Genomic DNA, 57,671 nt, shown 5'->3' with positions numbered 1-57,671 from the left:
TATCTTTTTGGCACTAAAAAAACTAACCAAAAAGTGCGTAAGGTACAAAAATGTAACGTATTGTTTCTTGTTTAAAAGTGCTTTAGTTTCGTTGCTGTATAAGAAAAAAAACATATAAAAATGAAGAAAAGTTATCAATTACTACTCGTAATTTTAACCGTGATTAGTGCGTGTCAAACAACAAATAGAACTAGAAAAGAAAACACAACAAAACTGCAATATGTACGACAGGCTACTGTGCTTTTAGAAGTGAATTCAAAAAAAATATTAATAGACCCTGTTTTGTCTGATAAAGGAGCACAAGACCCAATTCCTTTTTCTAATGAAAAACGGATTCCAATGAATGATTTGCCTATACTTAAAGATAGAATTATAGAACAAGCCGATGCTGTTTTGATAACACATTATCATCCAGATCATTTTGATGCCGACGCTGAAAAATTACTTCCTAAAGATATACTTATTTTTTGTCAGCCTTTCGATGTAGAAAAATTAAAATCAAAAGGTTTTACAAATTTGCAAAGTATAGAGCAGGTTGTAAATTGGTCTGAAATATCAATAAAACGCTATGAGGCACATCATCATGAAGGAGCAACAGGAGCAATGCCTTTTGGCGAATCATCTTCTTTTTCTTTGACATTTAAAAAAGATACAATATTTATTACAGGAGACGCCGTTTTAGATGGTCTTTTAAAGAATGCTTTGAAAAGTGAAAAACCTACTTGTATTATCGCAAATACAGGAGAATGTACCTTTAGCAAACAGAACCCTGTTTTAAAACCAGGCAAGCATATGACGTTAACTAAAGAAGAATTACTAAAGATAGCTATAGAGAATAAGAAGGCTATTTTAATAGCAATTCATATGGACGCAATAAACCATTGTGGATTAACAAAAGAGGAGCTTTGTTTGTTTTTAAAAGAGCAAGAAAAATCTATTCAAAATAAAATTTTAATACCTAATGAAGGTGAAGTATTACAGTTATAAAACAAAAAGAAGCCTTTTCGGGCTTCTTTTTGTTTTATATTTTTCTTAGTTTTTTACGAAAACATTTTCGCTACTTTTTCAGCTTTTCTACTTTCAGAATAATCGTAAAAACCTTCACCAGATTTAACACCTAATTTACCTGCTGCAACCATATTTACTAATAACGGACATGGAGCATACTTAGGGTTTTTAAATCCATCATACATTACGTTTAAGATAGATAAACAAACATCTAACCCAATAAAATCAGCTAATTGTAACGGTCCCATTGGATGTGCCATACCTAACTTCATTACAGTGTCAATTTCAGCAACACCAGCAACACCATTGTATAAAGTTTCAATACTTTCGTTAATCATTGGCATTAAAATACGATTGGCAACAAAACCAGGGTAATCATTTACTTCAACAGGAACTTTATTAATTTTCTTAGTTAAATCAACTGTAAAGTCCATTACTTCATCAGAAGTGTTGTATCCTCCAATAATTTCAACCAATTTCATAATTGGCACAGGATTCATAAAGTGCATTCCAATTACTTTCTCTGGTCTATTGGTAGCTGCAGCAATTTGAGTAATTGAGATTGATGAAGTGTTGGTAGCTAAAATAGTATCCTCAGCGCAAGCTTCATCTAAATCTTTAAAAATCTTAAGTTTTAAGTCAATATTTTCAGTAGCAGCCTCAACAACTAAACTAGTATTTTGTACACCTTCTTTAATAGAAGTATAGGTAGTAATATTGTTTAAGGTATCATTTTTATCGTCTTCAGTAATTTTTTCTTTCGCTACCATTCTATCTAAGTTTTTAGTAATGGTTGCTAAACCTCTATCTAAGGCAGCTTGCGAAATGTCGATAAGTTGAACATTGTATCCAAATTGAGCAAACGTATGCGCAATTCCATTTCCCATTGTTCCTGCTCCAATTACGGCGATATTTTTCATGTTGTTGTGTTTTGGTATTTATATGGGCGTTCCCTGTGGGGCGGGCTTTCCGTTACAATCTTTTTTGGTGTATTCTTCGCTTTACTCAGAATAACAAAAAAGGATTTTCACTGCAATCCCTAACGCGGTTGTTACTTATTTACTTTATTCTAAAAACAGTCTATAATCTGATGTGCTACACGCAAAGCCTCAGTACCTTGACGTAATGAAACAATAGGAGTAGTATTATTGTGAATAGCATCAGCAAACGATTCTAATTCATCTAAAATAGCGTTGTTAGCTACCACTTCAGGGTTATCGTAATAAATTTGCTTTTTAACTCCTTCAGCATTTTGTAAAATCATAGCAAACTCATCAGGATTTTCCGGTACATCTTTCATTCTAACAACTTCTGACTTCTTTTCTAAGAAGTTTACTGAAATGTATGCGTCTCTTTGGAAAAAACGGCTCTTACGCATGTTTTTCATCGAAATTCTACTTGCTGTTAGGTTCGCAACACAACCATTTTCAAATTCAATACGAGCATTAGCAATATCAGGAGTTTCTGAAATTACAGATACACCACTAGCATGTACACTTTTTACTTTTGATTTTACTACTGATAAAATAATATCAATATCATGAATCATTAAATCTAAAACTACAGGCACATCTGTTCCTCTAGGATTAAATTCAGCTAAACGATGTGTCTCGATAAACATAGGAGTGTCTATCAGGTCTTTTACAGCCATAAAAGCAGGATTAAAACGCTCTACATGTCCAACTTGTCCACGTACATGGTATTGACTAGCTAAAGTTCTTATAGCTTCTGCTTCTAATACAGTATTGGTAATTGGCTTTTCAATAAAAATATGTTTTCCTTTTTCAATAGCTTGTTTAGCACAATCAAAGTGAGAAAGAGTAGGAGTAACAATATCAACTACTTCAACAGCATCAATTAATGCTTCTACTGAATCGAATAATTTATAGCCAAGTTCATCAGCTACTTTTTGTGCATTTTCTGTAAAAGGGTCATAAAACCCTACTAATTCATATTTTTCTGATTGTTGTAACAAACGCAAATGGATTTTTCCTAAGTGACCTGCGCCTAAAACTCCAGCTTTTAACATAAGTGAAAGATTATTAGTTATTTGATTGGTTTGTTGAAAAAGAAATGATTTCTACAAAAAATCAACGCAAACAAAGATACACTTTTATACAGATTTATTACTACTTTTATCCTGCCGAAATTTTATAATTAGTGAGCCCCATAATGGGTATTTTAAATAAGAGATAATAGGTTTTATAGTAATTTAACTAGTAATTCCTATTGGTAGAGTAATGTAAGAATGAAGGACACAACCAAACACCAAGGACTTAGAAATCAATTAGCAAACGTTTTAGAAGCAAAAGGAATTAATGACGAGAAAGTATTAAAGGCTATCCGAAAAATTCCAAGACATTTGTTTATGGATAGTAGTTTTGAAGCACACGCGTATCAAGACAAAGCTTTTCCTATTGCTGCTGAACAAACAATCTCCCAACCTTATACGGTGGCATTTCAATCACAAGTGTTAGAAGTAAAACCAGGTGATAAAGTATTAGAAATAGGAACCGGATCTGGATACCAAACAGCAGTGCTGTTAGAATTGGACGCAGAAGTGTATTCAATAGAAAGACAACATGAGTTGTTTAAAAAAACTTCAATGTTTTTACCAAAATTAGGGTATAAGCCTAAACGTTTTATTTTTGGAGACGGTTATAAAGGGTTGCCAGAAGAAGCTCCTTTTGATAAAATTATTGTAACAGCTGGGGCTCCGTATGTGCCTAAAGCACTATTAGGACAAATTAAAGTAGGAGGTAGGTTGTTGATTCCTGTGGGAGATAAAGAACAAGTAATGACACTTTTTATAAGAAAATCACCCAAAGAGTTTGAAAAACATGAGTTAGGTGGTTTTAGATTTGTGCCTATGTTAAAAAAGAAAAATTAATTAAACTAAATTATATTATGAAAAAAGAAAACAAAAAAATGTATTACATTATTACTGGAGCGGCAATTGTATTAATGTTTGCGATCAAATTTGCTTTTGAAAAAGGAACTTTACTGGGAGAAATTATAGCAAAGTAAAAAACTATATTTTATATAAAATAAGCTCAAGTCCTTTTCTGTTTTAGAAAAGGATTTTTTTGTTGTAAGAAGTTTAAAATAAAAAATCCGCCTAAAAAAGCGGATTTATTGAATTTGAATAAAGAAACATCAACTTATTCAGCGATTGCTACTTCAGTTGCATCTGCAACTACTATCTCTTGTTGTTGATGTTGTTTTTGTTTGTTTTGATTAGTTTTTGCTAATCCACATGGACTAGTACTTCCGCAAGAAGAAAAACCTAATAAACTAACAGTACAAATTGCAATAAATACTACTTTTTTCATCATTATTCCGTTTTATAAAAATCAAATATACATATTTCTGATTAAGTCACCAGAATTTTCCTTCTTTTCAATAACGTTGAACTCTATCATTTTATTTTGTATGTCTGTAATTAAATTCTCAGAAATAGGTTCACCATCATTCCATTCGGTAATTGATAGCCATTCTTGAATATCTTCTATTTGTTGCTCATACCTGTTAGAAAGAACTTCATCAATATTATCAAAGTCTTTAAAGTCTTTAGTACAAGAGTTAATAATGTCATGTACTTTTTTTACTTCTTCAAAGTTGTTTTCTAATATCTCATCACGAACAGCAATTACAAAACAAGGCCATGGAGTAGGGCAGTTACCAACTCTTCTAAAAGTACCGTTATCAACCAATGGTTTCGTGGTAAAGTGTTCCCACATAAAATAATCGGCTTCTCCATTAGTTAAAGCATCTATTCCTCCTTGTAAATCTCCAACAACTTTAAACTGTAGTTTGCTAACGTCCCAACCATTATTATGGGCGTTAACAATTGCCATAAGTTGAGAACCAGAACCAAATCGGCTAATGGCTACTGTGGCATTCTCTAAATCATCAATTGTTTTAAATTTAGAGTTCGCAGCAACATGAATTCCCCAAACAAGTGGACTTTTTACAAAGGTTTGTGTAATTTTTGAAGGATTTCCATTAATAATATCTTTAATAATTCCTTCAGTAAGCACCAAGGCAATGTCTACTTCACCAGAGCGTAAAGCTTTCGCCATAGCTCCTGTACCTCCAGGATAATCTTTCCATCGTAAGTTGATTCCTTCTTTGGTGTATTCTTTATTTTTCAATGTGATGTACCAAGGATAATTAAAATGTTCTGGAACACCACCTATTTTTAATTTCAGCATTTATTCAACTAATTTCTCAAGGGTATATACAATCAAATCATTTACTACTTTGTACGGATCTTCACTAAATGTTCCGTTGGCTCTGTTAGCAATAATAGCATTCATTGATGCTGCATTGTGACCTAGTAGTTTAGCTAACCCATAAATGGCAGATGTTTCCATTTCAAGGTTGGTAATTCGATTGTTGTTATAGTTAAAACTATCAATCTTCTTATTTAAATCGGGATCTTGTAAAGGTAAGCGTAAAACACGCCCTTGAGGTCCATAAAAACCACCAGCGGTAGCTGTAATTCCTTTATATACTTTGTTAGATACTAATTTGTCTTCTAAAGTTTTTCCGTTAGAAACAATTAACGGATATGATTTTTTCGCACTCCAATTGGTATGCTTTATAAAAGCTTCTTCTATATCTGGATGTGAAATTTCATCCACTTGATAAGATTGTAACATTCCGTTTAAATCCAACCCATGAGAGCTTAATAAAAAGCTATCAACAGGAATATCGGCATGTAAAGAACCAGAAGTTCCAATTCTTGTAATGTTTAATTGTGTATGTTTTTCTTTAGCTTTACGCGTGCTTAAGTTTATATTAACTAAGGCATCTAACTCGTTTAAAACAATATCAATATTATCAGGACCTATTCCTGTAGAAATTACAGAAATTCTTTTTCCTTTATAGGTACCAGTAGTGGTTTTAAATTCTCTTTTTTGTGTGCTAAACTCTATAGTATCAAAGTGTTTGGTAACTTTATCGACGCGATATTGGTCTCCAACAAAAATGATATCGGTAGCAATATGTTCAGGTCTTAAATTCAAATGGTAAATACTACCATCTGGATTTAAGATGAGCTCAGAATGTTGTATACTCATTTACGATGTAATTTTTAACAGCTTATCAGTAGAGTTTACATAGAGATAGCTGTATTTTTTTGCGCCACCAAGATACGAAAAATCAGAACGAATTTTAGCATAATAGTTAGTTTGGTTTTGCAATACTTTCTTACCTGTTTTACTAAGTTTTACAGGATCAAAAGAGGTAAAAAGCTTTTTAAGGCTTTCAAGTTTGTTAACGTATTGAATGTCACCAAATCCGTAGTTTTCCTGATGTGTTAATAGGTTGGCTATAAATTCATCTTGGTTAGCAAATGTATGTTCGTTAGCAGCTTTTAAAATATTGTTTTCTATATGATTTAATCCGTTTTCAATAGAAGGGAAGCGAAGCAAATGTGCTTTTATAGCGCTTTCTAGATATACAAAAGGTGATTCGGGATTAAATTTATGTGCATTTTCAAGAGGTAACGGACTGTCTGAGCAATATAGTTGCCATATATAGTCAGCATATTCTATATCATCTTGAGAAAGCTCTATTTTATTTTTAAAGTGTTCTTTTAATTGGTCGTCAGATAATTCACCTAAACCATATAATTTTTTAGAGTTATCTATTTTACCACTAGTAACTAAAGATATTTTATGGTTTTTACGATATCTTTTTAGCCAGCTTATTACTGCTAACATGTTTACTTGACAAAACAAATCATATTCAAACCATAAAACAATCTCATCTTGTTGTTTTTGATTACAAAGGTTACGGTATTCTTTAAGGGTATAATCTATAAACTTCTTCTTAGTAACTTTATAGGTAGTTTTTAAAAAGTCAAAACGTGTTTTCCAAAAGTCTTCACTACCTACGTCTACTGATGTTTTTCCTTCACATAACATTTCACGCCACGTAATAATATCACCTTCAATATTTAATTTTTGAAGTCTTTGAGTTGTGACGTCTCCATTGGTTATGTGTAATAAAGAATGTTTCATGATTTTAGGGAATTGGTTGATTTCTTTATTTATATAAAATAAACGGTTTATTTTATACGTTATTATTTATTAGTTGATATTTAACACTTTACAAAAGTTGTAAATATAAAAAAAATGTCGAAGAATAAAATTCTCGACATTTTTACTTATCCACCAACGCGTTTTACGTTGAATCCTTTATCTTTTAAAAGTTGCATTATAGTATCTCTATAATCTCCTTGAATAATGATCGTATCATCTTTAAAACTACCACCAACACTTAGTTTAGTTTTAATTTCTTTAGCAAGCTTTTTAAAGTCTTGGGTAGCTCCATTATAACCGTCTATTATAGTAACTGGTTTCCCTTTTCGCTTTTCGTACTTACAAAGAATAGGCTCATCTTGTAGCCAGACATCAGGTTTTTTTTCTTCAGGTTTTTCTTCAAACTGATGATCTGGGAATAGGTTTTTTAATTGATCTTGTAAATCCATTAAATTTATTTTTTCAATCCTAATTCGCGTAAACGCTCATCTAAAAACTCACCAGCAGTAATGTCTTCAAATTGTTTTGGATTGTTTTCATCAATACAGTTTTCTAAAACATCTAATTTCATATCAGAAACAGGGTGCATGAAAAAAGGAATTGAGTAACGAGATGTTCCCCATAATTCTTTAGGAGGGTTAGTTACACGGTGAATTGTTGATTTTAATTTATTATTACTATGACGTGATAGCATATCACCTACATTAATCATTAATTCGTCATCTTCCGCTATAGCATCAATCCATTCTCCTTTATGGTTTTGTACTTGTAGTCCTTTTCCTTGTGCTCCCATTAACAAGGTAATTAAGTTAATATCACCATGAGCAGCAGCTCTTACAGCTCCTTTAGGTTCTGTAGTAATAGGAGGGTAGTGTATTGGACGTAAAATACTATTTCCGTTTTTGATGTAGTTGTCAAAATACGTTTCTTCTAAGCCTAAATGTAACGCTAATGAACGTAAAACGTATTTAGCTGTTTTTTCTAACATTTGGTAAGCTTCTTTACCTACCTTGTTAAATTCAGGCAATTCTTCAACTTCTACATTTTCTGGGTATTCTTTTGCGTATTTTGAATCTGCATCAACATACTGACCAAAGTGCCAAAACTCTTTTAAATCTCCTTCTTTTTTTCCTTTAGCACTTTCTTTTCCAAATGAAACATATCCTCTTTGACCACCAATACCTGGAATTTCGTATTTTTCTTTTACATCTGTAGGTAAATCAAAAAATTTCTTGATTTCAGCGTATAAGTTATCTACTAATTCATCGTCTAAAAAGTGTCCTTTTAATGCTACAAATCCTATATTCTCGTAAGCGTCACCAATTTCATTGATGAATTTTTGTTTTCTTTCAGCATCGTCCGATAAAAAATCTGCTAAGTTTACGCTTGGAATTTTATTCATTGTTAATAAGTTTTATTATTTAGGCAGTAAAGTTAGTGAAATCAAGCGTATGCTGGTAATTTATTTATTAACAAAAGGGATTAAGTACGATATTGTATAGTTGAACCCGAAGCCTGTACTGCTTTCAAAAACACGATTAAAACCTGGTGTGTATAGCGTTTTAAACCCTTTTTGATCGTCAACACTTAACATAATTTTATATGAAAAGCTAAAACCTATAAACAAGTTTTTAAAAGTTTCTGCTTTTATACCTAGCTGTAATTCAGTCCAATGAGCGGTAAGTCCATCGTCAGACATAGGTGTTGTAATAGGGGTTGAAGGAAAGTAAGGAGGTAAGTTTTCAGTACCTGAAGATACATTAGGTTGGTAGCTATTTAAGGTATGATCAAATATGGCAAAACCATAACGCATACCAACATAAATTTCGTTATTCATGTCTAACCAATTCTCGTAAGCGTTGTAATTTGCTCCAAGTCTAATATAACTTCCTTTTGAACTAGAAGACGAAAAATCTTCGTAGGTAGTTTCATCTTCAAAACCTAATTCAGTAGCGATATACCATTTTTTAGATACTCTATAATCACCCACTAATTCGAGACCACTATAACTTTTGTCAATAATAGCAAGACCAGGTTTACTAATATCTAATCCGATACGTAAGCCATATCCTGTTTTATATGTAACGGTATCTTTTTTTTCTTTGATTTCTTCTTTAGATGTATTTATTTGTGAATATCCGTTCACAAATACAAAAACGAAACATAGACTAATGAAATACTTGTACATGGGCGTTAGCTTGATTGTCGATTAATGGAATTTCTGTAGTAGATAAACTGTCTATCCAACCTGTATGGCTTAAGGTAACATTTTCAAAAATAATTCTGAAACCACATGAACGAGATACGAAATCTTCTTCAGGGTTATACTCAATAGTAAGCGTAGCGGTTTTATTGTTAGCTACATTACCATCTACATCATTCATTTTTAATGTATATACTGTTTTTTGAGATAAACTGTTTAAAGGAATAGCAATACTGTCTGCTGTTCTATTGGTAAAAAGACTATCAGTTTTTCCTTCTGCAATTACAGATAAGCGTTCTACATTTTTTAAATCATTCGTATTATCCACATCGTAAAAACGAAGCACTAAATTGGGTGTTACAGGATTTTGTGTACAGAAATCATCTTTTTCACAGGCTGTTAAACCTGCTATAAGTATGAATAGAGCAATGTATTTTTTCATTAATTTTTATTTTTCAAATAAAACAACCGTTTCTATATGTGATGTATGTGGAAATTGATCTACTAAACTAATCTTTTTTAATTTATATCCGTTTTTCATCAACTCTTCAGTATCACGAGCTTGTGTTGCTGGGTTACAAGATACATAAACCATTCTGTCGGCGTTTAAGTTTATGATTTTCTTAAGCGTTTTTGGTGCAATTCCTGCACGAGCTGGATCTAAAATAATGGTTCTTATTTTGTTTTTATATTGTGGGTGTTCATTTAAAAACTTTCCTACATCAGCTGCATAAAATTGTAAACCTTCAATATTGTTACGTTCTGCATTTTTCTTAGCGTCTTCAATAGCAGAGGCTACAATATCTACACCAACAATTTTAGTGTTATTCGATTTTGAAGCAATAATTTGCCCAATGGTTCCAGTACCACAGAATAAATCCATCACTACGGTATTGTCAATTGCATCTTTGTTTTCTAACGCATAATCAACTACTTTGGTATATAGTTTTTCGGCAGATTTAGGATTGGTTTGAAAAAAGCTTTTCATGCTGATTTCAAAATTTAAACCTAATAATTCTTCTACAATTTTATCTTTTCCGTATACCAATTTAACGCTTCCTGAAGTAGCGATAGTTCTATCACCAGTTTCGTCGTTAATAGTGTGTAATAAACCAGCAACTCTATCGCCAAATAACTCTACTAGATAGTTAGCAAACTCTTTTAAATCAAATTTTGATAAATCGTGAGAAGTGGTTACTAAATTAAATAACAACTCATCGGTTTTGTATGATTTACGTACTACAAAATACCTAAAGAAACCTTCTTTTTTAGGTCCATGCCAAGGCGCTAAACCAGTTTTTTCACAATACTCTCTAATGTTTTTGATGTTATCTTCAACTTGTTTGTCAAATAAACCAGAATCTTTTTCAAGGTTATCACCCATCCACCAAACACCACGACGTTTAAAACCTAATGTAAACTCATCTATATCGGTTTTATTTTCGCGATCGTAACCAATGGCAGAAAACCCGTATTCCATTTTATTTCTGTAATGGAATACATTAGGAGAAGCGATAAATTCATCAAACAAATCTTCTATATTGTCAACTTTACCAATGCGTTTAAATAAAGATAAAGTACTTTCTTGCTTGTATTTGTGTTGTAAATCAATAGGTAATTGAATGTAAGGCGCTCCAGGAATATCTTGATATGGAACAGTTACTTCATCATCAGAATGTTTTAAAACATCAATTAACTTACACTCTGCATACTTTTTCTTTGATTTGTCTACACGTGCTTTTACTAACTGTCCTGGTAAAGTGTTAGGAACAAAAACTACAAAAACACCTTCTTCTGAACGTATTCTTCCAATCCCTTTTCCGCCGAAGGCATAATCTTCAATTAAAATTTCAATGATTTGTCCTCTTTTTACAAATTTATTTCGCTCTCTTCTTGGCATTCTATACTATGATTTATAGTGTGCAAAATTAGGAAAAGATATGGTTTGTGTAACTTTAAACTCAAACATTAATTCTTATTTTTAAGAGAAAATTGAACCTTTTTATTTTTTCTACGTCTATGAGGTGTAATCAATTATGAAAAACTTGGAAAATATAACCGATACAGAATTGGTTTTAGCATATCAATCAGGAAACAAAAAGGCACTCAATGCTCTGGTTAAAAAATGGTATTTACAGTTTTGCAAATTTGCTTTTTGGATGGTGAAAGATGCTGATGTTGCTAAAGATATAGCACAAGAGAGTTGGAAGGTTATTTTTGATAGTCTTACTTATTTAAAAGATCCAACAAAGTTTAAATCTTGGGCAATAAGTATTGTAAATCGAAAATCGATAGATTATTTGCGCTCAAATCAAAGAAGAACTAAAAGCTTAAAAAAATATCATCAAGAGCAATTTAGGGTAAATCTTAGTGAAGATAATGGTGATATTACTATTTATAAGGAAAAAATAAAAGAGGCAATAGTAGCGCTTCCTAAAAATCAAAAAATAGTTATCGAGCTTTTTTATAAACAATGTTATTCTTTAAAAGAGATAGCAGAGTTGTTAAACATATCAGTAGGAACAGCAAAATCAAGGTTGTTTCATGCAAGAGAGAAGTTAAAACTAATCATTAAAAAATAGAAATCATGAGTAAATTAGAAGATATTGATGCATTAATAAAAGAAACATTATCAGAAGAAGAAGCAAAATTTTATGATGAGCTAGAAGAACAAAATGTTTTAGAAATGGTAGGAGGGTTGTTTGAAGGAAAAAATAAATGGATTATGTATGTGATGAATGTTGTTACCTTGGTGTTTTTTGGGTTGTTTATTTATTGTATTGTGCATTTTTTTCAGGCTGAAGAAACTAAAGAGTTAATTAAATGGGCAACAGGTACTGTAGTCTTTTTAGTAGGAGTAAGCATGTTAAAGATTTTTGCTTGGATGCAAATGGATAAAAAAGCAATTATTAGAGAAGTAAAAAGGTTAGAGTTACAGATATCTTCGTTGTCTAGTAAAGTATAGACGGTTAGAGTTTTTATAAATAAAAAAGACTACTCATTTAGAGTAGTCTTTAATCTTTGTTGTGAAGGCTTTTTTATTGACCTGCTTCTTTTTTAGCTTCTTTTATCATTTGTTCATTTGCAACGATTGCAAACTCAACACGTCTGTTTTTACTTCTTCCTTCAGCAGTATCGTTAGTAGCAATAGGATCTTTAACTCCTAGTCCTTTAGTTTCAAAACGACTATTGTTTAACCCTTTACTAGCTAGGTAGTTTCTTACTGAATTAGCTCTTTTTTCTGAAAGAGTTTGATTGTATTCAACACTACCTGTACTATCTGTATAACCGTAAATTACAATATTAGTGTTCTCATAATCTTTAAATACAGGAACTAACTTATCTAAGTTAGCTTGTGCAGTAGAAGTTAAAGTCGCTTTGTTAGTAGCAAATCTAACAGCATTTTCACCTAAAGTAAGTTTAATACCTTCACCAACTCTTTCTACTTCTGCACCTGGTAAAGCTTCTTCAATTTCACGAGCTTGCTTATCCATTTGGTTACCAATTACACCACCAGCAACACCACCTACAACACCACCTAAAATGGCACCTAATTCAGAGTTGTTTTTACTTCCTACATTGTTACCTATTACAGCACCTATTACAGCACCAGCAGCTGTACCAATAGCAGCACCTTTTTGAGTGTTATTAGCGTTTTGAATAGATTTACAAGAAGTAAAAATAGTACCGGCTAAAAATAAAATTGATAAACTATAAATGATTGATTTTTTCATAATGCTTTTATTAATTATTGTCTTTGAAATGAGTATGTAATATCTTTTACTTGTCCTGCAACGTTAACTTGGTCAATTAAGTCAAAGTTAGTTTCAGTAACGTTACGTAATCTTAAAATATATCCAGCATTAACGTCTTTAGCTTTGTGGTTATTAATAATTTTTAATACAAAGTTTCCATCTTTATTAACATACCATGTAATAGGTGAGCTAAAGTCTTTACAGTCTGTACTTGGATTGTTTAAACTCATTTCTCCTTTATTGTTGTTTGAAACAAAGCTCCAGTTACTACCAATAAAGCAGTTAGAGTCTTCTAAATTAAATGAGTTTACTTTTAAGTAGTTAGAACCTGGGAAATTTACAGCAGTAATGGTCCAATTACCTTTAAGCATTCGTTCAGTTTTGTTGTCAAGTTTAGTGTTAGTTACAGATGTAGATTTACATCCGATTACAGCTATTGAAAGCAGTAATAAAAATAAGATTTTTTTCATAAAATGATATTTAGTTAATTTCTTTAAAGATAAAAAAAACTGATTAACTATGGTTTTATTGCAAACCATAAAAAAAGTTATGTTGTTTGTTTTTTTAGACACTTCAAAATCTAAGAAAGTCACTTTAATTTAATAATTTTGTAGCTAGGGATGATTTCTTTCCCACGCTGAATTTTCGAAACTTCTTTTTCGAAAGGATAAAGGTAGATAAGGAATGGTTATTTTATAAATTTTAAAAAATTAAGAAAAATGGCTGTTTTAGACCAATTAACTTCGCAACAAGCGATTGACTTAGAAAACAAATACGGAGCACATAACTACCATCCATTACCAGTAGTATTGAGTAAAGGAGAAGGAGTATATGTATGGGATGTTGAAGGAAAAAAATATTATGATTTTTTATCGGCTTATTCCGCAGTAAATCAAGGGCACTGCCACCCAAAAATAGTGGGAGCAATGGTAAACCAAGCGCAAACATTAACATTAACATCTCGTGCTTTTTATAACGATATGTTAGGAAAGTATGAAAAGTTTGCAACTGAATACTTTGGTTTTGATAAATTATTACCAATGAATACAGGTGCTGAAGCTGTTGAAACTGCTTTAAAAATCTGTAGAAAGTGGGCGTATGAAGTAAAAGGAATTGATGAAAACGAAGCACAAATTATTGTTTGTAAGAATAATTTCCACGGAAGAACAACTACCATTATTTCTTTTTCAAACGATCCTGTAGCACGTAAGAATTTTGGACCATTTACTGAAGGATTTATCAAAATTGAGTACGATAACTTACAAGTTTTAGAAGAAGCATTAGAAAATAACGATAACATTGCTGGTTTTATGGCTGAACCTATTCAGGGAGAGGCTGGAGTATATGTGCCTTCTGAAGGATATTTAGCAGCAGCGAAAGCGTTATGTGAAAAGCATAATGTATTATTTATTGCAGATGAAGTACAAACAGGTATTGCGCGTACAGGTCAGTTATTAGCAGTGAACCACGAAAATGTACAGCCAGATATTTTAATTTTAGGTAAAGCATTAAGTGGAGGTGCATATCCGGTATCTGCAGTATTAGCAAACGATGACATTATGAATGTTATTAGACCTGGTAATCACGGTTCTACTTTCGGAGGAAACCCTGTTGCTGCAGCGGTAGCTATTGCAGCTTTAGAGGTAGTTAAAGATGAAAAGTTAGCTGAAAATGCTGAGCGTTTAGGTAAAATCTTTAGAGAAGAGTTAGCTGAGTTTGCCAAAGAAAACGAGTTAGTAACGTTAGTACGTGGTAAAGGATTGTTAAATGCTGTTGTAATTAACGATACCGAAGAAAGTGAAACAGCTTGGAATATCTGTTTAAAATTACGTGACAACGGATTGTTAGCAAAACCAACACACGGAAACATTATTCGTTTTGCACCACCATTAGTAATGAACGAAGAACAATTAAGAGACTGTATTAATATTATTAAGAAGACTATTACTGAGTTTAAAAAATAAGCTTACAGCATTGTATATTAAAAAAGGAACGATTTAATCGTTCCTTTTTTTGTTGTTATTTATTAGTTTTTAATTACTAAAATATGAAACTAACATTTTTCTAAATGCTATTAAAAATGTTTAATAGCAAGTTAGGTACTTTTCTGTACACTTTTTAAGTTAATATTTTTTTTTGTGTACAAGTACTGTACACTATTTTTTTTATCAAATTTTTTAGTGTACAAGTGTTGTACACTTTTTAAGTTAATATTTTTTTTGGTGTACAAAAACATAATTAGTTAGCCATTTCATAAATGTTTAAGTGTCTTTTTAAGATTCCTGAAGGTGTGTTTTTGGTTTCATCAAAAATTCGAGTGTCTCCAAAAAGAATAAAACTCTCTTTAGCTCTTGAAACCGCTACATTTAACATGTTGGGTTTGTTATCTTTTTCAAAAAACAAGGTTCCTTCGTCGTCATTAGAATACACGGAGCTGAACAAGATAATGTTTCGTTCTGCACCTTGTAATGCGTGTACAGTACCTAGTTTAATGTCGCTAACTTTATAACCCGCATCGGTTAAGGCTTTTGATAATTCTCCTTTCTGGCTTGCAAAAGGGGTAATAATTCCTAAAACACTTTCAATAGCATCTACATCGTATGCTTCTTGAATGGTTTCTTTGTTTTGTTGTAACCAAGAAATAATAGCTTTTACTTCGCTAATGTTTTGACGACTGTTGTATTTGCGCTCACTAACTCCTTCTATATGATATGCCATCATTGATGGGAATGCCTGATTCTCTTTAGCTTTTCCTTTCATAGGTTTTAAAATACCATCGTACGCCAATTCGTTACAAAAACTAATAATTTCATCATTACATCGTCTGTGTTCCAATAAAACCAATCCTTGTTCTTTTTTTGCGGGCAATGGTGTTTCAAATTCGCAGGCATTTTGAGCCATTTTCATAATACTTCCGCTAGAAGCTAAAAAGCCTAATTCGTCTAAATGTGCGTCATTTTGATTTTCAATAATATCAAGGCTTGTTAAGTTTCCTTGGTCAATTTTTTTAGGAATAGACCAAATAGGCTCAATTTGTTGTAAATCACCTACTACAAAAGCTTTTTGGGTTAATGAAAATATAGGAATACTTACTTCTGGAGTAACCTGACCTGCTTCATCAATAATTAACAAATCTAAAAAGTTGTATAGCGGTAAGTATTCGAAAATAGGTTTTCCGTTTTCGTTCTCTCCTTGAAATTGACTGTATAAAAAGTGACTTGGAGCTGTATAGAAAGTAGCTACAAAACAAGGGGTAAGCATAGCTCTTCGTTTCCATTTTGCTTTAATAGCATATTCTCCTGTTCCTTTTTCGGTGTTCTCCTCTAACATTTCTCTGGTTTCTAGTAACCAGCGAGCTTCCCAATAATGGGTTGCTAATAAGAATGCTTTATGGCGTAAATCAATATCTAATTCATCATAAAAGAAACGCTGAGTTGCATCGTTAGATTTGATTTTTTCATATTCATACGCCCACATTTGTTCTTCTGAAACAAAAGGAAATCCTTTAATGTTGTTTTCATACTTCCAATTTTTTAGGCTTAAATGTGATTGCAGTAGCAGATTTACATTGTTTGTACATTCTTTTATATATGCTGCTGCTTTTTTAGCATCCAACAGTGTTTCAGCGTTAGCCTTAAAAATGTGTTCAGCATTTCTTGATTCAAACTGAGCTTCATCAATAAAATAGTGTTTTACTTTATCAATAAAATCAGTGTCTTTTGTAGCTGTTTTTAAATCGTTTAAAACAGTTCTCCATTCTTGTAGCTTGGAGATTTTAAACGTACTTTTTTGAACAAAATCTTCTTCGTGTACGAGTATGCTGTTAATGTAGTTTACAGCATTTATATAGTTTCTAGAGAAGTCAACACCATCAGCTAAAATATTTTGAATACCTATAATTTCTTCTTGTAGATGGTTACATACATCGTCAAGTGAATTTGTTTGGGTATTGAAATACTGACAGTAGTTTGTTAAAAAATAGTATTCTGCTTCAGAGATATATTTTTCATTCTCCAGATTACAAAGCGTTCCTTCATGACCAAATAAGTTTCCTTTTAAGTAATTGATATTGGCTAGTTTTTTCTCACTTTTTGAACTGGATGGAAGGTAGGTAGCATATCCGTTAAAATCAGGTATCCAACGGTTGGCTAATTCTCCCATGGTACTTTCAGAATTGATAAAACTATCAATAATATTGGTTACTGCTTGGTTGTTGTTAGAACAAGCTAAAATTATAGGCGCTTCTTCTCCGTTAATAGCAGCTTTTACAAACTCGGTAGCAACTAAACTTTGCAATAGGGTAGTTTTTCCAGTTCCTGGAGGTCCGTTTACAGCGGTAACTGCATTTTCTTCGGCTACTAAATACGATAGTAATGTTTTTCGCTGACTAACAGAAAGCGGGAATTTATTAGACATTTGCCCTAAATGCAAATGATTGTAAACTAAAAATCCATTATCGGTAATGGCTTCTTGTCGCTCTCTAGTATATGGATTGATGATTTTAGAGAGTACAGGTAATTCATCCGTGTTTTTAAGCAGGTTTTCGTATAGAAATAAAATACTTTTTGCGGTAGAAATTTTAGAACTTAATGCGAAATAAGTAAGCTCGTACTGTGTAGTGTAGCGTTCTACTTGATAACGATATAGATTGCTAAAAGTTATCGCAGAAAATACTTCGTTAATATAGTTCCAGTATTCATCCCAAGGTATAGGCTCTTCGCTGTTTTCAAAATCGGGAGCATCTAGGTCTTTAGCATCTAAAACGGTGTCAATAGAAGAAAAGATAAAATCGTTCTTTACATCTGCCATTGGGGTTAGATAGTTGCGAACAATTAAAGGAAAGCCATCTTTTGGAGCTGATAATTGCCCTGAACGATTTACAATAGCACTAATCCAAAAAGGGTGAATGGTACGCTGTTTGAATTTAGTGTTGTCGGTTTGATATACTAAATGAAAAGGCGCTATTAATATTTTAGTTTCCTCTACCTTATGCCACTTAGGATTGTCTTTTTTAGTAATTCCTTTTAATCTATTAATTCTACGTTCTTCAACATCTAATAGTTGACTTGCTTGTTTAGAGTTGATGAGTGCGTTACTTAAATCGGATGATTTTTGATGAAAAAGGTTTTTTATTTTACTAATGTCGATAGCTAAGTTTTCACTATCAGATAAGCTGTTTTTATAATATTGTAACCAGTTTTTTTCGTCGTTCATAGTTGTTCTCGTACCCTTGAAATGTGATTTTTTCTGTAAGAAAGGGTGCGAAAATACTATATTCAACGTGTGAAAAAATAGTTTTTGTTAGCTTTTTATTAACGAAAAAATAGGAGGGAGGATAGTGGGTTTGTTTTCAGTAAATTAAAAGATGTGGTATGTTAAAAACACATTTTAAGTCCAGAAATAACCTTTATTTCCAAACAAAAATTTTAAACAAAAAAAATACAATTAAAATAGTACCAATAAGTAGAATGAAAATTTCCTTAAATGCTTTTTTGTTTTCTGGTTTCATATATTATTAAGTGATTCATAATTTTTTTAAAAGCTAATTTAGTATATAAAGTACTAATAGCCTCTTGTTTTTTATCACTTCTAAGAAATATATGTTTATCTATGAGTATAAAAAAATCAGTAGTAGACAAAAAGCTAACTACTGATTTTTAATTTTTTGTGATAGTTGTTTTATAATATGACTTAGTTTATTATACTACCTATTTAAATAAATATAAAGTATAAGATATAGCTTAAAAAATTCAAAATAAAATGAACCAATACTGACGTAATAATCCCGTAATAAATTCTAATCATCCCAAAAAATAGAGCTCCTATGAAGTGAACCATAGCTAGGGTAATTATATGATGTTTTTCTATTTGACCTGAAAAATATATATGCCAAAAAGCAAATAAAACAGCTTGTATTATAAATAATTTCACGTAAGAATTATAAATAAATTCTTCAATAAATTCTTTTTTATCAAGTAGGATAGTAGTTAAAATTTTAAAAATACCTATAGCTACTAGAAATAACGAAACAAAATACAATAAAATCACCAAATATTTTTCACCAAAAAGATTTAAACTGCTTGGTCTAAGTAAAGTAAATAACAGATCTGTTACTAACAATGCAATTGAGAAAATGAGATATTTAAAATTCGCTTTAGTAAAAACCAATCTATATTTCAATTCCTCTAAAAGAGATGCAAATAATAAGATTATGGTAAGTTTAGGTATAGTTAGTTCTTTTAAGGTACCTGTACTTTCATTACTAGAAATTTTATTTAAAACAGGAAAAATACTATCTAAAAAATTCAATAAATAATTATTAAGTATATAGTAAATTAAAACTACTAAAACCAATTTTAAATAGCTTTTCTTCCTGTCTTTTTTATAGTAAAAAAAATTGTTTTTAATTTTTAACCCTTGCATCTTCAAATGATATTGGTAATTTTTGACCATGTAATCTAACCCCTCCAAATGCATTAGAAGCAGGTGCCTTTAAATTATCTCTAATCTTATCTATTGTTTTACTTTTTAAAGTAGCTCCTGTTCCATCTGGAATCTCAACATGTTTTATAATATTATTGGCCTTTGCTAGTCCAGCAAAATAATTAATGAATGAATTGTACATATTGCGACCACTTTCTGAAAAAGAAAACTGACTGTTGTATTCTTTGAATACATACATTATAACCTCTTTTTGTTCTATTAAATTTTTATAGTACATAGATGACATTGAAAGTAAATTCAGTTTACTTTTTAATATCAATTTTTCTTTTTCACTTAAAGGTTCATTCTTTTTTATTTTCAACTCAATTTTTGTAATATCACTAATTGTTATCTCAATAAGGGATTGAACTTTTTTTATTTCTTTATTAACATTGACTTCTTTAAGAATTAACTCAAAGTATGTATCTATTTCTCCTTTTACCTCATAAAGTTTATCTCCTTTTTTATACTCTTTACCTTCCTCTTCTTCACCTACCACAGGTCCAGTTCTAGACCCAAGATATATGTTCTTATCGTTATCATCTTTATGGTCAATAACTTCACCATCTTCATTAACAACTGTAGAAAACAAACCTGTTGGGTCTTTTAAAAATAGTGGAGAATTATGAGCATAGTGATAGGGAGTTATATCTCTGTAATTATCTGCTAAAGCATCAATTCCATTAAACCTACCTATTGTTGAGTCATATTGTCTCCAATCCATTTCTAAGAGATTTAAATTTAAACTCTCTTCTAACTCTTGACCTACATATCCAAACTTTTGAGCTATATGGCTACCAATACCTATATTCTTAGCTGTATTATAACCTTCGTGCTTTAATCCAAAAGGATAGTAGCTACTTTCTTCTATAATCTCATTGGTATTTGGGTCTGAACTTACCGTAATAACACCATCGCTGTTATTATCTGTATAACTTAACCTAACATTCCCTAAATGGTCTTTGTATTGATATACATACTTGAACCCTGTATTATCTTTCTTTACATACCCCTCTGCCGTAGGGAAGTATTGCAACTCATTATTCTCGTACGTATATCCATTAGCGTAGTCTAAGGTTGTGATATTTCCGTTATCATTAATAATCTTTCTTAACTTTACCCCTGAAGCATCATAGGTATAGTTTATCTTCTTACTATCAGAGTTATCAATCTTTATTTCTAAGGGTAGGTTTAGGTAGTTATAAGCTATTCCAGTAATGTTTTTATTTAAGTCTTTAGTCATATTACCATTGACATCATAATAATAGTCGTTTCCAGACTTATTATTGTCTATAAAACCGTAATTATTATTCCCTCCATCGGTAACATAATTTAACTTATTTCCACTATCATACGAGTATACTAAGTTGTCCATATTGGTAAATACCGTATTTCCTTGATATCCGTTTCTGTTCAAACTTAGGATATTCCCATTTTTGTCATACGTAATCCCCGAAAGGTTGTAATTTCCGCCTACATCGCTTGTGGCGCTTGTGATTCTGTTCAGAGCGTCGTAGGTGTATTCATACTGCGAACTCACTGGGTTACTTGTGTTGTTTACACTTAAAGTATTCCAATTAATTTGACTAATATTTCCATTATACAAGGCTTTCAAAGGGTCAATAGGATTTTCATAAACTAAAGTAAAGTTAAACAAATCGTTGTCATTTTTACCATCTTCGTTGATGTTTTTTAACCAACCACGAACATTATATGTATAGTCTACTTCTTGTAAAGTACCACCAACCTTTTTGGTTTTTAGTTGTCCTAATTCATCATACTCATTAGCTACAATAGTTTCAGTTTCCTGATTATTTATTTTTTGAGTTTGTTTTGTCATTCTTCTTACATGGTCATACTCAAAGCCATCTATGGTTACAATTGGAGCATTGGTTCCTTTTGTATGCGTGGTTTTGGTTTCTAATACTTTACCAGAAAAATCTAGTTTGCTTTCTATAATATCGGTAGTTTGTAACTCTTCATTTTTAGAATACACATAAATAGGACGTGCTTTTTCATCGTAATAGGTAACTGTAGTAATCCATTTTGCTGGTGAACTTCCTAAAACTTTTACTTTGCTTCCCGTAGCTAAACTTTTTAGGTTTCCTGTTGAGTTTACGCCATATGTACTACTTACAGAAGTATTTGCCCCTGCTCTGTCAAATGTGTAATTATCATAATAATTTACCGTTAATACTTCTAAATTAGTTGTAGGAAAATCACTACTACTATAATAAATCCCTAGTGTCCCTAAACTTGTTAATTTTTCTTCGTAATATTTTTCCTTTGAATTATTTTGACTGTCAAAATAGGTTTGCATAGCTTCTCGAGTAATAACTGAACCATGTGTGTATATACCTGTATAAATCACCCTCCCTAGAGCATCGTATTTAGTAAACAACCATTTGTTTTGAGCTTTTAATTTAGCATCTTGCGTAAGCACAGGTCTGTCTAACTTATCGTATATGATATATTCCCATCCTTTGCCTGGTATTTTCTTTTCTACCAGTCGGTTTCTATGGTCGTATTTGTATTGATAACCTAAATCATTTAGTTTAGAATTTATTACAGCCAAAGTATTTGTTGAAGCATTAATCATTGGAGGTAACACATAGGTAAGGTTTCCAAAATCGTCATATACATAGTAGGTATCGTGAGCTGTTTCAACACCAGATACTAAAGCATACGTTCGTTTTAAAAGAACTTGTCCTTGCTTGTTTTTAAACTCTTCTGTGGTGTGCAATTTACTTGAGCTACCATTATGATTCTCATCTTTAGTAACTGTTTTATACAACTCTCCTGCTATAAAATTTCCATTATTCACTGTGCTAAGTTCTAGAGTAGGAGTATAGGTGTTATCAGCCAAAGCGGTAGTTACGTAGTAGTTTTTAACCTCAGTAGCAATATTAGAACTATAATCAAACTCAATTTCATGTCCATTCCCTAATTTCCAGTCTTTTCCTGGAGCTGCTTGTTTTAGTACTCTATTAAGAGGAGAACCATCAAACTGCTTTTCTGAATAGGCATTTACATCAGGTAAGCTTACGCCTGCAAAATCATCACTATAATTTACTTGATAAAAGCTTTTTGTAGCCGATGCAACATCACCTGTTATAATTGCTCCATTAGCACTTTCAACAGCATAGGGGAGGTATTCTTTAGTTTGGCGTCCAAATTCATCGTACTCTATATGGGTAACAATGTCATTTACTTTTGTATTAGTGGTACCTACTATTGCATCAATACTCAACTCTGTACCATCTACAGTTTCCAGAACTGGATTCCAGAAATATTGATTGGTAGTAACATCTGTTGAGTAGTATAAGTAACTTCTAAAACGAGATGTGGTAGTACTACTATCCCATACAAATTCAGTTCCATCAATAACTCTTGTTCCGTTAATATCATACACTCCACTAATACCTGTATCGTTACCGCTGTACCCTGCTGGATGAATAATTCCTACTAATAAATACCAAGTATCTAACTGTGGTAAGTCACCATTCCAAAAATAAGGATTGTTATTAGTTGTTCCACTTAAATTATTTACATTTTGTGTTCCGTGATAAGTGGTACCATTTTGACTACCTGTACGTTTTACCCAAACTGTGTAGCGATATGATTTTGTATTGTCTATGTTGATATAATCGGTATTCCATCCTCCGTCTGCATTACTTGTTACATCATTTCCACATAGCCATAATACCTCTTTTGTTCCTCTTGGACTAGCTCCTAATACTCTTTGGTTTTCAGCTGTAGAACCATTTTGGTTATAAAAAGAAGTGCTACCCATACCTTCTAACCAATCAGAAGCTAATAAATTAAGAGCTGCTGAAGAACTTTGTTTAACTCCTCCTCTAATAGCTATTTGTTGCTTGGCTCTTCCCAAGCCATCAAAATATGTGATATTTTCTATTACATCACTATTTTTAGCAATCATACTAGGCGTAGCCTTGGCCTCTTGATACTCTCTAATAAACACATAGTTTTCATCACTTAAATTGGGGGCACTATAATTCGTCTGGGTTTCGTTACAACCAAAATAAGTGCCTTTTATAGTAGGACAATTATCTTCTTTACTTAATACATAGCCACTAGGTTGAGCGCATTGAGTTTTAACTGAATTAGGGTCTCCAAAACCATCTCCATCTGTATCAGCATACCATTTAGTGTTGGGGTGAAGTGCAGCATTGCTATCATTACAATCTAAAGAGTTGGTAACATAGCCAGTTGGTGCGTTACTTTGATATACTTTTACAGATAAATTTCCATAACCATCATTATCTATATCTCGATAGTAATTCTTTGGCGTAATATTGGTAATTAAATTAGTACTGTCATCATAATCATCATTGTTACTTACGTATCCATTAGGAGTTTCACAAGCACTGGTTGTGTTATTGGTGTCACCATAACCATCTCCGTCTGTATCTGCATACCATGTTGATGGAGAATTAATACTATAACTTACACTTCTTACGCTACTCCAACATCCAGAGGTATTATTACGAGCTCTAAGGTAATAAACAGTTCCACTAGTTCTGGTAATACTCGTGTTTGAATTAGAGGTATTAGTTCCTGAACTACTACTTTGCCAATACCAAGTAATTCCACTAGGAGAACTTCCTTTAGTTAGTACGGTATTACCACAATTTTTAGTGATGGTAGGTGTTGGTGGAGTACTTGGTACTGTATTGATACTATAACTTACACTTCTTGTACTGCTCCAACATCCTGAGGTATTATTTCTAGCTCTTAGATAATAAACAGTTCCGCTAGTTCTCGTAATACTAGTATTTGAATTACCAGTACTGGTTCCAGAGCTGGTACTTTGCCAATACCAAGAAATTCCACTAGGAGGAGTTCCTCTTGTTAACACTGTATTTCCACAGTTTTTAGTGATTGTTGGTGTTGATGGAGTGCTTGGTACTGTATTGATACTATAACTTACACTTCTTGTGCTACTCCAACACCCTGTGGTATTGTTACGAGCTCTTAAGTAGTATACAGTTCCACTCGTTCGGGTAATACTTGAATTAGCATTAGCGGTACTGGTTCCAGAGCTACTACTTTGCCAGTACCAAGTGATTCCACTAGGAGGAGTACCTCTTGTTAGCACTGTATTTCCACAATTTTTAGTAACAATAGGTGTACTTGGAGTACTTGGTATTGTATTGATACTATAACTTACACTTCTTGTACTGCTCCAACATCCTGAGGTATTATTACGAGCTCTAAGGTAATAAACAGTTCCACTAGTTCTGGTAATACTCGTGTTTGAATTAGAGGTATTAGTTCCTGAACTACTACTTTGCCAATACCAAGTAATTCCACTAGGAGAACTTCCTTTAGTTAGTACGGTATTACCACAATTTTTAGTGATGGTAGGTGTTGGTGGAGTACTAGGTACCGTATTGATACTATAACTTACACTTCTTACGCTACTCCAACACCTTGTAGTATTGTTTCTAGCTCTTAGATAATAAACAGTTCCGCTAGTTCTGGTAATACTAGTATTTGAATTACCAGTACTGGTTCCAGAGCTACTACTTTGCCAATACCAAGTAATTCCACTAGGAGGAGTACTTCTTGTAAGCACTGTACTACCACAGTTTTTAGTGATTGTTGGTGCACTTGGAGTGCTTGGTTTAGGTGCTTCATCTATTTGTCCATCACAATCATTATCAATACCATCACATATTTCAAGAGCGCCAGGTTTAATATTAGAATTATCATCATTACAATCACCATTTACATTTGAATAGGCTAATGAACCATCAGGGTTTGTTAATGTTGGTTGATTACAATCTAAAATTCCAATTCCTGTTCCATAGCCATCACCATCTGAATCTACATACCAATATTTAGGAAGACTAGCATTAGAATCATTACAGTCACTAGTATTACTTACATATCCTGAAGGAGCAGAACAGGCTAATAGCTTATTTGATGAAGTACCATACCCATCTCCATCATTATCTTTATAGAAGTATTTAGGAAGACTAGCATTAGAATCGTTACAATCACTAGAGTTACTTACATAGCCAGATAGAGCTGTACAGGATAGTACTTTATTTGATGGTGTACCATACCCATCTCCATCACTATCTCTATACCAGAACTTTTCTGGACCTATATTAGGATTACTATCATCACAATCTGCTCCATTAAACACATAACCATTGGGTTGGGTAGAGCTTTGGATAGAAGACCTTGGATTACCATACCCATCTCCATCTAAATCACGATACCAGGTTATTTCATCTCCAGGGAAATCAGGATCTGGCATTATTTGAGAAAAAAGGATCTCAGTAAAAAAAAGAGAAACAATAATTAGTAATAAATTTTTTTTCATAGCAAGAATTAGTTTTTATAATGGTATTTGTGTTCTTTTAAAAGATTCCCGTCGGCATCTTTTATAAATTCTAATCGGTTAAAATCATCATACTCATAATATACAGTCTGACCTCTTGGGTCGGTGATACTTGTAACTCCAACTAATAGATCGTAAGTAAAAGTGGTTACTTGAGCGTTAGACAATAGTGGGCATACATTTGTGTCTCGTAATTTATTTAATGATTCCCTCAAACTGTTTTCAGAGGCTATATCACTATCTTGATTAGCGGCTGTCTCTATTTCAGATTTTATAGTATTTGGTATATCGGAAAGTTTAGCATTCTCAATTTTAGCGATAGGCTGAGTTTGATTATACCCCCAGATATATACAATATGGGTACCGTCTTTTTTACTTACTTCCACAGGGTTACCTTTGCTATCATAATTGTGATAAACAACTCGGTCTTCTAATATCTGTCCTTCTTTAGCTGTTTGAATTACTTCGGGCAAGTAAAAACCGTTGAAATTGTTATAATTTGTACGTTGAGTTGAATATAGTAGATTATCTTTAAAAGTCTCTACTTGAATAGGTGCTGCTATTCTATTTTGTAGTTTTAACTGGTCTACAGCTGCTTTTTCAGTAGGAGTTAAATCATCATGACCTAAAGAGTTTACGCTAGTTACATCAGGAATGTAGTAGTTTTTTGTCTTTAAAACTTCTCCATTGCTATTAGTTGTTTCTTTAGATGCTAATTGGTGATGTTTATCATGGTTATAATAATAATTAGTAGTTGTTACTAAATTTTCTGGATCAAAGAAATTGGTTTCTGTTTTACTAACTAAATCTACTACACCACCCGTTAAATGGAAAGTTTTATATTCGGTATGTTCATTATCCCATCCTTGAGGTGTTTCATCTTGAGCTATGTAAAGATGTATAAGAGGTAGTCTATACAAATAATTATCTTTATAATATGTTTTGTCAGGGTCTTGCATGTTCTCAGATATATCTAGACGTTTTGTTCTAGGAGCAAATATTGTAGGGTATCCCTGTGAAAGATTATGATTTCCGTAATTATAAGTATTAGATGTTGATTTGATTTTAGTAAAGGAACCGTCATTATTTTTTTTGTAATAGTTTGTTACTTGAGGAAGTCCTCTTAACCATTCAAAATCATTAGGAAGGTGGTATGGAAAAGTCATATAAGATTCTGAACTTTCAGAGTCTTCATAGCTCAAGTCTAAACCACTATCTTTAAAGTTGGTAAATGAATATTCTATTTTACCAACGTTGTTATTTTTGCCACCAAAATACTCCTTAACAGAAGAATAGCCTATACTATTTCCTTGATAGGTACTTAACGGACTCCCAGGAATGGAACCATGAGGCTCTAATACAGTTATAGCTTGTAATTGACTACCATCAGATGTGTAAGTATTTAGTCGTCTAATAGAACTAAAAGCTGATAGGGATAAGATTACTCCTGAATTTGTTCCATCTGGATATGTGTATTCATACTCTTTAAAAAAAGATAAATTTTGATTAACGTCATAGTGTTCAATTTTCTTTATACGCTTTCCAGCTGCAAAGAGTATATTATTGTTATCTACTACCTCTACCCAAGACATACTTGCACTAAATATATTTGTGGGAAGTTCTCCCTCTGCCGGAGGTAAGGGGGACCAAGAAGAATCTAAAGGATCAAAAATAATTTGATATTCTCCAGACTCTATTTCAAACTCTGTTGTTCCTGCAAAAATATAATGATAGCTAGGGGCACCATTTAAGCCCTTCAATGTAATATTAAATCTACAATCGTTTTGAATAGGGTTTGCACATGCTAAATTTTGATCGGTTACTTCTCCTGTTCCATTATAATTATTTGGTAAACTGACATTGAACTTTACTTTTCCATTTACTTCTCCAACTAAAAAAGATTCACTAATATATTTATCTCCATTATACAATTCTTGTTCAAAAAATGAGATTCCTTTTGAAAGAGTAGGAGTTTTAGGATTGATATCTGGTAAATCTATACCATTCATTTCTGAACCTATTATTCCTTTATTATGTTCATAGGTGAATTTTGCGCTACCACCAGTAGGGTATTTAATTTTAGTTAATATTCCACTCATAGAAGCTATAGTATCTACTGTTCTATCTACAGTAGTATTGGTATAAGGAAATTTCTCAATACCACCTTGTGGGTTTATATAATAATAATAGTTAAGTAATGATAAATATTGTCCATTTTTAGCTTTATTATAATAACCCCAATAATCTTGAGCATTTGAAAACCTATTAGGTAGTGTCTTGTTGTAATAGCTAAAAACTGTAGCTGGCATAACTTTATTGTTTTTACCTACTGTTACTACAGAATCTAAAAACATTCTTTTTGAAGCACTAATATCTAGGTTTTTAAGAGTGTTATTAGTGTAATCTATCGTATTGGCTTCTGTATTTTCAAAACTTTGATAAAAATTAAGTGCTTTTATCAAAGTGCCGTTTGTGTCTTTTATATTTATTCTTTCTAATGAATACCCTAATTTTAAATCTTCTCTTTCATTGACTGATTTTATAAACTCTATTTTACCTTTATTGTGAATAATTGATTCTAACTGAAACTGGTAGCTTCTTATTTCTGAGGCAAAACTTACTCTTTCGCCTAGTAAATGGTCATCATAAGATCTTCTTAAGTGCTTGGTATCTTCTAAAGAATAATGAAAGCTAGTAATATCTCCGTTAGGCCCTTCTATATCCATTAAATGCCAAGTGTTAAAAGTAGGAGAAGTAGGAGGAGTTTGTACGTTATATCCATTTTTATTAATTGAATATGTTTTTATTGTCTGATCATAATTTCTAGCATTTCTTTGCTGATCTTTAGATACTCCAAAATAATATGTAAAACCATCTTTATCCTTAGTTATAAAGCCTATTATTTTATTGGTAACGTTTGGGTTATCACTATCACCAATTAATACTTCTGTTTTTATATCATCAAATTTTTGATTGAGAGGCTTTTTAGTAAAATAATCTATAATAAAATTGGTAGATAATCCCCCAGCTTGCAGCATAAACTTATCGGGCTCTCTATCGTGTTGAACTGGTGCTGTTAAAGTAACCTCATAATTTGTTCTAGTTTCTTCGTTATTGAAAAAAGTACTATTCGATAATGAAGATGAAAGCATATTACCTGTTGAAAGCATACCAATCTGTTCAAGACCGCCGTCGTCAGGTATATGTCTAACTTGTCTACTTATTTGACCTCCTGCACTCAATGCCCATCCTATACCTACTCTCGAAGCTATTTCTTCTACTTTAATACCTCTAGCATGATAATTTATTTTTATAGGAAACTCTTTACCATCAACTTGAAATGAAGTTATTGGAATATTTATATTAGGAAGGCCAGTGTAATGACTAATGGGGACTTCTGTAAACTTAGCCAAAGAAGTTGCCTCAGGTGAAGGAGGAATAATTGTAGGTAATTCTTGTGTATACCCCCATACACAAAACAGCATCATTACAATGCTTAACATAGTTTTTTTCATAAAATTTGATAGTAATTAAATTAGCAATTTATTTTTGTTTTCGTTTGTAAAAGTATGACTTTTAGTTTTTTGCAGCAATTTTTTTTATGTAAAGTTTTAACAATAGAAAGCTTTTTCTAGTTCTGTAATCTTTCTTTTTAAGAAAATTAATGTTTTTAATTTCTCCCAAGCCTTGTTGTTCTATGTAGTTTAAAAACGATAGCAACTCATTAAAGTTCCCTTTTATAATTAAAGGATATAGCTGAATGTTTGTATTGCTGTCTAGTACATTTATAGAAGTATTGAATTCAATAAGTTCAATTTTATTTTCTTTTTTAAATTCATTTATTTTTTTTAAAATAATTTGTTGAAAAGAGTTTGTAACAGATATGTTTTCTTGTTTTAAAATAGAATCTAAGTATATCGACTTTTCTTTAAGTAACTTTAGTTCAGTAGCACTATTATCAATTATTTCTCTTTCTTGTTGTAATTTGATTAGCTTTTTTTTGTAGCCTAATGTTTTAGAAATGCTAAATACATATATAAAGCTCAATAAAGCGATGAAAGAAAAAAGTAGCATGATATTTTTCTTTTTATAACTCATTTTTTATAATTATTGAAAAATGAAATTTTGAAGTTTGTTTGGTGCTTTCTATTTTTAATCTAGAAACTTCTTTAACCCAGATAAGTTTCTCTATTATGTCTACCCAATTACTAATATCTGAATTGGATTTAAAATTACCACTAATTCTTATTGTTTTTAACTCGTTCTTTATTTCTTTCCCCTCTTTAATGGTATTTAAAAAAGGTTGATACTTCAATTCTGTTAGTAATATTGTATTGGGTGTTGTATGAGTAATTTCATCTATATATTTAGCAATGCTTATTGAGGAGTAATTTTGAATTTGATTCAATAATTTTTCTTTTTCTATTACTTCATTACTTAATAATTTTAGATTTTCCTTAGTACTGTTATTTATTTCTATGTAGCTGTTTAATTTTGTATTTTTTTTATAATATGAACTAAAAAACAAAAAATTAATAAATAATATTACAAGGCAAAAACTCAGAGCTGTTTTATAACCTTTATTAAAAATCACTTTATTTTTAAAGCTATCGAAATGAGTTTTAGTATGGTAAAAATTAGTCTTTAAATAAAAACTTATAATAATACCTAAAGATAAAAGGTTATTGCTGTTAATGTTTAAACCATTGATATCGTATTTTTTATCATCGAAGTGTTTTGGGGTGATGTTAATTACTTTTTCGTGTTCAAGAAGTATTTTTGAATTGGATGTAGTAATTTCCGTTGCCTGAAATAAATTAGCAATTTCAAAAACTGATAGGTTTCCTAAAGAGAAGTCTAAAACTGAGATTTGATTGGAAGAATATAGCTCAATTAAATTATCAATGTATGACTTTCTTGTTACTGCTAAAAATATATTATCATTAGTTTTTTCATATTGATAGTAGAATTCTGTACTATTCAAATTAGGGTATGCTAATTGAAATATATTTAGATAATTTTCAGGTTTGTTTATGTTTTTAGTTAAAACTTGTAGGTTGTTAAAAACTAAAACAATTTGTTGTTGTTTAGATTCCTTGAGAAAACTAATAAGTTCTTTATGAGTAGAAAAAGTTTTTTTGCTGTCTAATAGAAGCTCTTTTCCTTTTTTCTTTAACTGTAGAAAATGGTAACTTTCTTCTCCTTGAGGATTGAAAGTGTGTTCTACAGCACAAAACTTATTATTATATAAAAACCAATCTTTAAGCATTATTTAATGATTGTAGGTTTAATTAAAACAGATAACTTTTTTTTAGAGTCAATACGTTTTCTTTTACTAAACAACCATTTTATTACTGGTATTCTGGACAACAAAGGAACCCCGGAACCTGAATCGTTTTTTAAGTTTTCTTCAAGACCTCCTAAAATAACAACATCTTGATCTTTTACTCTAATTATAGATGTAAACTCTCTAGAGTTCATACCTGGAGGAGCTTCCTTGTCAATTCTTTTTCCATTAAAACTCGACTGAACTACATTAATGCTCATTGTAATTTGATTATCTCCAGCTACCATGGGTTTTATAGCTATAGATAAATCGGCATCAATGGGTACATAATTTTTAATTTCTGTTGTTTGAGGGTTTTGAGAACCTATAATATCCCTTCTTGTAATAGCATAGTACGAACGTTCTCCGTTAGATAAAACAGCTTTGTGTCCGTTTAAGGTTGATAGTTTAGGAGTAGAGCGAATTTTAATATTTCCATTAGCTTCTAAAGCATTAATTTTTGCATAAAAATTAGGAACTACCTTGCCTACATTAAGTGACCCAAAACCATTAAATCCTCCTATTATTTTATTAATAGTAGTTGCTCCCAGCGTTACGTCGGCAGAAGGGAATAATTGTCCGGCATCTTTAACAGGTTTTTTGCCTAACCCTAACTCAATACCTGTGTCTACTGTAGCAGATTTATTTACTTCTAAAATCATTACTTCTATGAGAATAACCGGTACAGGTTTATCTATTTCCTTAATAAAAGACTTAAATTTTTCTATTTTTTGAGCATCTCCACTAACTATAAAACTGTTTCTTTCTATATCTGTTTTTACTTCTAAATCGTTTGTTACCTCTTTAGGAAGAATGTTAATTAAAGCTTCTGCTTTGTTATTGTAAGTATTAAAAGATCTATTATTGTTTCTTGTATTTATAGTTTGTCGTTGATTGTCAAAACCATTGCTATTGAAGTTTTGATTATAATTATTACTACTTGAATTTTGATTGAAAGAAGACGTATTGTAGTCAAATTGATTTCTGTTACTCATAGGAGCAGCCATAATCTCAATAGATCTATGCAACAAAGGGACAGTTACAATACTCCTTAAAGAGGCTTGTTCTCTTTTTCCTAAAAAATATAAATTTTCTTCTTTTTTATATGTGTAAGGTGTGTCTTCTAATAACTTATATAACAACCTATCATAGGTTATACTGTCGGTTTTTATAGAAGCTTTTCCGATTGCTGTTAGTGAAGTGTTTGTGAAAATTCCAACATTTAAATCATAACCAATATTTTTAATAATTGAAGCTATATCAGTGTTTTCAAAATCAACACTTATAATTTTATTTATCGTATCGTTTACTTGATAAAAAAAGTTAGAACTTCGATATCTTCTTGGTCTTTGTTTTGACTTAATGTTTACTGTGTTCGGAGTAGTGAAAGCTTCTTCAAATAAGTAATAATCGTCTTTTGTTTTTGTAACTAACAAATTGTTCGAAAAGGCTAATTTATCTATAGCACTTTCAAAAGTTTTTCCTTGAATATATCCTGAAATTAATTTATTTCCTAACCCCACAGAATACACTAAGTTTTTACCTGTTACATCGGTTATTTTTTTAAAAGCAACCGATAAAGTATCGTTGTTTAATTCAATAGAGAATTTATCAATAGTTGAATCATATTCTATAGGTATGTTTTTTGTTTTAAAAATAGGCTTACGAGAGTATTTTTTTATTGATAGAATATTTCCTAAAGGTTCTATTGTTAAAGAGTACTCTTTGCATAAATACAAAAATATGTTGCTAACAGTAGCGTCTGAAAAATTATGAGATAAAGAAAAGTTATTTAGCTCAGGACCAATGCTTACATTTACTTTATGAGTATTTGCTACTGACCTTATGAAGACAGGAAGCTCAATATTGTTAACACTAAAATCAACTTTTTTAGTAAGTCCTGGGATTTTTGTTTGTAAACTGTCTAACGTATGTTTCAGTTTGTATATTCTATTATTAGTCTGTTGTGAAAAAAGGATAGAACTAGATAATAAAAAAAATAGGAGTAATTTCTTTTTCAAAATATTTAATAATTAATTTACAGTAAAAGAGCTTCTAGTTTCTTGTGTTTGATACTCGGAGTTTTTTCCAATAATACTCCACTCATAATCACCAGAGCTTAGTTTTTTTGAGAATAAAGATTTTGTAATTACTGTATCTAGTACAGTTTTGGTAATGTTACTAAAGTTTGGGGTAATAACTTTTAAGTGATATACGTCTACGTCATCCAGTTTATTCCATGAAAAAACTATTTCTGGGTCATCTAGCTTAATTTTATCAGCAGGAGAAACAATGGTGATTTTTTTATCTGAAATATTCTCAACGAATATGGCTTCACAATTTGTTAAAACTAATGCAGAGAGAAGCATCAATACTTTCTTTTTCATAAAAACTTTAAATTTCAGAGGCAAATGTAAAGAATTATTTCATTTTTAATACTTTTGACAAAAATCAAAAAAAAACAGGGATGAAATTGAAATTTTCAAAAAAGGTAGATGCTTATAACTTACAGGAACTTTTAGTTGTTTTAGTTATTATAGGAATTCTTATTTTAATAGCATTACCTTCTTTAATGCCACAAATTTCAAAAGCTAAAAGTATTGAAGCTAAAGTTCAACTAAACCATTTGTACGGATTGCAAAAAAGCTATTTCTATTTACATTCAAAATATTCAAATGATTTTAATGAGGTAGACTTTATTATTCCTAAAAATATTAACCAGGGAGGAACAGCTTACTATAGTTATGAAATAATTGAAGCAACAAATAATTCATTTAAAGCTAGAGCAACTGCTGTTAGTGATTTTGATGGTGATGGAGTTTTAAATATTTGGGAAGTAGATCAAGATAAAAATTTAAATGAAATAGTAAAGGATTAACCTATAACGGTACTTAACTTAAACATTGGTATATACATTGCTATAAGTATTGTAGCTACAACTATTCCTAAAATTAAAATAATTAATGGCTCTAAAGCTGTACTTAACATTTTTGATTTATACTCTACATCTTTATTATATTGGGTTGTTAATCGCTCAAAAATAACTTGATTTTGGTTTGTTTCTTCTGCAACTTTAGTTAAAGAGACCATTTTTGAATCGAAAATAGAATGTTTTTTTATGCTTTCTGATAATGTTTTTCCTACTAAGATGTCATTTTCTATATTGTTCAAGGCTTGTTGTAAAGGGTAGAAATTAATCATTTTCTGCGTAAGTTGAATGCCATTTAATAAAGGAACTTTAGCACCTATAAGTAAAGAGAGTGCTTGTGTAAATTGAGCAATTTTTACTTTTTTTACAAACTCACCAATAAAAGGTAGTCTTAAAATTATTTTAGAACTAATTTTTTGATACCATAGCGTGTTTTTAAAAAACTTTCTCAAAATTATTATTATTATTAATATTAAAAATAGAATCCAGTAATAGTTTTTAAAAAAGTTTGAAATCATTATAATTTTAGTAGTAATCCAAGGAAGCTCAACATTATTTTGTTTAAAAATATCAGCAAACATAGGTACTACGAATTGTAACATAAAGCCTACAGCTAAAAATGCAGTTGTAAGAATTATAATTGGATAGGAGAGAGCGTTTAAAACAGTTCTTTTCTGCTCATTTTTCTTTTTGAAATAATTACCCAATTCTTCTATAACTTTATTTAAAGTTCCTGTTCTTTCTCCTATTTGAATTGAAACATATTCATAAGTAGAGAAAAGTTTTTTTTCTTGTAAAGCTTCTGAAAAATTTTTTCCAGAAATAAGTTTTTCAATAATAGATTCAATTAACTGTTTATCTGTTTCTTTTTTTTGCTCTTTTGAAATTAACTCTAATGCATCTTTCAATTCCAGTCCAGCTTGTAAAAGCACATATAACTCTGTGTAAAAGCTTTCTTTCTTTTTGTTAGAAAATGATTTTCCAAATAAGTTTATTTCTTTTTTTAATAACTTATCAATGTCAAAAGCTTTTTCTTTAGATTCTTTAATGTTTTCTATTTGAAATCCCATTCTTTAATTTATATAAAATGAAGCACTTTTTACTCTGTTCACAAACAATTCTTGATTATTGTAAGTGTTTTCAAATTCTAATTTTAAGGCGTCAATAGACCCATTTTTAACTTTTAAACCATCTAAAAAGAAAGTTTTATTATTGGTTTGAATTAAAAAGCTATCTTTTTTCCTGATAATAACTTTTTCATGAAAAGTATATACTATGGTATCTAATTCTTTTTCAAAAGTAAGAAGTTCTTTTTTTATAAAAACATTATTAGCTTCATTGAAATCTTTCCATAGTATCTTGTCTAAATTTTCAATAATATGTCTTTTGTTTAGGTTAATTTTAATGTTTTGTGTTTGTTTTTGAATCATTGTTAACACTAAAAAAGCTAAAGATATCACTATAGTTGATACAACCATTACCACAAGAAGTTCAGTTAACGTAAAAGCTTTAATTCTTTTCATAATTAATAATTTTCCTTGAGACTGTTGTGTTTGTTTTTTTAGAGGTTATTTCAAATTCAATTTCATTTAAATTATTATTGTTTTGTTTAGATATATGAACTAACCAATCATCTTCATCATTGCTGTAAGGGAGTTTAATTAATTGATGTTGATATTGATATACTATTTCATTTAACTTTGAATTTGCAGCTTTTGTATTTTTACGAAGTGTATTTTGCATAATGTTGTTAAGTGTAGCTATAGCTATACCAAAAATTAATACAATAACAATGGTTGCTATTATTACTTCATTTAACGAGGATGCTTTTATTTTTTTTAATATAACCATTTAGCTATATTTTGATTACTAGAGTTCAAGTTCAGTCCTACATATTGTGTAGGGAGTTTATTTGCGTTAATCGTACCGTTTAATATGTGATTTATGTATGTACTTCCTTGTTGGTTAGTTATAAAGTTTTTCGTTACTACCATCCCTCTTATTTCCCCGAGTAGTTCAAGGTTTGCTTCACAATAAACTTCTCCTGTAATTATAGCTTCTTCTTTAATAATTATTTGGGGATTATAATTGCTTTGCTGTGGTTCACTATTTTCTTTATTATATATTATCACTCCTTTAAAGATAACTCCTTGTTTTAATTCTATTTTATTTTCTTTTTGATTTTTCTCAGCTTTAGCCTTGTTTAGAGAAAGAACTAAAGAGGATGGATAATTAATCTTACAGTTTTCATTAATAGTTATCGCCTTGGTTGCAAAAGCTTGAAAATTTCCTGTTACATTTTTTTCTAAGACAATTTCAGGAGCAATAAGAATAATGTCATTTAATTTAGCTGAAGCAGCAATTGTTATTTTTCTGTCAGATCTCACCATAATATTACCTTTTAAAGAAATATTTTGAATATAAATATTGGAAGTTGTTTCGTGTAAAAGAGTTTTTTTATTAAATGATTGTATGATATTAAGATTTTCTTCTAGCTCAAAATTTTGAATAGAGTCATTTAAATAGTAGTGTTTTAATAGTTGTTCTATTACTATAGAGTTGGATATTTGTGGTAGTTTATTGGTACTTGCATGTTTAACTCCTTCAATTAATTTGTTGTTGTAAAAAGAAGTACCCCCAATGTTTCCTGTTTTGACACCTCTTTTAGGTAAAAAAACATCGCCTATTATTTTAGCATCTCCAACCATAACCAAAGGAGTGTTATTATCTTGAAGATAAAGAGCTTTTCTCTTATCTTGTTTCCAGCCTAATAAACCTAGCTTTTGAAAATGTTCTTGTCTTACTTTAGATGCAACAGATCCTACTTCGAAAAGACCCCACTTTTTTTTAAATATTAATGTAGACTCTTTAATGTTGTCTGAAAATTGTTTTGTTAAGACTTGGTTATACTCAATATCTGTATTTGATAAGTAATCAAATCCGTAATTAACGTTTAAGATGGCTTGTTTATAAAAAAGGTACTTTGCAGATAGTTTGTTTTGTAAGTTAATTAATAGAATGAAGGTTAGTAGTATAATGGCAATTATAACTGAAATTACCAAAACATACTGTAAAGCACCTGCTTTTATTTTTGTTAACCTGTTAAGCATTATTAACTGAGTGGAATTACTTTGTTATTTCCTTTGTAATGAATTTTTACTTCTTTTTTATTACCAGAAAGTAATTTTATATCACTAATAGATTGCCCTATTTTTAAAATGTTTTGATTTCCGTTTATGGATATTATAAAAGATTTTCTTTTATTACTTTCAATTATTCCATGATAAATAATAGGAGGAAAATTTACTGGTTCAGCTACTTTTTTCTTCCTCCCTTTTTTCGTAGGTTTAGTTAGTGTTTTTCCTAAAAAAGGATCCCTTGTGTGTCTCTTAATAATGTAGTTTTGCTTTTTCTTTATTTGTTTTCTAGCGATGTTTTGTTTGTTAGTTGTAGGTAGTAATATTTCCTTTTTGGGGTTTAGGTAACCGAAAATTTGAAACCCAATTACTCCCCAAACAATAATAACAGCAATAATTAAAGTATACGTTTTGTGTTGTTTTTTCATTTTATGAGATTATTAATGAATATACTTCATCAATAGAAGTAATTCCTTTTTTAACTAGTTCGATAGCATTATTTTGTAGTGTTTTAACTTTATTTACTTTTAAATAAGTATCTATTTCTAATTCTTCTTTTTTAATAAATGAAATTACTTCTTTTGTAACTGGTATAATTTCGTATACGGCTTTTCTTCCTTTATAGCCTGTTTGATAACATTCTTCGCACCCAACAGCTATAAAATGAGTTTTTAAAACGTCATGTAATTCAGAACCTACTGATGTTTGCTCTTCTTTTTTACAATTATCACAAAGTTTTCTAACCAATCGTTGAGCGATGCTTATATTTAGTGTGCTTGCAATTAAAAAAGAAGGTACACCCATGTCTATTAATCTAGAAACAGTTCCCCATGCAGAGTTAGTGTGTATTGTAGATAGTACGAGGTGGCCTGTTAAAGCAGCTCTAATTGCCATATTTGCAGTAGCTACATCTCTTATTTCTCCTACCATGATTATATCTGGGTCTTGCCTTAAAAAAGTTTTTAAAGTACTTGAAAAATCTAAACCTATATCTTCTTTCAATTGAACTTGATTAACTCCTTCTAATGTGTATTCTACTGGGTCTTCTATTGTAAGAATATTGGTATCTTCTTTGTTTAATTCTTTTAAAGTAGCATAAAGAGTAGTGGTTTTACCAGAGCCTGTTGGGCCAGAAATTAAAATAATACCATTGGGTTTTTTTATGGTTTTTCTATATGTTTTTAACTCTTCTATAGTAAAACCTAACTTATTTAACTGAATATCAACATTATTTTTTGATAGGATACGTAATACAAGTTTTTCTCCTTGTAGTGTTGGTAAAGATGATACTCTTATATCAAAATCTTCTGACTTTGTAGTTAAGTTGATACGTCCATCTTGGGGTAATCTTTTTTCAGAAATATCCATACTAGCCATAATTTTTAGGCGATTAATTATTTTGGGATATTCTGAAGAGGGAATAATATATTTTTCAATTAATTTACCATCAATTCTAAATCGTACTCTTTTTTGTTTTTCAAATGACTCAAAATGTATATCACTACTACCTATCTCTTTAGCTTCATGAATTATATTTAGTAAAAAATCTTCTGAATATTGTAAAGAAGCAGTGCTTTTTCGATTTCGTTTTCTGTAGTTTTTTTGTAAGTAGCTATCAATATTGCTAGTTAATTCTTCTTCTAAAATTATACTTTTTCCTAAAACTATTTGAAGTTCAGATTTTAAATTTTCTATTTTATTAGAATCAGTTAAAAAGGTAATGCTGTTTTTCTCTGTGTTAATGGGGATTATTCTATATTCATAAGCCAGTTCAGAGGAAATTAGTTGTGATAATTCAGTAGGTAAATCAAAGTTTTTCTTTTTCATTAGAAAGCATAGATGTTAACAATATCAAACACCAAATTTATAAATAAAATTAAAAATAGAAATAATGCCTGGAATCCAGCCAATGGTACTGTTTTTTGAGTTAGTTTGGGTTTTAAGGTTAAAAACAAAATGAGAGAAAAAATTAATGATGTGGAAAATAAAGTTAAAAATGTTACTGTAGGAAAACCAACACTTAGTAAAGTAAAAAACAGTATATCTCCCAGTCCCAAGGAATAGAAAAATGATTTTTTTAGTTTTAATTTAGAGTACAGAAAAATTATAAATAATATAGTTGATAAGATTATTAGATTTATCGAAATATTGAGAAGATAAATGTTTAATAAGGTGTTTTTTAAATAGATAAATGAAGCAGTAACTATAGCGGTTAATAAAACAAGTAAGAATACTTGTCTTTCTTTTAAGTCTTGGTAAAAGATTATTAACAGTAAACTAAGAAGAATATAAATCAATTTTTATGTCAAATATATAATAATTTAGGCTTTTATGAGATGAATGAAAATATAATTTCCCATAAAAAATACTTCGTAGATTAATTTGATTCGAGTTACTGCCTTGCGTAATAATGATAATCTTTAATTACGGTATCTATAAATTGAGCAGGTTTTTGCTCGGTGGTAATTCCTGTTAACTCAATAACTTTTGTATGTAGTTTTAAAATTACTTTATGGTTTCTTTTTTTCATGGCATCTCTGTATACCCTTGTAATAGTATGAATATCATTATCACTCAATAGTGTTACCTGTGAATAGGTAGGTGTGTAGTTATCGACTACATCGCTTGCAATAGTATCTTTTAAAGTAATTCTTTTCTTTTCAGAAATAACAGTAGTTCCTGCAGCAATATCACCTAAGCGTTGCCCTTTTCCGTTTAATAAAATGGTAAGAACAGCAACAGAACCACTAGCTAAAGTAAAATCAACAAAACGTAGTAACCATCTAATTAAATAACTTCCAAAAGTAGGTTTAGAACCATCTAATTTAACCACTCTTATTTGGTTGAAGTATTTACCTGGTGTTTGCCCGTTCATTAAAATCTCAAAAAGTAAACTATAGAAGAATACAGGAAGCCATAATAAAACAAAGAGGCTCATATATTCCATGCTCATGGGAATATCTAACATTCCTATTATAATAGCAATGATAATGTAGTACCCAACAATAAATAAAGCATCAATTAAATATGAACCGATACGAGTGGTAACATGAGCTACATTTTGACTAATAGCAATGTTTTGAGCTGTTTCTATTTGAAAATTATCCATGAACTAGTTTTTCACTTTTTTTTGTTGATATTTATGCAACTTTTTTTAGTTTAGCGAAGATAAAAATATTCTATGATTAGAGAAACTTCTCAACAAACATGCTTTAATTTTTTAAATACATGAGAGAAGCTGCTTTTGTAAATAAAAATAAAGAAAAATGGCAGCTTTTTGAAGATGCGTTGTATAACAAAACAGTTATTTCACCAGACAAATTATCTGATTTATATGTGGAGTTAACTGATGATTTGAGTTATGCTAAAACATTTTATCCTAACGGAAATACGGTGATATATTTAAATTCGATAGCATCGGCAGCACATCAAAAAATTTATAAAACTAAAAAAGAAAGCAAAAACAGGTTTATTAGTTTTTTTAAAACGGAATTCCCTTTGATGTTTTATAGCTACCAAAAACAGCTACTTATAGCGTTTTTAGTATTTGCTTTTTTCTCTATTTGTGGTGCTTTTTCAGCCGCAACCGATGTTGATTTTGTCCGCCTTATTTTAGGAGACGGTTATGTAAACATGACCTTAGAAAATATTGAAAATGGCGACCCAATGGCTGTTTATAAAAAGGCTAATGAAGTGGATATGTTTATTGGAATTACCATCAATAATATACGAGTTGCTATGTATGCTTTTGTGTTAGGTATACTATTTTCGGTAGGTACTTTATTTATTATGATGCAAAACGGAATAATGTTAGGTTCGTTTTTGTATTTCTTTTATGATAAAGGATTGTTTTGGGAGTCGTCAAGAACCATTTGGATTCACGGAACCATAGAAATATCAGTAATTGTTATAGCAGGATGTGCAGGATTGGTATTAGGTAACGGATTATTATTTCCTAAGACTTACTCACGATTAGAGTCATTTAAAAGAAGTATGAAAGATGGATTAAAAATAATGGTAAGTACCATTCCGTTTTTTATTGTTGCAGGATTTTTAGAAGGTTTTGTAACCCGCCATACAGAAATGCCAGATTGGTTAGCAATTTTAATAATTGCTACTTCATTGGCACTAATTATATTTTATTACGTCATATACCCAATTAAAGTTTATAAAAATCAACAAACCCATGCATAAAGAATACGTAGAGTTTAAAAAAGAAAGAGATTTAGGAAGTATTATTTCAGATGCTTTTAAGTTTATAAGATTAGAAGGGAAACAGTTCTTTTTAACCATTTTAAAAGTAGCAGCAATACCTATTGTTATAGCAGTAGCTTCTATGATTTATTACATGATGTCAATGTCTTCGTTAATTAGCCAAGAAACAAATGCAGTTGTTGGAATGATGGGGTCAGTGTTTATTATGATGATAGCTTATTTAGTAGCTATCGTTCACATAAACTTAGCAGGTATGTATTATATTAAATCATATATAGATAATAAGGGAGTAGTTAGACAAGAAGATGTTGTAACCAACACAAAAGCTAAGTTTTGGTCGTTTACAGGGTTTGGTATTTTAGCAAGTTTAATATTATTTGCTAGTGCTATGTTATGTGTGTTACCAATGTTTTATACTTGGCCAGCATTATCTTTAGGTGCTTCAATTTTAGTGTTTGAAAATGAAACAGCTTCTGGAGCAGTAGGGAAATGTTTCAACTTTATAAGTGGATATTTTTGGGAAACTTTTGGAGTAATTTTCGTAGTATCTATTTTAGTAAGTATTCTTGGGTATGTATTTCAAATACCAGCAACCATATACCAATTAATAAGTATAGGAATAGGTTCAGGAAGTGATGATCCAGCGCAAGTTTTTGGATTTTTTGGTGATCCTATTTACTTGATTTTAAATGTTATTTCAATAGCAGGTCAGCTAATGTTTTATTCAATTACTTTAATAACCAACGTACTTTTGTATTTCGATATTAACGAAAGGAAAAATCTTACAGGAACTATTGAAAGAATTGATAGTATAGGACAGTAATCTTTTGAAGCAATTTCTTTTTTACATAACGTTTTTTATTTGTTCAATCACTCTTTTTTCTCAGGAAGAAAAAAGAGAGGTTCAGTATGATGATACTGTTATTGAACAAAAAAAGTTTGATGCTCAAAAAATAGAAGAGTACAAGCAAAAAGATGAATTTATATACATCGTAGAAAAAAGAGAACCTACTATTTTAGAAAAAATATGGGATTGGTTAAAACGAACCATCATAAAAATTCTCTCTTATATTTTTGATGATATTACCCCAGCTGTTGGATTTTTACGAGCCGTTTTAAAAGCCTTACCCTATATAATTGCAGGTTTAGTGTTGTACTTCATTATTAAGTTCTTTTTAAATGTGAATGCACGTAATATTATTGATGGTAAGAAGGCTAAACCTATTGTACATTTATCGGAAGAAGAAGAGTTGATAAAAGATAAAGACTTGCCAAAATTAATTCAGAAAGCAATTTCAGAAGGAAATTATCAATTAGCAGTACGTTATTATTACTTGTTACTGTTAAAAAATTTGTCAGATAAGGAGTTTATTTCTTGGCAACAAGAAAAAACAAACGAAGATTATATAAAAGAGTTATCATCTAAAAAACAATTGTATACAGATTTTAAAGAGTTAACTTATTTGTATGATTATGTGTGGTATGGTGAGTTTTCAATAGATAAAGAAAAATTCTTGCAAGCGGAAAGTAATTTTAAAAACACGCTAGCTAAAATATACTAATTTGGATAAAAAATTAAAAATATACATTGGTTTGTTGGTACTTATAGTGCTCGGTATTTTTTATGTTGAGTCTGTAAAGCCTAAAGAAATCAATTGGTATCCAAGTTATGCAGCAAAACATAAAATTCCGTATGGTACATATGTATTGCATAAAGAAATGCCGAGTTTATTTCCTAAAAGTGAAGTAAAAGATATATATCAAAATCCGTATGTATACTTAAAAGACGATAAGAATAACGGAACCTATTTTTTTCTTGATAATAAAGTGAATTTTGACAAAGATGAATTGAATGAGCTTTTAGAGTTTGCAGATAGGGGAAATGATGTGTTTATAGCAACTAATGGAATATATTTAGATACGTTGCAAACAAAAACAAGTTATTTAACTACTTCAGCGTTTGAGGAAAAAGCCTATCAAAAAATGAGTAACCCTATTTTTGGTGAAAAAGAATATCATTTTGATAGAGATTTTTCAAAATTATATTTTTCTGAAGTAGATACTGTAAACACAACTATTTTAGGTGAGTTGGTAATACGAAATGAAAACGATTCTATTATCAGTAAAAAGCCGAACTTTATCAAAGTAAAACATGGAGAAGGTAATTTTTATTTGCATACTTTTCCACAGGCATTTACGAATTATAACATGCTATTAGATAATAATTATGAGTACGTAGCTAATGTGTTATCATATCTAAATAACCAATATGAAAATGAAGTAGGGACTGGTTCCAACAGTAGTAGTACTATTTTATGGGATACCTATTATAAGACAGGAAAAAGCAGAATTGTTTCCCCTATGCATTATATTTTATCAACCCAATCGTTAAAATGGGCATATTATATAGGGTTGATAGGTGTATTGTTCTTTATTATTTTTAAAGGAAAGCGTAATCAGCGATTAATTCCTGTTATTAGACCGTTAAAAAATCAAACATTGGCTTTTACACGTACCATAGCCAATATGTATTATGAGAAATCAGATCATAAAAATATAGCTGAACATAAAATCAACTATTTTTTAGAGTATATCAGAATAAAATACCGATTATCAACTTTGAAAATAGATGAGCGTTTTTATAAAAACCTTGCTAATAGAAGTGGTAATTCAGAAGAAAAAGTAGTTGCTTTATTTAAAAAGATACAGCAAATACAATCAAAATCAAGTATAAACGAAGAAGATTTAGTAGCCTTAAGTAAAGCTATTGAAGATTTTAAAGCATATAAAAAAGAATAGGATGCATACAGAAAACAATCCAATAGAAAATACGAATGAGTTATTTTCAAGTAGAGTAGACTTGTCGAAATTAAAAGAAGCTGTGATTAAAATTAAAGAACAGTTAGGAAAAGTAATTGTAGGGCAAGAAGAGTTTATGGAGTTGTTGTTGGTTTCTTTATTGGCTGACGGACATGTATTGATTGAAGGTGTTCCTGGAGTTGCTAAAACGGTAACAGCAAAGTTATTGGCAAAAACCATAGCTACTGATTTTAGTCGAATTCAATTTACACCAGATTTAATGCCTTCGGATGTATTAGGAACTTCGGTACTGAACATGAAAACATCTGATTTCGAGTTTAAAAAAGGTCCGATTTTCTCTAATATTGTATTGATTGATGAAATTAACAGAGCGCCAGCTAAAACGCAAGCAGCTTTGTTTGAGGTAATGGAAGAAAAACAAATTACGATGGATGGTGAGTGTTATGAAATGAATCCACCTTTTATGGTATTAGCAACTCAAAATCCAATAGAACAGGAGGGGACGTATGCCTTACCAGAGGCTCAATTAGACCGTTTCTTATTCAAAATAAATGTTGGGTATCCGAATTTAGATGAAGAAATACAGATAATTACTGCTCATAACGAACGTAAAGGAGCATTACCACAAACGAAAGTAGAAGCTGTGTTAACAGAATCTGAGCTATTAGAATACAGAAGTAAGGTTTTTGAAGTGTTGGTAGAAGAAAAAATTATTAAATACATAGCACAACTTATTTCTAATACGCGTAACAATGCACATTTGTATTTAGGAGGTTCACCAAGAGCAAGTATTGCAGTATTAATGGCATCTAAAGCATTTGCAGCAATTAACGGACGAGATTTTGTGATTCCTGAAGATGTAAAAAAGAGTATTTATCCAGTATTACGTCATAGAATTATGTTAACTCCTGAACGTGAAATGGAAGGGATGACAGCCGATAAGGTGATTGAAATGATTGTACAATCTGTAGAAGTTCCAAGGTAGTGATTCAATTCTTTAAATCGTTATACGTACACAATCGCTTTTTTATTTACATAAGCGCTATTTCGGCATTATTTTTATTGTCGTTTTGGATTCCTGCACTTTATGCAGCAACATGGATGCTTGTGTGGTTATTTGTAATAGTAATGTGTATTGATGTGCTTATTTTATATCGATTTAAAAACGGGTTTTCAGCTAAAAGAATCGTATCAGAAAAATTATCAAATTCAGATGATAATGAAGTAGCAATTACGCTTGAAAATAAGTATCCATTCCAAGTTTTTATTTCGTTAATTGATGAATTACCAGTACAATTTCAAGAAAGAGGTTTTGAACACGCAATGTCTTTGAAACCCGGGGAGAAATCAACCTATACATATGATGTTAGACCTGTTGAAAGAGGAGAGTATACCTTTGGAAAAGTAAATGTATTTGTGTCTTCTTTTTTGCAGATGTTTTCTAAACGATATTCATTTTCAGCGGAAGAAAGTGTAAAAGTATACCCGTCGTACATACAAATGAAAAAGTATGAATTTTTGGCAATGCATAATAACTTAACGGAATTTGGTATGAAGAAAATTCGACGCATTGGGCATACTATGGAGTTTGAACAGATTAAAAACTACATTCCTGGTGATGATGTACGTACTATAAACTGGAAAGCAACGGCTAAAAGAGCAGAGTTGATGGTGAATCAATATCAAGATGAAAAATCACAACCCATATATTCAATTATTGATTTAGGACGTGTCATGAAAATGTCTTTTGAGGGATTAAAGTTATTAGACTATGCGATTAACTCAACCTTAGCTTTTTCAAACATAGCCTTATTAAAAAATGATAAAGCTGGTATGCTTACATTTTCTAGAAAAGTAGAAAAAATAGTAGCAGCAAGTAACAAAAAAACAAACCTATCAGTAATCAATGAAGAGTTGTACAATATTACAACCGATTTTTCAGATGCTAATTTTGCGCTGTTGTATGCGAACATAAAAAGAAAAATAAATCAACGAAGTTTACTGATTTTATATACTAATTTTGAGCATATATCTGCCTTAAAACGACAATTACCATATTTAAAAGCGATAGCTAAGAAGCACCTATTGGTAACAGTTTTCTTTGAAAACACTGAATTAGATACTTTAATCACTGAAAATGCAGAAGATTTACAAAGTGTATATCATAAAACTATTGCTGAAAAATATGCTTACGAAAAACGTTTGATGATAAAAGAGCTAGAGAAAAATGCAGTACATGCTATTCTAACCAAGCCTCAACATTTATCTGTAAATGTAATTAATAAATACCTTGAGTTTAAAGCTAAAGGAATGATATAAAAAAAGCGACCATCGGTCGCTTTTTTTATCTGTTTTGTAATTCGTTAGCTCTTTCCATCATTAATTCTGGGTTACCTAAAGCATCCCATCCAATTAAAGATAATATCCAAATAATATAAGCTATAGAGATAACATTCAATATAATACCAACAATACCTAATATTTTACCTGTCTTAGCATTGTTTACACCTTCGTATAAATCAGGATTTTCATTATCTAATTTAATGGCTTTATTACCTAAAACCAAAGCTATAATCCCCAAAGGCAATCCAATAACTCCATAACAACAGCAAGTTACAATAGAGCAAATACCTAAAACTAAAGCAGCAGTTGAATTTGGTAGTTTTTGTTTTTCCATAGTTTTTCTAAAGTTTAAATTAATTGATTCATTTTTATAACATAACTACTCACAATGATAATTATATTAATGATAGCCAATATACTGATTATTTTTTGAGCATATTTTACTTTGTAGAAGAAGTTAATACTTACAACAAAAGCTAAAAGTAGCAAGGTGTATATTGCAGGATACATTTTAAAGGCTGCAATAAATTCTCCATGAAAAACTAAACTCAAAGCACGCTGTATACCACAACCTAAACAATCAAATCCAAAGAATTGTTTGTTTAAGCAAGGGAGCATATAATCTTCTAATTGTAAAGGCATAAAATGTTATTTGAACATATCCATTCCAGGAATGTTTGGCATTCCGCTTTTAGCAGCGATAGCTAATTCTTGTTCGTTAATTTCACCGGCACGCTTCAATGCTTTGTTCAGCGCTAAGATTAAGTAATCTTCTAATTCTTCTTTGTCTTCTAACAAAGATTCATCAATTGTAATAGCCTTTACTTCACGATTAGCAGTTACTGTAACTTTCACGTTTCCTCCAGCAATTGTTTCATCAATTAAAACGGTATCTAATCGCTTTTTAGTCTCTTCTACTTTTTGTTGAGCTTCTTGTAGTTTGCCCATCATTCCAGAAATATCTCCGAACATCCTTGTACAGTTTTTATAATTTGTTTAACAACAAAAATAGTATTTTCACAGGAAATATAAACCAACTTAAAAAATGAAAAAAATAATGCTACCGGCTTTGTTTTTTAGTCTTATTTTTGGTTCTTGCAAAAAACAAGAAATGAATAAAGATATCAAAGCCCCAGTTGCTGAAAAGCAGCCGACTAAGTTAGAGAAACATGGAGATGTTCGTACTGATGATTATTTTTGGATGCGTTTAACAGATGCACAAAAAAATGCAAAAATTAAAGATGAACAAACTCAAAAAGTATACGATTACTTAAATGCAGAAAATGCTTACTATGATGAAATGACGAAAGAAACTAAAGAGTTTCAAGAAGAGTTGTTTCAAGAAATGAAAGGTCGTATAAAAGAAGATGATGAGTCAGTACCGTACAAAAAGGATGGATATTTTTACATTACTCGTTATGAAAAAGGACAACAGTATCCAATTTATAGCCGTAAAAAAGAAACTTTAGAAGCTGAAGAGGAAATCATGTTCAATGTAAATAAAGAAGCAGAGGGATATGATTATTTTCAGTTAGGAGGATTAAATGTGTCACCAGATAATAAAATGGTGGCTTTTGCTACAGATACAGTTAGTCGTCGTCAATATTTTATCAGAATTAAAAATTTAGAAACTGGTAAGATTTATAAAGACATTATCGAAAATACTACAGGAGGATCGGTTTGGGCAAATGATAATAAAACATTGTTTTACGCTAAAAAAGACCCTGTAACCTTACGTTCTTCAAAAATTTATAAACATACTTTAGGTTCTGACGCATCTTTAGATGAATTAGTTTATGAAGAAAAAGATGATACGTTTGGAGCTTTTGTTACCAAATCAAAATCAAAAAAGTATATCATAATTGGTTCTTACAGCACAGTTTCAACTGAGTACCATGTATTAGATGCTAATAATCCTGATGGAGAGTTACGTATTATTCAACCACGTGAACGTGATTTAGAATATGAAGTAGCACACTACGGAGATCATTTTTACATTAAAACTAATAAGGATGGAGCAACCAACTTTAAGTTGATGAAAACTCCAGAAAGTAAACCAGGAAAAGAAAACTGGGTAGATGTTATTCCACATAGAGAAGATACTTTATTTGAAGATTTTTCAATTTTTAAAGACTATTTAGTTTTAGAAGAAAGAAATGAAGGATTGAATAAAATCCGTATCAAACGATGGGATGGAACGGAAGATTATTATTTACCTTTTGAAGAAGAAACCTATTCAGCAGGAGTATATGGTAATCCTGAGTTTGACACAGAGGTAATCCGTTATTCATATAATTCAATGACAACTCCAAGTTCAGTTATTGATTTCAATATGAAAGATAGATCAAAAGAAATCAAAAAAGAACAAGAAGTTCTAGGAGGAAAATTTGATAAAAATAATTACGTAAGTAAGCGCATTTGGGTACCTGCACGAGATGGTAAAAAAGTAGCTTTATCAATTGTACATCATAAAGATACGAAGCTTGATAAAAACACACCAATATTACAATATGCATATGGTTCTTACGGATATACAATAAACGACGGGTTTTCAACAACACGTTTAAGTTTATTAGATCGCGGATTTGTATATGCATTAGCTCACATTAGAGGAAGTCAGTATTTAGGACGCGAGTGGTACGAAGATGGTAAAATGTTGAATAAGAAAAATACATTTACCGATTTTATTGATTGCTCTAAGTATTTAATTGACAACGGTTATACGTCACCAGAGCATTTATATGCTATGGGAGGTTCTGCCGGAGGATTATTAATGGGAGCTATTATTAATATGAATCCTGAGTTATACAACGGAATAATAGCTGCGGTACCTTTTGTTGATGTAATTTCTACCATGTTAGATGATAGTATTCCATTAACTACAGGTGAATATGACGAATGGGGTAATCCTAACGATAAGGAATACTATGATTATATTAAGTCATATTCTCCTTATGATCAAGTAGAAGCAAAGGCATATCCAAATATGTTGGTAACTACAGGTTTACACGACAGTCAAGTGCAATATTGGGAACCAGCAAAATGGGTAGCGAAATTACGTGAATTAAAAACTGATAACAATATGTTGTTCCTACATACTAATATGGAAACAGGTCATGGAGGAGCATCAGGAAGATTCGATGCATTAAAAGAAACTGCAGAAGAATATACGTTCTTTTTAATGTTAGAAGGTAAGTTAAAAAAATAATTATATTTTTGCGCTCGATTGAGTGTAAGTGTCATTGCGAATGCAACGAACAATCTCAACAGATTTTTCGTGTCTAATTTTCGTAATGACACTTTTTCTTATTTATAAAACATAATGAAAAGACATCAAGGTATAACCAATTCAATAATAGATTTAGTAGGTCAAACCCCCATGATTCAACTGCACCGAATTACCCAAGATTTACCGGGTATTTACTATGCAAAAGTTGAAGCTTTTAATCCGGGGCACTCTGCTAAAGATAGAATTGCATTGCATATCATAGAAACAGCAGAACAAAAAGGAATTGTAAAAGAAGGAGATATTATTGTTGAAACGACTTCTGGTAATACAGGGTTTTCATTAGCAATGATTAGTATTGTAAAAGGTTATCGATGTATTTTAGCAGTGAGCGATAAGTCTTCTCAAGATAAAATAGACATGCTGAAATCAATGGGAGCAGAGGTGCATGTTTGTCCTGCAAATGTAACTCCTGATGATCCTCGTTCGTATTACGAAGTAGCTAAAAGATTACATAGAGAAAATCCAGGTTCTATTTATATCAATCAGTATTTTAATGAGCTAAATATTGAAGCACATTACAAGAGTACAGGACCAGAAATTTGGGAACAAACCGAAGGAAAAGTAACACATGTTGTAGCAGCAAGTGGAACAGGAGGAACAATTTCTGGAACTGCGCGATACCTAAAAGAACAGAATCCCGATATTCAGATTTTAGGAGTAGACGCTATGGGGTCTGTGATTAAAAAATACCACGAAACTGGTGAGTTTGATGCCAATGAAATCAGTCCATATAAAATTGAAGGTTTAGGTAAAAACTTAATTCCTACTTCTACAGATTTTGATGTGGTAGATGTGTACGAAAAAGTATCAGATAAAGAAGCTGCTTTAAAAGCAAGAGAATTAGTAAAAGCAGAAGGTATTTTTGCTGGGTATACTTCAGGAGCAGCATTACAGGCCACTCAACAATATGCTGATAATGACTTTTTTGATGAAAATAGTGTAGTAGTCGTAATTTTACCAGATCACGGTTCTCGTTATATGAATAAGATTTATTCTAATAACTGGATGAAAGAACAAGGTTTTTTATAAGCCACCTTGTACAATAAAACTAAAAAATTTCGCTTTTGTTTTTATACATAAGCAATAGCGGAATAAATGATTTAGTTTTTAGAATAAAACATCATTCATTTGGGGGGCGTTGCTATTGCTTATGTTCAGTGTTAGGTGTTAGATTTTTTTAATCTCCCACATAGCACCATTTTTAGTAGCAATTTTTTCTAAATATCCCTTTTTCATGAGGTCGTTTAATAATTGTTCACTTTGTATTCTAGGAATTCCAGATAATTCTGAATACTCTCTAACGGTTAGTGAGTTATATTTAGCGAATAAAGTTTTCCAATCTTTAGCATATTCACTTTTAGAAATCGTAGGTTGAATTTTTAAAATGGCCATTTCATAGAAGGCATACGCTTTAGATCCGTATACGATTTCTTTATTACTTGAATTATCTTCAAAATACATAGTAGGGAAGCCTCTTACTCTGTAAGCTCTTGCTAATTTTAAATCTTCTTCAAATAATAGTTTAGCTTTTCCTTCGTAATCAGTTTTTAATACATCAACATCAAGCCCCACATTTTTTGCAGCAGTTGCCATGTGTTCCCATTTAGCGATGTTTTTCTTTTTTAAGAATACCATTTCTCGTAGTTCTCTTAAAAACAAAATAGCTTTGTCTTTATCTTGTAACTGAGCAGCTTTGAAAGCAATTGAAGGAGGATAAGAAGAATCTAAAGGGTCTTCTAGCCACACATCTCCATCTATTGGCATATCGTAGTAAACGCTAACCTCGTCCCAATGATGCGCAACGTCTGAAGGTTTACTTATTCCACCACTGTTATAGCTCCAATCAGGCAATAAACCACCCATTCTGTAATCAATTTCAAGATTTTGCCCATATTCAAGTTTTAATTTTCTTAATTGAGGCTCTATAGCCCAACAAGAAGAACAAATAGGATCAGTAAAGTAAACTACCTTTATTTTCTTTTCTTTTGGTTGCTCTTTTTTTATAGTAGTATTTTCGGTACTATCATTTCCTACTTCACACATTCCTGTTTGCGGATCGCATAAAAGCGGATTTGCGTTCGATGTTTGTTCGTTCATGTTGTTTGTTTTTGATTGTCCTTTGCAAGCTGCAAGATTCAACAAGGCAATAAATACTATTAGTACATTAATATTTTTAACCATGTTCTTATCTGTTTTACTATTGATTTATAAGACAAAACTATAATGAATTACTAGTATATTTGCTATAGGTTTCCTAAAGGAAAGTACTTTCCAGTAGGAAACTACCTTAGTATTTGTATAATAAATTGATAGAGTTACATCAGTGAAAAAAGCAGTAATTAACAATACACCTATTTGTCAGGTTAGAATGCAGGCTATTAGTGATGCCATGAGTATATTATCAGGAAAATGGAAGTTCCATATTTTAGGAACTTTGATAGAAGGTAATAAACTAGGGTTTATGGATTTATTACGAGAAATAGATGGGATTGGATCAAAAATGCTTTCAAAAGAATTGCAAGATTTAGAAATGAATCGTTTGGTTAACAGAACGGTTAAAAATACCAAACCAATCACAGTTGAATATACCATTACTGAATATGGTAAAACGCTAGCTCCTTTAATTGATAATTTAGCAAACTGGGGAATTGAATATAGGCAATTTATGTGTGAGGATAAGTGACTTTAGGATTAAGGTTATCTCCAATAATAGTTTAAAAAGTAAGTTTTTGAAGAACTAGTTGGTTGTAGTAAGTATTGTGTTTAGTCTTTTATGAATTTGTCTAATATCTTTTTCTTTAATATTAAAGTCAGAAGAAGACAATTTAACTTTATTTTTATTGTCACTAGCTGTAAAAAAAACAAATAAAGTAAAAGCTGTAATAGGTGAATGGTCTATTTTAGAAATTACCAATTCATCTAGCTTTAAAGTTGTTTTTCTTAGCGAATTAAAACCCCAAAATTTATTTATAGTTAAAGTTTGGTTATCGTAATTGATATATATACTATCTATTTTAATATTGAAGATATAAATAAACATTTTGAGAATGATAACAACTTCAAAAATTATTGTAAATATCACTATATCCATAACTTCTGGTTTAGACCAAGTAATTAAATTAATTAGCAGAGACCAAAATAAAGCTATAGGGATTACTATAAAAAACTGTTTAATAAAATCAGCATATTTTAATCTTCTTTTATTTTTAAAAACCTTTTTCATACGAACTAAATATAAAATATGAGTAACTATAAGTTGCTGATTATAGATGTGCTAATTATATAATAAATACTGCTCACGAACTTTTTTAAAACTGTCTAAACCTTCTTTCCATGAACTTTTAATTTCCTCTTCAGAAAGTCCTTGTTCAATTTGTTCTTGTAGTTTCTTAGTACCTGCTAGTTTAGTGAAAAAAGCATTAAAAAAGTCTTTTTTAGGAGACTGTTGATATGCTTTTACTAACCAACTAAGGTTTAGGTTAACTAAGCTTTCAGAAGCGCTTAAATCTTCCCCAAAGCACATCTTTTCTTTATGTTTTGGGTGTTTTGCACCTTCATTGGGCTGTGGAGTAAAACTAAAGCTAGTTTTTTCTAAATGTGGTGAACCATAAATTTGAAATTGTTTGTCTGTTCCTCTTCCAGCAGATACATTAGTTCCTTCAAAAAAACATAAACTAGGGTATAAGTTAATCGAAATATCGTTCGGTAAATTAGGCGATGGTTTTATAGGTAGACTATATGTTGATTGATGCGTATAATTTTCTAAAGGAATTACGGTTAAATCACACTGAATACCATTCGCTAACCATTTTTCTCCGTTAATCATTTGTCCGTATTCTCCAATCGTCATTCCGTAAACAACAGGAACAGGGTGCATGCCTACAAAGCTTTTGTGTTCAGGTTCTAAAACAGGTCCGTCAATATAGTGACCGTTAGGATTAGGTCTGTCAAGTAATACCACTTGGATTCCGAGTTCAGCACAAGCTTCCATTACATAATGTAGCGTAGAAATATAAGTATAAAAACGAGCTCCCACATCTTGAATGTCAAAAACAACAATATCAATTCCATTTAATTGTTCTGGTGAAGGTTTTTTGTTTTTTCCGTACAAGGAGATGATTGGAATCCCTGTTTTTACATCTTTTCCATCAGCTATCGCTTCACCAGCATCAGCTTTCCCTCTAAAACCATGCTCAGGAGCAAATACTTTTTGCACGTTAATTCTATCGTAATTATGTAAATAATCTACTAAGTGATATTGTACTATTTCAGACCCCATAATGTTAGGTGCAACTTCAGCTCGTTGTAATACTTGTAAAACAGAGGTTTGATTTGCAACTATGGCAATATTTTTATTTTTTAAAAGAGGAAGGTATTTGTCTGTTCTATCAGCACCCGTTTTAATTGTTTTTGGTTCTTCTTGTTTTATGGCTTCTTTAGCAGTAGATTTTTTTTGCTGTTGTGCACAAGAAGAAAATTGAAAACTGAATACTAAAAAAAGTAAAAAAACGTAATTAAAAGAAAGCTTCATCTATAAAAAATTAAAACATAAAGGTACAGATTTCTATTTTTTAAGAATAATAAAAGTTAAAGAATTAAAACCTAGGTATTCTTCTCTTTCTTTACATAAGAATTAGTTACTTTTGGTTTTGTAAAAAAGAAAACATTTGAACTTCGAACTATTCATAGCAAAACGAATCATTGCTGGAAAACAGTATAAAAGCAGTATTTCATCACCTATCATAACCATTGCTACCATTGCCATTGCTCTTGGGGTAGCTATTATGTTAATAGCGGTATCAATTACCTCTGGATTTCAGAATAAGGTGCGTGATAAAATGACAGGTTTTAAAGGGCATATTCAAATTGTAAATTACGATAATAACAATTCAGATGTTTCTACAGTTCCGATTGATATAAATCAAGAGTTTTATCCAGAATTTAAAAAGATTGACGGAATAAAAAAAGTACAACCTTTTGCTAATGTTGGAGGGATAATTAGAACTCCTACTGATTTTGAAGGAATCATTTTTAAAGGAGTTTCGGCTGATTATGATTTTACTTTTTTTAATGAGTGTTTGGTTGAAGGTCGTCTACCAGATTTTAAGCAAGATAGAAATCGAGAAATATTAATTTCTGAATCCATTGCAAACCGATTACATTTTAAACTAAACGATACAATTCAAACATGGTTTGGAGCAGAAAACAGTAATTTGAAGTTTAAATCTAGAAAGCCAATAATTGTAGGAATATACAATACAGGTTTTGAACAGTTTGATAAGGTTATGTTGTTGGGAGATTTAAGAGAAGTGCAGAAAATTAATCGTTGGAAAGATAATGAAATAGGAGGTTTTGAGGTATTGATTGATGATTATGATAAGCTTCAAGAAAAAGGAGATGAAGTGTATACAAGTATTGGAGCAACCTTAAATAGTATTACGATTGTAAATAATTATCCTGCTATTTTTGAGTGGTTAAAACTATTAGATAATAACGTATGGTTTATTATAGGAATAATGGTGTTGGTTGCTGGAATAAACATGGTAACAGCGTTGTTGGTTCTTATTTTAGAGCGTGTACAAATGGTTGGAATTTTAAAAGCATTGGGAAGTGTAAATTGGAGTATCCGAAAAATATTTTTATACAATGCTTCTTACTTAATTTTAAAAGGATTGTTCTGGGGAAACTTTATTGGACTTAGTATTCTTTTAATTCAAAAATATACGAAGTTAATAAGTCTAAATCCTGAAACTTATTATGTATCAACAATGCCTGTAGATATTAATTTCTTGGCAATTTTATTGTTAAACATGGGTACGTTAGCATTATGTTTTTTAATGTTGATTGTTCCTTCATATATTATCACAAAAATCCGCCCTTCAAAATCCATTCGATTTGCTTAGTTTTGCATAACATTAATAAGATATGAAGTACGCAAAAAATATATTAGAAACTATTGGTAACACACCTTTAGTTAAATTAAACTCAGTAACAAAAGAAGTAGATGCTTTGGTATTAGCTAAAGTAGAAACGTTTAATCCAGGAAACTCTGTAAAAGACCGTATGGCATTGAAGATGATTGAAGATGCCGAAGCAGATGGTCGTTTAAAACCAGGGGGTACTATTATTGAAGGTACTTCAGGAAACACAGGAATGGGGTTAGCATTAGCAGCTATTGTAAAAGGGTATAAGTGTATTTTTGTAATTTCTGATAAGCAATCAAAAGAAAAAATGGATATCCTGCGTGCAGTAGGAGCAGAGGTAGTTGTTTGCCCTACGAATGTAGAGCCAGATGATCCTCGTTCATACTATTCTGTATCTAAGCGTTTAGGAGAGGAAACTCCAAACTCTTGGTATGTGAATCAATATGACAACCCTTCAAATGCGCAAGCACATTATGAGCAAACAGGACCAGAAATTTGGGAACAAACTGATGGTAAAATTACACATTTTGTTGTTGGGGTAGGAACAGGAGGAACGGTTTCAGGTACAGCCAAGTTTTTAAAAGAAAAGAATCCAAATATTAAAATTTGGGGAGTAGATACGTACGGATCTGTATTTAAAAAATATCACGAAACTGGTATTTTTGATGAAAATGAAATCTATCCATACATTACAGAAGGAATTGGGGAAGATATTTTACCTAAAAATGTTGATTTTTCTTTAATAGATGGTTTTACAAAAGTTACTGATAAAGATGCCGCTATTTATACACGTAGAATAGCTAAAGAAGAAGGGATTTTTGTAGGGAATTCAGCAGGTTCAGCTATTAAAGGATTATTACAGTTAAAAGACGAGTTTAAGCCTGATGATGTAGTGGTAGTGTTATTTCATGATCATGGAAGTCGTTATGTAGGGAAAATGTTTAATGACGATTGGATGCGTGATAGAGGTTTCTTAGAAGAAGAAATTACTACAGCAGAAGATTTAATTAAAGATCATATAGATAAACCATTAGTAACTGTTCAAACAGAAGAATTAGTGTCGCATGCTATTGAAAGAATGCGTGCATTTAAAATATCACAGATTCCTGTAAGAGACGCAAATGGATTTGTAGGTTCAGTAGATGAATCAGCATTATTACATAGTTATTTAGAAGATAAAAATATAGCAGAAAAGCCTATTAAAGATGTAATGGGTAAAGCATATCCTACAGTTAAGAAATCAGCTTCTATTGATGAGGTATCGAAGTTAATTAACAAAGAAAATCAAGCAGTTTTAGTTGATTTAGAAAACGGAAAACACCACATCATTACAAAATATGATATAATTAGAGCTATTTAAAATTAGCATCTCTAAAGAGAATAAAAACAGGAAGCCCGCTCAATTGAGCGGGCTTCTTTGTTAATCAACTAATTCAAATAATTTACACAATGAAAACAATGTTACTTGCTTACGGTATTGTTGTTTCCAATATCTGTGCCAAAATTATAAATAAAAAGGCGTACTTTATTTAATTTTTAATTATTTGACATTTTTTTAACGTTAAACCGTTAAAAAGTTAAGGATATTTTAATTTAAGGTTAGCTAGCGTGTTTGTGTGCTTTATATGAAGAACGTACTAAAGCACCACTTTCTACATACATAAAGCCCATTTCTAACCCTAATGTTTCGTATTTTTTGAATTGTTCAGGTGTTATGAATTCCTTAACAGGTAAATGTTTCTTACTAGGTTGTAAATATTGACCGATAGTAATAACATCTAATCCAACATTACGTAAGTCTTTCATAGTTTGTATT

At 30.8% G+C, this 57,671-nt stretch carries 52 protein-coding genes (1 of these 52 only partly in view); 17 read left to right on the top strand and 35 right to left on the bottom strand.

All coding sequences use genetic code 11. The annotated features are described in order from the left end of the window. Nucleotides 1-120: 120 nt before the first annotated feature. Nucleotides 121-987 (top strand): MBL fold metallo-hydrolase, encoded by an 867-nt coding sequence (locus tag ACKTTR_RS10025; RefSeq protein ID WP_408027709.1) that lies wholly within the window; start codon nucleotides 121-123, stop codon nucleotides 985-987. Between the two features lie 53 nt (nucleotides 988-1,040). Here the strand turns inward: ACKTTR_RS10025 and ACKTTR_RS10020 are convergent, their stop codons facing one another. Continuing rightward, nucleotides 1,041-1,928 carry a 3-hydroxyacyl-CoA dehydrogenase family protein gene (locus tag ACKTTR_RS10020; protein WP_408027708.1) on the bottom strand — a complete coding sequence of 296 codons (888 nt, stop codon included), beginning with the start codon at nucleotides 1,926-1,928 and terminating at the stop codon, nucleotides 1,041-1,043. A gap of 149 nt (nucleotides 1,929-2,077) precedes the next feature. Continuing rightward, complete coding sequence (locus ACKTTR_RS10015) at nucleotides 2,078-3,037, bottom strand: Gfo/Idh/MocA family protein (protein WP_408027707.1); 960 nt, start codon at nucleotides 3,035-3,037, stop codon at nucleotides 2,078-2,080. A gap of 219 nt (nucleotides 3,038-3,256) precedes the next feature. Here ACKTTR_RS10015 and ACKTTR_RS10010 point away from each other — a divergent pair, with 219 nt between their 5' ends. Beyond that, the gene (locus tag ACKTTR_RS10010) at nucleotides 3,257-3,898 is read left to right on the top strand and encodes a protein-L-isoaspartate(D-aspartate) O-methyltransferase (RefSeq protein ID WP_408027706.1); all 642 of its coding nucleotides are present in this window, start codon (nucleotides 3,257-3,259) and stop codon (nucleotides 3,896-3,898) included. A gap of 271 nt (nucleotides 3,899-4,169) precedes the next feature. On the opposite strand, the gene ACKTTR_RS10005 is transcribed toward ACKTTR_RS10010, so the two are convergent. From ACKTTR_RS10005 to rlmD, 9 genes are all read right to left on the bottom strand, one after another. Further along, complete coding sequence (locus ACKTTR_RS10005) at nucleotides 4,170-4,340, bottom strand: hypothetical protein (RefSeq protein ID WP_170141643.1); 171 nt, start codon at nucleotides 4,338-4,340, stop codon at nucleotides 4,170-4,172. 21 nt (nucleotides 4,341-4,361) lie between these two features. Next, nucleotides 4,362-5,222: a substrate-binding domain-containing protein gene (locus ACKTTR_RS10000; protein WP_408027705.1), complete on the bottom strand. Its 861-nt coding sequence runs from the start codon at nucleotides 5,220-5,222 to the stop codon at nucleotides 4,362-4,364. Beyond that, the gene (locus ACKTTR_RS09995; protein WP_408027704.1) at nucleotides 5,223-6,092 is read right to left on the bottom strand and encodes a nucleoside phosphorylase; all 870 of its coding nucleotides are present in this window, start codon (nucleotides 6,090-6,092) and stop codon (nucleotides 5,223-5,225) included. It lies immediately after the preceding gene. Next, a complete protein-coding gene (locus ACKTTR_RS09990) occupies nucleotides 6,093-7,037 on the bottom strand; it encodes a DUF1835 domain-containing protein (RefSeq protein ID WP_408027703.1) in 945 nt (314 codons plus the stop codon). It abuts the gene before it with no gap. A 146-nt stretch (nucleotides 7,038-7,183) separates the two neighbouring features. Beyond that, a complete protein-coding gene (locus ACKTTR_RS09985) occupies nucleotides 7,184-7,507 on the bottom strand; it encodes a translation initiation factor (protein WP_125067233.1) in 324 nt (107 codons plus the stop codon). 5 nt (nucleotides 7,508-7,512) lie between these two features. Then, entirely contained in the window at nucleotides 7,513-8,460 is a 948-nt protein-coding gene (locus ACKTTR_RS09980) for an isopenicillin N synthase family dioxygenase (protein WP_073183641.1), read from the bottom strand. Nucleotides 8,461-8,520: 60 nt separating this feature from the next. Further along, nucleotides 8,521-9,246 carry a DUF6048 family protein gene (locus ACKTTR_RS09975; RefSeq protein WP_408027702.1) on the bottom strand — a complete coding sequence of 242 codons (726 nt, stop codon included), beginning with the start codon at nucleotides 9,244-9,246 and terminating at the stop codon, nucleotides 8,521-8,523. Continuing rightward, entirely contained in the window at nucleotides 9,227-9,703 is a 477-nt protein-coding gene (locus tag ACKTTR_RS09970) for a DUF6452 family protein (protein WP_408027701.1), read from the bottom strand. Before ACKTTR_RS09970 ends, ACKTTR_RS09975 begins: the two co-directional genes overlap by 20 nt. Nucleotides 9,704-9,709: 6 nt before the next feature. Continuing rightward, nucleotides 9,710-11,161, bottom strand: coding sequence for a 23S rRNA (uracil(1939)-C(5))-methyltransferase RlmD (gene rlmD, locus ACKTTR_RS09965; RefSeq protein WP_408027700.1), 1,452 nt, complete (start codon nucleotides 11,159-11,161; stop codon nucleotides 9,710-9,712). 136 nt (nucleotides 11,162-11,297) lie between these two features. Here rlmD and ACKTTR_RS09960 point away from each other — a divergent pair, with 136 nt between their 5' ends. Both ACKTTR_RS09960 and ACKTTR_RS09955 read left to right on the top strand, forming a co-directional pair. After that, entirely contained in the window at nucleotides 11,298-11,843 is a 546-nt protein-coding gene (locus ACKTTR_RS09960; protein WP_408027699.1) for an RNA polymerase sigma factor, read from the top strand. 5 nt (nucleotides 11,844-11,848) lie between these two features. Beyond that, nucleotides 11,849-12,226 (top strand): DUF6768 family protein, encoded by a 378-nt coding sequence (locus ACKTTR_RS09955; RefSeq protein WP_368406951.1) that lies wholly within the window; start codon nucleotides 11,849-11,851, stop codon nucleotides 12,224-12,226. A gap of 73 nt (nucleotides 12,227-12,299) precedes the next feature. Here the strand turns inward: ACKTTR_RS09955 and ACKTTR_RS09950 are convergent, their stop codons facing one another. After that, nucleotides 12,300-12,995: an OmpA family protein gene (locus ACKTTR_RS09950; protein ID WP_408027698.1), complete on the bottom strand. Its 696-nt coding sequence runs from the start codon at nucleotides 12,993-12,995 to the stop codon at nucleotides 12,300-12,302. A gap of 14 nt (nucleotides 12,996-13,009) precedes the next feature. Continuing rightward, a complete protein-coding gene (locus ACKTTR_RS09945; protein ID WP_408027697.1) occupies nucleotides 13,010-13,486 on the bottom strand; it encodes a lipocalin family protein in 477 nt (158 codons plus the stop codon). A gap of 249 nt (nucleotides 13,487-13,735) precedes the next feature. On the opposite strand from ACKTTR_RS09945, the gene rocD reads away from it, so the two are divergent. After that, nucleotides 13,736-14,980 carry an ornithine--oxo-acid transaminase gene (gene rocD, locus ACKTTR_RS09940; RefSeq protein WP_408027696.1) on the top strand — a complete coding sequence of 415 codons (1,245 nt, stop codon included), beginning with the start codon at nucleotides 13,736-13,738 and terminating at the stop codon, nucleotides 14,978-14,980. A 274-nt stretch (nucleotides 14,981-15,254) separates the two neighbouring features. Here the strand turns inward: rocD and ACKTTR_RS09935 are convergent, their stop codons facing one another. The 8 genes from ACKTTR_RS09935 to ACKTTR_RS09900 form a co-directional block, all read right to left on the bottom strand. After that, entirely contained in the window at nucleotides 15,255-18,230 is a 2,976-nt protein-coding gene (locus tag ACKTTR_RS09935) for a DEAD/DEAH box helicase (RefSeq protein WP_408027695.1), read from the bottom strand. A 498-nt stretch (nucleotides 18,231-18,728) separates the two neighbouring features. Next, nucleotides 18,729-19,439 (bottom strand): hypothetical protein, encoded by a 711-nt coding sequence (locus ACKTTR_RS09930; RefSeq protein ID WP_408027694.1) that lies wholly within the window; start codon nucleotides 19,437-19,439, stop codon nucleotides 18,729-18,731. Beyond that, a complete protein-coding gene (locus ACKTTR_RS09925; RefSeq protein WP_408027693.1) occupies nucleotides 19,420-25,854 on the bottom strand; it encodes a DUF6443 domain-containing protein in 6,435 nt (2,144 codons plus the stop codon). Before ACKTTR_RS09925 ends, ACKTTR_RS09930 begins: the two co-directional genes overlap by 20 nt. Nucleotides 25,855-25,862: 8 nt before the next feature. Next, nucleotides 25,863-29,387 (bottom strand): RHS repeat protein, encoded by a 3,525-nt coding sequence (locus ACKTTR_RS09920; RefSeq protein ID WP_408027692.1) that lies wholly within the window; start codon nucleotides 29,385-29,387, stop codon nucleotides 25,863-25,865. A gap of 61 nt (nucleotides 29,388-29,448) precedes the next feature. Next, on the bottom strand, nucleotides 29,449-29,970 hold the full coding sequence (locus ACKTTR_RS09915; protein ID WP_408027691.1) for a hypothetical protein: 522 nt from the start codon (nucleotides 29,968-29,970) through the stop codon (nucleotides 29,449-29,451). After that, a complete protein-coding gene (locus tag ACKTTR_RS09910; RefSeq protein ID WP_408027690.1) occupies nucleotides 29,960-31,141 on the bottom strand; it encodes a hypothetical protein in 1,182 nt (393 codons plus the stop codon). The genes ACKTTR_RS09915 and ACKTTR_RS09910 overlap by 11 nt, the downstream gene beginning before the upstream one ends. Further along, the gene (locus tag ACKTTR_RS09905; protein ID WP_408027689.1) at nucleotides 31,141-33,219 is read right to left on the bottom strand and encodes a type II secretion system protein GspD; all 2,079 of its coding nucleotides are present in this window, start codon (nucleotides 33,217-33,219) and stop codon (nucleotides 31,141-31,143) included. The genes ACKTTR_RS09910 and ACKTTR_RS09905 overlap by 1 nt, the downstream gene beginning before the upstream one ends. A 12-nt stretch (nucleotides 33,220-33,231) precedes the next feature. Beyond that, nucleotides 33,232-33,585, bottom strand: a complete 354-nt coding sequence (locus ACKTTR_RS09900; RefSeq protein ID WP_408027688.1) for a hypothetical protein — start codon at nucleotides 33,583-33,585, stop codon at nucleotides 33,232-33,234. Nucleotides 33,586-33,665: 80 nt separating this feature from the next. Here ACKTTR_RS09900 and ACKTTR_RS09895 point away from each other — a divergent pair, with 80 nt between their 5' ends. Further along, a complete protein-coding gene (locus tag ACKTTR_RS09895) occupies nucleotides 33,666-34,076 on the top strand; it encodes a type IV pilin protein (protein WP_408027687.1) in 411 nt (136 codons plus the stop codon). Here the strand turns inward: ACKTTR_RS09895 and ACKTTR_RS09890 are convergent. From ACKTTR_RS09890 to ACKTTR_RS09860, 7 genes are all read right to left on the bottom strand, one after another. Beyond that, nucleotides 34,073-35,197 carry a type II secretion system F family protein gene (locus tag ACKTTR_RS09890; protein WP_408027686.1) on the bottom strand — a complete coding sequence of 375 codons (1,125 nt, stop codon included), beginning with the start codon at nucleotides 35,195-35,197 and terminating at the stop codon, nucleotides 34,073-34,075. The two genes, ACKTTR_RS09895 and ACKTTR_RS09890, sit on opposite strands and share 4 nt — an antisense overlap. Before the next feature lie 3 nt (nucleotides 35,198-35,200). Further along, the gene (locus tag ACKTTR_RS09885) at nucleotides 35,201-35,650 is read right to left on the bottom strand and encodes a type II secretion system protein (protein WP_408027685.1); all 450 of its coding nucleotides are present in this window, start codon (nucleotides 35,648-35,650) and stop codon (nucleotides 35,201-35,203) included. After that, entirely contained in the window at nucleotides 35,637-35,978 is a 342-nt protein-coding gene (locus ACKTTR_RS09880) for a hypothetical protein (RefSeq protein ID WP_408027684.1), read from the bottom strand. The genes ACKTTR_RS09885 and ACKTTR_RS09880 overlap by 14 nt, the downstream gene beginning before the upstream one ends. Beyond that, entirely contained in the window at nucleotides 35,966-37,237 is a 1,272-nt protein-coding gene (locus ACKTTR_RS09875) for a hypothetical protein (RefSeq protein WP_408027683.1), read from the bottom strand. Before ACKTTR_RS09875 ends, ACKTTR_RS09880 begins: the two co-directional genes overlap by 13 nt. Nucleotides 37,238-37,239: 2 nt before the next feature. Next, nucleotides 37,240-37,692 carry a hypothetical protein gene (locus tag ACKTTR_RS09870; RefSeq protein WP_408027682.1) on the bottom strand — a complete coding sequence of 151 codons (453 nt, stop codon included), beginning with the start codon at nucleotides 37,690-37,692 and terminating at the stop codon, nucleotides 37,240-37,242. Between the two features lies 1 nt (nucleotide 37,693). Further along, on the bottom strand, nucleotides 37,694-39,091 hold the full coding sequence (locus ACKTTR_RS09865) for a GspE/PulE family protein (RefSeq protein WP_408027681.1): 1,398 nt from the start codon (nucleotides 39,089-39,091) through the stop codon (nucleotides 37,694-37,696). A gap of 565 nt (nucleotides 39,092-39,656) precedes the next feature. Then, nucleotides 39,657-40,373 (bottom strand): RDD family protein, encoded by a 717-nt coding sequence (locus ACKTTR_RS09860; protein WP_408027680.1) that lies wholly within the window; start codon nucleotides 40,371-40,373, stop codon nucleotides 39,657-39,659. Between the two features lie 119 nt (nucleotides 40,374-40,492). Here ACKTTR_RS09860 and ACKTTR_RS09855 point away from each other — a divergent pair, with 119 nt between their 5' ends. Genes ACKTTR_RS09855 through ACKTTR_RS09830 form a run of 6 tightly spaced genes read left to right on the top strand, consistent with a single transcriptional unit; the run spans nucleotide 40,493 to nucleotide 46,618 of the window. After that, on the top strand, nucleotides 40,493-41,458 hold the full coding sequence (locus ACKTTR_RS09855; protein WP_408027679.1) for a stage II sporulation protein M: 966 nt from the start codon (nucleotides 40,493-40,495) through the stop codon (nucleotides 41,456-41,458). Next, the gene (locus ACKTTR_RS09850; RefSeq protein ID WP_408027678.1) at nucleotides 41,451-42,302 is read left to right on the top strand and encodes a hypothetical protein; all 852 of its coding nucleotides are present in this window, start codon (nucleotides 41,451-41,453) and stop codon (nucleotides 42,300-42,302) included. Before ACKTTR_RS09855 ends, ACKTTR_RS09850 begins: the two co-directional genes overlap by 8 nt. Nucleotides 42,303-42,306: 4 nt before the next feature. After that, a complete protein-coding gene (locus ACKTTR_RS09845; RefSeq protein WP_408027677.1) occupies nucleotides 42,307-43,041 on the top strand; it encodes a DUF4129 domain-containing protein in 735 nt (244 codons plus the stop codon). 1 nt (nucleotide 43,042) lies between these two features. Continuing rightward, complete coding sequence (locus ACKTTR_RS09840) at nucleotides 43,043-44,278, top strand: DUF4350 domain-containing protein (protein ID WP_408027676.1); 1,236 nt, start codon at nucleotides 43,043-43,045, stop codon at nucleotides 44,276-44,278. A gap of 1 nt (nucleotide 44,279) precedes the next feature. Then, entirely contained in the window at nucleotides 44,280-45,284 is a 1,005-nt protein-coding gene (locus ACKTTR_RS09835; protein ID WP_320241392.1) for an AAA family ATPase, read from the top strand. A 2-nt stretch (nucleotides 45,285-45,286) separates the two neighbouring features. Further along, a complete protein-coding gene (locus ACKTTR_RS09830; RefSeq protein WP_408028003.1) occupies nucleotides 45,287-46,618 on the top strand; it encodes a DUF58 domain-containing protein in 1,332 nt (443 codons plus the stop codon). A 25-nt stretch (nucleotides 46,619-46,643) separates the two neighbouring features. Here ACKTTR_RS09830 and ACKTTR_RS09825 read toward each other — a convergent pair whose 3' ends face one another. From ACKTTR_RS09825 to ACKTTR_RS09815, 3 genes are read right to left on the bottom strand one after another with little or no spacing between them, the layout of a single operon-like run. Then, nucleotides 46,644-46,976 (bottom strand): CCC motif membrane protein, encoded by a 333-nt coding sequence (locus tag ACKTTR_RS09825; protein ID WP_408027675.1) that lies wholly within the window; start codon nucleotides 46,974-46,976, stop codon nucleotides 46,644-46,646. 14 nt (nucleotides 46,977-46,990) lie between these two features. After that, on the bottom strand, nucleotides 46,991-47,284 hold the full coding sequence (locus tag ACKTTR_RS09820) for a DUF2752 domain-containing protein (protein ID WP_408027674.1): 294 nt from the start codon (nucleotides 47,282-47,284) through the stop codon (nucleotides 46,991-46,993). Nucleotides 47,285-47,290: 6 nt separating this feature from the next. Next, nucleotides 47,291-47,614, bottom strand: coding sequence for a YbaB/EbfC family nucleoid-associated protein (locus ACKTTR_RS09815; protein WP_408027673.1), 324 nt, complete (start codon nucleotides 47,612-47,614; stop codon nucleotides 47,291-47,293). 139 nt (nucleotides 47,615-47,753) lie between these two features. Here ACKTTR_RS09815 and ACKTTR_RS09810 point away from each other — a divergent pair, with 139 nt between their 5' ends. Further along, entirely contained in the window at nucleotides 47,754-49,850 is a 2,097-nt protein-coding gene (locus ACKTTR_RS09810) for a S9 family peptidase (RefSeq protein ID WP_408027672.1), read from the top strand. A 114-nt stretch (nucleotides 49,851-49,964) separates the two neighbouring features. Next, entirely contained in the window at nucleotides 49,965-50,960 is a 996-nt protein-coding gene (locus tag ACKTTR_RS09805) for a PLP-dependent cysteine synthase family protein (protein ID WP_408027671.1), read from the top strand. Nucleotides 50,961-51,098: 138 nt separating this feature from the next. Here ACKTTR_RS09805 and ACKTTR_RS09800 read toward each other — a convergent pair whose 3' ends face one another. Further along, complete coding sequence (locus tag ACKTTR_RS09800) at nucleotides 51,099-52,028, bottom strand: DsbA family protein (protein ID WP_408028002.1); 930 nt, start codon at nucleotides 52,026-52,028, stop codon at nucleotides 51,099-51,101. A 226-nt stretch (nucleotides 52,029-52,254) separates the two neighbouring features. Between ACKTTR_RS09800 and ACKTTR_RS09795 the strand changes: the two genes are divergently transcribed. Further along, entirely contained in the window at nucleotides 52,255-52,614 is a 360-nt protein-coding gene (locus ACKTTR_RS09795) for a winged helix-turn-helix transcriptional regulator (protein WP_408027670.1), read from the top strand. Between the two features lie 54 nt (nucleotides 52,615-52,668). Here ACKTTR_RS09795 and ACKTTR_RS09790 read toward each other — a convergent pair whose 3' ends face one another. Next, nucleotides 52,669-53,154, bottom strand: a complete 486-nt coding sequence (locus ACKTTR_RS09790; RefSeq protein ID WP_408027669.1) for a hypothetical protein — start codon at nucleotides 53,152-53,154, stop codon at nucleotides 52,669-52,671. 51 nt (nucleotides 53,155-53,205) lie between these two features. Next, nucleotides 53,206-54,462, bottom strand: a complete 1,257-nt coding sequence (locus tag ACKTTR_RS09785; protein ID WP_408027668.1) for an exo-beta-N-acetylmuramidase NamZ family protein — start codon at nucleotides 54,460-54,462, stop codon at nucleotides 53,206-53,208. A 136-nt stretch (nucleotides 54,463-54,598) separates the two neighbouring features. Between ACKTTR_RS09785 and ACKTTR_RS09780 the strand changes: the two genes are divergently transcribed. Together ACKTTR_RS09780 and ACKTTR_RS09775 are read left to right on the top strand one after the other, a co-directional pair. Beyond that, nucleotides 54,599-55,834 (top strand): ABC transporter permease, encoded by a 1,236-nt coding sequence (locus ACKTTR_RS09780; RefSeq protein ID WP_408027667.1) that lies wholly within the window; start codon nucleotides 54,599-54,601, stop codon nucleotides 55,832-55,834. A 22-nt stretch (nucleotides 55,835-55,856) separates the two neighbouring features. Then, entirely contained in the window at nucleotides 55,857-57,215 is a 1,359-nt protein-coding gene (locus tag ACKTTR_RS09775; protein ID WP_408027666.1) for a pyridoxal-phosphate dependent enzyme, read from the top strand. A 239-nt stretch (nucleotides 57,216-57,454) separates the two neighbouring features. On the opposite strand, the gene lipA is transcribed toward ACKTTR_RS09775, so the two are convergent. After that, nucleotides 57,455-57,671: the end of a lipoyl synthase gene (gene lipA, locus ACKTTR_RS09770; protein ID WP_408027665.1), read on the bottom strand. The gene runs 653 nt beyond the window's last position; 217 of the gene's 870 nt are visible here — the last part of the coding sequence; its start codon lies beyond the right edge, outside the window — the gene reads right to left on this strand; the stop codon is at nucleotides 57,455-57,457.

The sequence above is a fragment of the Tenacibaculum litoreum genome (genome assembly GCF_964513915.1).
Lineage (GTDB): Bacteria > Bacteroidota > Bacteroidia > Flavobacteriales > Flavobacteriaceae > Polaribacter > Polaribacter litoreum.
This window is presented reverse-complemented; position numbering and strand designations above follow the sequence as displayed.

Bases quoted from the DNA above. Each gene is read 5' to 3' on its own strand.
- ACKTTR_RS09955 (WP_368406951.1), top strand. From the start codon at position 11,849: ATGAGTAAATTAGAAGATATTGATGCATTAATAAAAGAAACATTATCA.
- ACKTTR_RS09850 (WP_408027678.1), top strand. From the start codon at position 41,451: ATGCATAAAGAATACGTAGAGTTTAAAAAAGAAAGAGATTTAGGAAGT.
- ACKTTR_RS09960 (WP_408027699.1), top strand. From the start codon at position 11,298: ATGAAAAACTTGGAAAATATAACCGATACAGAATTGGTTTTAGCATAT.
- ACKTTR_RS09985 (WP_125067233.1), bottom strand. From the start codon at position 7,507: ATGGATTTACAAGATCAATTAAAAAACCTATTCCCAGATCATCAGTTT.
- rocD (WP_408027696.1), top strand. From the start codon at position 13,736: ATGGCTGTTTTAGACCAATTAACTTCGCAACAAGCGATTGACTTAGAA.
- ACKTTR_RS09910 (WP_408027690.1), bottom strand. From the start codon at position 31,141: ATGCTTAAAGATTGGTTTTTATATAATAATAAGTTTTGTGCTGTAGAA.
- ACKTTR_RS09885 (WP_408027685.1), bottom strand. From the start codon at position 35,650: ATGAAAAGAATTAAAGCTTTTACGTTAACTGAACTTCTTGTGGTAATG.
- ACKTTR_RS09825 (WP_408027675.1), bottom strand. From the start codon at position 46,976: ATGGAAAAACAAAAACTACCAAATTCAACTGCTGCTTTAGTTTTAGGT.
- ACKTTR_RS09980 (WP_073183641.1), bottom strand. From the start codon at position 8,460: ATGAATAAAATTCCAAGCGTAAACTTAGCAGATTTTTTATCGGACGAT.
- ACKTTR_RS09990 (WP_408027703.1), bottom strand. From the start codon at position 7,037: ATGAAACATTCTTTATTACACATAACCAATGGAGACGTCACAACTCAA.
- ACKTTR_RS09975 (WP_408027702.1), bottom strand. From the start codon at position 9,246: ATGTACAAGTATTTCATTAGTCTATGTTTCGTTTTTGTATTTGTGAAC.
- ACKTTR_RS09890 (WP_408027686.1), bottom strand. From the start codon at position 35,197: ATGGGATTTCAAATAGAAAACATTAAAGAATCTAAAGAAAAAGCTTTT.
- ACKTTR_RS09805 (WP_408027671.1), top strand. From the start codon at position 49,965: ATGAAAAGACATCAAGGTATAACCAATTCAATAATAGATTTAGTAGGT.
- ACKTTR_RS09775 (WP_408027666.1), top strand. From the start codon at position 55,857: ATGAAGTACGCAAAAAATATATTAGAAACTATTGGTAACACACCTTTA.
- ACKTTR_RS10015 (WP_408027707.1), bottom strand. From the start codon at position 3,037: ATGTTAAAAGCTGGAGTTTTAGGCGCAGGTCACTTAGGAAAAATCCAT.
- ACKTTR_RS09835 (WP_320241392.1), top strand. From the start codon at position 44,280: ATGCATACAGAAAACAATCCAATAGAAAATACGAATGAGTTATTTTCA.
- ACKTTR_RS09925 (WP_408027693.1), bottom strand. From the start codon at position 25,854: ATGAAAAAAAATTTATTACTAATTATTGTTTCTCTTTTTTTTACTGAG.
- ACKTTR_RS10010 (WP_408027706.1), top strand. From the start codon at position 3,257: ATGAAGGACACAACCAAACACCAAGGACTTAGAAATCAATTAGCAAAC.
- ACKTTR_RS09820 (WP_408027674.1), bottom strand. From the start codon at position 47,284: ATGCCTTTACAATTAGAAGATTATATGCTCCCTTGCTTAAACAAACAA.
- ACKTTR_RS09935 (WP_408027695.1), bottom strand. From the start codon at position 18,230: ATGAACGACGAAAAAAACTGGTTACAATATTATAAAAACAGCTTATCT.
- ACKTTR_RS09870 (WP_408027682.1), bottom strand. From the start codon at position 37,692: ATGAAAAAACAACACAAAACGTATACTTTAATTATTGCTGTTATTATT.
- ACKTTR_RS09860 (WP_408027680.1), bottom strand. From the start codon at position 40,373: ATGGATAATTTTCAAATAGAAACAGCTCAAAACATTGCTATTAGTCAA.
- ACKTTR_RS09855 (WP_408027679.1), top strand. From the start codon at position 40,493: ATGAGAGAAGCTGCTTTTGTAAATAAAAATAAAGAAAAATGGCAGCTT.
- ACKTTR_RS09995 (WP_408027704.1), bottom strand. From the start codon at position 6,092: ATGAGTATACAACATTCTGAGCTCATCTTAAATCCAGATGGTAGTATT.
- ACKTTR_RS09920 (WP_408027692.1), bottom strand. From the start codon at position 29,387: ATGAAAAAAACTATGTTAAGCATTGTAATGATGCTGTTTTGTGTATGG.
- ACKTTR_RS09875 (WP_408027683.1), bottom strand. From the start codon at position 37,237: ATGCTTAACAGGTTAACAAAAATAAAAGCAGGTGCTTTACAGTATGTT.
- ACKTTR_RS09865 (WP_408027681.1), bottom strand. From the start codon at position 39,091: ATGAAAAAGAAAAACTTTGATTTACCTACTGAATTATCACAACTAATT.
- ACKTTR_RS09880 (WP_408027684.1), bottom strand. From the start codon at position 35,978: ATGGTTATATTAAAAAAAATAAAAGCATCCTCGTTAAATGAAGTAATA.
- ACKTTR_RS09895 (WP_408027687.1), top strand. From the start codon at position 33,666: ATGAAATTGAAATTTTCAAAAAAGGTAGATGCTTATAACTTACAGGAA.
- ACKTTR_RS09970 (WP_408027701.1), bottom strand. From the start codon at position 9,703: ATGAAAAAATACATTGCTCTATTCATACTTATAGCAGGTTTAACAGCC.
- ACKTTR_RS09950 (WP_408027698.1), bottom strand. From the start codon at position 12,995: ATGAAAAAATCAATCATTTATAGTTTATCAATTTTATTTTTAGCCGGT.
- ACKTTR_RS10020 (WP_408027708.1), bottom strand. From the start codon at position 1,928: ATGAAAAATATCGCCGTAATTGGAGCAGGAACAATGGGAAATGGAATT.
- ACKTTR_RS09810 (WP_408027672.1), top strand. From the start codon at position 47,754: ATGAATAAAGATATCAAAGCCCCAGTTGCTGAAAAGCAGCCGACTAAG.
- ACKTTR_RS09815 (WP_408027673.1), bottom strand. From the start codon at position 47,614: ATGTTCGGAGATATTTCTGGAATGATGGGCAAACTACAAGAAGCTCAA.
- ACKTTR_RS09945 (WP_408027697.1), bottom strand. From the start codon at position 13,486: ATGAAAAAAATCTTATTTTTATTACTGCTTTCAATAGCTGTAATCGGA.
- ACKTTR_RS09900 (WP_408027688.1), bottom strand. From the start codon at position 33,585: ATGAAAAAGAAAGTATTGATGCTTCTCTCTGCATTAGTTTTAACAAAT.
- ACKTTR_RS09785 (WP_408027668.1), bottom strand. From the start codon at position 54,462: ATGAAGCTTTCTTTTAATTACGTTTTTTTACTTTTTTTAGTATTCAGT.
- ACKTTR_RS09800 (WP_408028002.1), bottom strand. From the start codon at position 52,028: ATGAACGAACAAACATCGAACGCAAATCCGCTTTTATGCGATCCGCAA.
- ACKTTR_RS09930 (WP_408027694.1), bottom strand. From the start codon at position 19,439: ATGCAAGGGTTAAAAATTAAAAACAATTTTTTTTACTATAAAAAAGAC.
- ACKTTR_RS10025 (WP_408027709.1), top strand. From the start codon at position 121: ATGAAGAAAAGTTATCAATTACTACTCGTAATTTTAACCGTGATTAGT.
- rlmD (WP_408027700.1), bottom strand. From the start codon at position 11,161: ATGCCAAGAAGAGAGCGAAATAAATTTGTAAAAAGAGGACAAATCATT.
- ACKTTR_RS09790 (WP_408027669.1), bottom strand. From the start codon at position 53,154: ATGAAAAAGGTTTTTAAAAATAAAAGAAGATTAAAATATGCTGATTTT.
- ACKTTR_RS09915 (WP_408027691.1), bottom strand. From the start codon at position 29,970: ATGAGTTATAAAAAGAAAAATATCATGCTACTTTTTTCTTTCATCGCT.
- ACKTTR_RS10000 (WP_408027705.1), bottom strand. From the start codon at position 5,222: ATGCTGAAATTAAAAATAGGTGGTGTTCCAGAACATTTTAATTATCCT.
- ACKTTR_RS10005 (WP_170141643.1), bottom strand. From the start codon at position 4,340: ATGAAAAAAGTAGTATTTATTGCAATTTGTACTGTTAGTTTATTAGGT.